General features: G+C 61.9%; 37 protein-coding genes. 16 read left to right on the top strand and 21 right to left on the bottom strand.

All coding sequences use genetic code 11. The features are described 5' to 3' along the window. The first annotated feature begins 42 nt into the window (after positions 1-42). Positions 43-1,629, top strand: coding sequence for an ABC-F family ATPase (locus DBP26_RS25425; RefSeq protein ID WP_108240357.1), 1,587 nt, complete (start codon positions 43-45; stop codon positions 1,627-1,629). A gap of 61 nt (positions 1,630-1,690) precedes the next feature. Here DBP26_RS25425 and DBP26_RS25420 read toward each other — a convergent pair whose 3' ends face one another. From DBP26_RS25420 to DBP26_RS25395, 6 genes are all read right to left on the bottom strand, one after another. Next, complete coding sequence (locus DBP26_RS25420; RefSeq protein WP_108240358.1) at positions 1,691-2,578, bottom strand: DMT family transporter; 888 nt, start codon at positions 2,576-2,578, stop codon at positions 1,691-1,693. Between the two features lie 194 nt (positions 2,579-2,772). Next, positions 2,773-4,998 carry an ATP-binding protein gene (locus DBP26_RS25415; protein ID WP_108240359.1) on the bottom strand — a complete coding sequence of 742 codons (2,226 nt, stop codon included), beginning with the start codon at positions 4,996-4,998 and terminating at the stop codon, positions 2,773-2,775. Continuing rightward, positions 4,995-5,669 (bottom strand): biliverdin-producing heme oxygenase, encoded by a 675-nt coding sequence (locus DBP26_RS25410; RefSeq protein WP_108240360.1) that lies wholly within the window; start codon positions 5,667-5,669, stop codon positions 4,995-4,997. The genes DBP26_RS25415 and DBP26_RS25410 overlap by 4 nt, the downstream gene beginning before the upstream one ends. Positions 5,670-5,764: 95 nt before the next feature. Beyond that, positions 5,765-7,354, bottom strand: a complete 1,590-nt coding sequence (locus tag DBP26_RS25405) for a lactate dehydrogenase (RefSeq protein WP_108240361.1) — start codon at positions 7,352-7,354, stop codon at positions 5,765-5,767. A gap of 80 nt (positions 7,355-7,434) precedes the next feature. Then, positions 7,435-9,345, bottom strand: a complete 1,911-nt coding sequence (locus tag DBP26_RS25400) for a propionyl-CoA synthetase (protein WP_108240362.1) — start codon at positions 9,343-9,345, stop codon at positions 7,435-7,437. Positions 9,346-9,428: 83 nt separating this feature from the next. Beyond that, positions 9,429-10,607, bottom strand: a complete 1,179-nt coding sequence (locus DBP26_RS25395) for an MFS transporter (protein ID WP_256602119.1) — start codon at positions 10,605-10,607, stop codon at positions 9,429-9,431. A 133-nt stretch (positions 10,608-10,740) separates the two neighbouring features. Here DBP26_RS25395 and DBP26_RS25390 point away from each other — a divergent pair, with 133 nt between their 5' ends. Together DBP26_RS25390 and DBP26_RS25385 are read left to right on the top strand one after the other, a co-directional pair. Further along, on the top strand, positions 10,741-11,289 hold the full coding sequence (locus tag DBP26_RS25390) for a TetR/AcrR family transcriptional regulator (RefSeq protein ID WP_108240363.1): 549 nt from the start codon (positions 10,741-10,743) through the stop codon (positions 11,287-11,289). Between the two features lie 55 nt (positions 11,290-11,344). Further along, the gene (locus tag DBP26_RS25385; protein ID WP_108240364.1) at positions 11,345-12,628 is read left to right on the top strand and encodes a leucine-rich repeat-containing protein kinase family protein; all 1,284 of its coding nucleotides are present in this window, start codon (positions 11,345-11,347) and stop codon (positions 12,626-12,628) included. Positions 12,629-12,808: 180 nt separating this feature from the next. On the opposite strand, the gene DBP26_RS25380 is transcribed toward DBP26_RS25385, so the two are convergent. Further along, positions 12,809-13,513 (bottom strand): YebC/PmpR family DNA-binding transcriptional regulator, encoded by a 705-nt coding sequence (locus DBP26_RS25380; protein WP_108240365.1) that lies wholly within the window; start codon positions 13,511-13,513, stop codon positions 12,809-12,811. Between the two features lie 338 nt (positions 13,514-13,851). On the opposite strand from DBP26_RS25380, the gene tssI reads away from it, so the two are divergent. Beyond that, positions 13,852-15,393, top strand: coding sequence for a type VI secretion system tip protein TssI/VgrG (gene tssI, locus DBP26_RS25375; protein WP_108240366.1), 1,542 nt, complete (start codon positions 13,852-13,854; stop codon positions 15,391-15,393). Here the strand turns inward: tssI and DBP26_RS25370 are convergent. The 5 genes from DBP26_RS25370 to DBP26_RS25350 form a co-directional block, all read right to left on the bottom strand. Further along, on the bottom strand, positions 15,380-16,153 hold the full coding sequence (locus DBP26_RS25370) for an enoyl-CoA hydratase (RefSeq protein ID WP_108240367.1): 774 nt from the start codon (positions 16,151-16,153) through the stop codon (positions 15,380-15,382). The two genes, tssI and DBP26_RS25370, sit on opposite strands and share 14 nt — an antisense overlap. A 90-nt stretch (positions 16,154-16,243) precedes the next feature. Beyond that, the gene (locus tag DBP26_RS25365) at positions 16,244-17,452 is read right to left on the bottom strand and encodes an acetyl-CoA C-acyltransferase (protein ID WP_108240368.1); all 1,209 of its coding nucleotides are present in this window, start codon (positions 17,450-17,452) and stop codon (positions 16,244-16,246) included. Between the two features lie 16 nt (positions 17,453-17,468). Next, positions 17,469-18,236: a 3-hydroxyacyl-CoA dehydrogenase gene (locus tag DBP26_RS25360; RefSeq protein WP_108240369.1), complete on the bottom strand. Its 768-nt coding sequence runs from the start codon at positions 18,234-18,236 to the stop codon at positions 17,469-17,471. A 123-nt stretch (positions 18,237-18,359) separates the two neighbouring features. Further along, positions 18,360-18,914, bottom strand: coding sequence for a cytochrome b (locus DBP26_RS25355; protein WP_108240370.1), 555 nt, complete (start codon positions 18,912-18,914; stop codon positions 18,360-18,362). Continuing rightward, on the bottom strand, positions 18,911-19,996 hold the full coding sequence (locus DBP26_RS25350; RefSeq protein ID WP_108240371.1) for a catalase family peroxidase: 1,086 nt from the start codon (positions 19,994-19,996) through the stop codon (positions 18,911-18,913). Before DBP26_RS25350 ends, DBP26_RS25355 begins: the two co-directional genes overlap by 4 nt. Before the next feature lie 163 nt (positions 19,997-20,159). Here DBP26_RS25350 and DBP26_RS25345 point away from each other — a divergent pair, with 163 nt between their 5' ends. Continuing rightward, complete coding sequence (locus tag DBP26_RS25345; protein WP_108240372.1) at positions 20,160-20,672, top strand: sigma-70 family RNA polymerase sigma factor; 513 nt, start codon at positions 20,160-20,162, stop codon at positions 20,670-20,672. After that, entirely contained in the window at positions 20,669-21,430 is a 762-nt protein-coding gene (locus tag DBP26_RS25340) for an anti-sigma factor (RefSeq protein ID WP_108240373.1), read from the top strand. The genes DBP26_RS25345 and DBP26_RS25340 overlap by 4 nt, the downstream gene beginning before the upstream one ends. Before the next feature lie 67 nt (positions 21,431-21,497). On the opposite strand, the gene DBP26_RS25335 is transcribed toward DBP26_RS25340, so the two are convergent. Continuing rightward, complete coding sequence (locus DBP26_RS25335) at positions 21,498-23,123, bottom strand: NADP-dependent glyceraldehyde-3-phosphate dehydrogenase (RefSeq protein WP_108240374.1); 1,626 nt, start codon at positions 23,121-23,123, stop codon at positions 21,498-21,500. Positions 23,124-23,482: 359 nt separating this feature from the next. On the opposite strand from DBP26_RS25335, the gene DBP26_RS25330 reads away from it, so the two are divergent. Then, complete coding sequence (locus DBP26_RS25330; protein WP_108240375.1) at positions 23,483-25,048, top strand: PAS domain-containing methyl-accepting chemotaxis protein; 1,566 nt, start codon at positions 23,483-23,485, stop codon at positions 25,046-25,048. Positions 25,049-25,075: 27 nt separating this feature from the next. On the opposite strand, the gene DBP26_RS25325 is transcribed toward DBP26_RS25330, so the two are convergent. From DBP26_RS25325 to DBP26_RS25315, 3 genes are read right to left on the bottom strand one after another with little or no spacing between them, the layout of a single operon-like run. Beyond that, a complete protein-coding gene (locus DBP26_RS25325) occupies positions 25,076-26,455 on the bottom strand; it encodes an MFS transporter (RefSeq protein ID WP_108240376.1) in 1,380 nt (459 codons plus the stop codon). A 53-nt stretch (positions 26,456-26,508) separates the two neighbouring features. Continuing rightward, positions 26,509-28,068 carry an AMP-binding protein gene (locus tag DBP26_RS25320; protein ID WP_108240377.1) on the bottom strand — a complete coding sequence of 520 codons (1,560 nt, stop codon included), beginning with the start codon at positions 28,066-28,068 and terminating at the stop codon, positions 26,509-26,511. A gap of 2 nt (positions 28,069-28,070) precedes the next feature. Continuing rightward, positions 28,071-29,249 (bottom strand): acetyl-CoA acetyltransferase, encoded by a 1,179-nt coding sequence (locus tag DBP26_RS25315; protein ID WP_108240378.1) that lies wholly within the window; start codon positions 29,247-29,249, stop codon positions 28,071-28,073. Positions 29,250-29,395: 146 nt separating this feature from the next. Between DBP26_RS25315 and DBP26_RS25310 the strand changes: the two genes are divergently transcribed. Continuing rightward, positions 29,396-29,968 (top strand): LuxR C-terminal-related transcriptional regulator, encoded by a 573-nt coding sequence (locus DBP26_RS25310; protein WP_108240379.1) that lies wholly within the window; start codon positions 29,396-29,398, stop codon positions 29,966-29,968. 68 nt (positions 29,969-30,036) lie between these two features. Here the strand turns inward: DBP26_RS25310 and DBP26_RS25305 are convergent, their stop codons facing one another. From DBP26_RS25305 to DBP26_RS25295, 3 genes are all read right to left on the bottom strand, one after another. Continuing rightward, positions 30,037-30,411: a response regulator gene (locus DBP26_RS25305; protein ID WP_108240380.1), complete on the bottom strand. Its 375-nt coding sequence runs from the start codon at positions 30,409-30,411 to the stop codon at positions 30,037-30,039. 51 nt (positions 30,412-30,462) lie between these two features. Next, entirely contained in the window at positions 30,463-31,902 is a 1,440-nt protein-coding gene (locus DBP26_RS25300) for an ATPase domain-containing protein (RefSeq protein WP_177411137.1), read from the bottom strand. Positions 31,903-32,064: 162 nt separating this feature from the next. Further along, complete coding sequence (locus DBP26_RS25295) at positions 32,065-32,973, bottom strand: LysR family transcriptional regulator (protein ID WP_108240381.1); 909 nt, start codon at positions 32,971-32,973, stop codon at positions 32,065-32,067. Positions 32,974-33,102: 129 nt separating this feature from the next. On the opposite strand from DBP26_RS25295, the gene gcl reads away from it, so the two are divergent. The 3 genes from gcl to DBP26_RS25280 are packed head-to-tail and all read left to right on the top strand — an operon-like array spanning position 33,103 to position 36,636. Next, a complete protein-coding gene (gcl, locus tag DBP26_RS25290; protein WP_108240382.1) occupies positions 33,103-34,878 on the top strand; it encodes a glyoxylate carboligase in 1,776 nt (591 codons plus the stop codon). 41 nt (positions 34,879-34,919) lie between these two features. Next, a complete protein-coding gene (gene hyi, locus DBP26_RS25285) occupies positions 34,920-35,702 on the top strand; it encodes a hydroxypyruvate isomerase (protein WP_108240383.1) in 783 nt (260 codons plus the stop codon). A 31-nt stretch (positions 35,703-35,733) separates the two neighbouring features. Beyond that, positions 35,734-36,636 (top strand): 2-hydroxy-3-oxopropionate reductase, encoded by a 903-nt coding sequence (locus DBP26_RS25280; protein WP_108240384.1) that lies wholly within the window; start codon positions 35,734-35,736, stop codon positions 36,634-36,636. A 53-nt stretch (positions 36,637-36,689) separates the two neighbouring features. Here DBP26_RS25280 and DBP26_RS25275 read toward each other — a convergent pair whose 3' ends face one another. After that, a complete protein-coding gene (locus DBP26_RS25275; RefSeq protein WP_108240385.1) occupies positions 36,690-38,018 on the bottom strand; it encodes an OprD family porin in 1,329 nt (442 codons plus the stop codon). 833 nt (positions 38,019-38,851) lie between these two features. On the opposite strand from DBP26_RS25275, the gene copC reads away from it, so the two are divergent. The 5 genes from copC to DBP26_RS25250 all read left to right on the top strand — a co-directional run bounded on the left by copC (position 38,852) and on the right by DBP26_RS25250 (position 42,263). Beyond that, complete coding sequence (copC, locus tag DBP26_RS25270; protein ID WP_108240386.1) at positions 38,852-39,238, top strand: copper homeostasis periplasmic binding protein CopC; 387 nt, start codon at positions 38,852-38,854, stop codon at positions 39,236-39,238. 3 nt (positions 39,239-39,241) lie between these two features. After that, positions 39,242-40,105, top strand: a complete 864-nt coding sequence (gene copD / locus DBP26_RS25265) for a copper homeostasis membrane protein CopD (protein ID WP_108240387.1) — start codon at positions 39,242-39,244, stop codon at positions 40,103-40,105. 82 nt (positions 40,106-40,187) lie between these two features. After that, a complete protein-coding gene (ada, locus tag DBP26_RS25260) occupies positions 40,188-41,297 on the top strand; it encodes a bifunctional DNA-binding transcriptional regulator/O6-methylguanine-DNA methyltransferase Ada (protein WP_108240388.1) in 1,110 nt (369 codons plus the stop codon). Between the two features lie 46 nt (positions 41,298-41,343). Then, positions 41,344-41,790: an antitoxin Xre/MbcA/ParS toxin-binding domain-containing protein gene (locus tag DBP26_RS25255; RefSeq protein ID WP_256602115.1), complete on the top strand. Its 447-nt coding sequence runs from the start codon at positions 41,344-41,346 to the stop codon at positions 41,788-41,790. Between the two features lie 20 nt (positions 41,791-41,810). Further along, positions 41,811-42,263: an RES family NAD+ phosphorylase gene (locus DBP26_RS25250; RefSeq protein WP_256602117.1), complete on the top strand. Its 453-nt coding sequence runs from the start codon at positions 41,811-41,813 to the stop codon at positions 42,261-42,263. Here DBP26_RS25250 and DBP26_RS25245 read toward each other — a convergent pair. Beyond that, positions 42,254-42,887: zinc-binding dehydrogenase (locus tag DBP26_RS25245; protein WP_146752960.1), on the bottom strand; the 634-nt coding region annotated here is incomplete at its 5' end. The genes DBP26_RS25250 and DBP26_RS25245 overlap by 10 nt on opposite strands.

Genomic DNA, 42,887 nt, shown 5'->3' with positions numbered 1-42,887 from the left:
GGCCATCCCCTGCTTTCCGTAAGTTATTGATAGGTAAACCCTTTGATCTCCACCGCTAACATCACCATGCAGTTCGGCCCCAAGCCGCTGTTCGAAAACGTTTCGGTCAAATTCAACAACGGCAACCGCTATGGTCTGATCGGTGCCAACGGCTGTGGCAAGTCGACCTTCATGAAGATTCTGGGTGGCGACCTGGAGCCGTCGGGCGGCCAAGTGATGTTGGAGCCCAACGTGCGCCTGGGCAAGCTGCGTCAGGACCAGTTCGCCTACGAGCAATTCACGGTCATCGACACGGTCATCATGGGCCATGAGGAGCTGTGGAAGGTCAAGGCCGAGCGTGATCGCATCTACTCGTTGCCGGAAATGACCGAAGACGACGGTATGGCGGTCGCCGAGCTGGAAACCGAATTCGCCGAAATGGACGGCTACACCGCCGAGTCCCGTGCCGGCGAGTTGCTGCTGGGGCTGGGCATTCCGCTGGAGCAGCACTTCGGTCCGATGTCGGAAGTGGCCCCCGGCTGGAAATTGCGGGTGCTGCTGGCCCAGGCGCTGTTTTCCGATCCGGAAGTCCTACTGCTCGACGAGCCGACCAACCACTTGGACATCAACACCATTCGCTGGCTGGAATCGATTCTCACGGCGCGCAACAGCACCATGATCATCATTTCCCACGATCGCCACTTCCTCAACAGCGTCTGCACCCACATGGCGGACCTGGACTATGGCGAGCTGCGCCTGTTCCCGGGCAATTATGACGAGTACATGACCGCGGCCACCCAATCCCGCGAGCAGTTGCTGGCCGACAACGCCAAGAAGAAGGCGCAGATCGCCGAGCTGCAGACGTTCGTCAGCCGCTTCTCGGCCAACGCCTCGAAAGCCAAGCAGGCCACGTCGCGCGCCAAGCAGATCGACAAGATCCAACTCGCCGAGGTGAAGCCGTCAAGCCGCGTCAGCCCGTTCATTCGCTTCGAGCAGACCAAGAAGTTGCACCGCCAGGCCGTCACCGTCGAGAAGATGTCCAAGGGCTTCGACGAAAAGGTGCTGTTCAAGAACTTCAGCTTCACCATCGAAGCGGGCGAACGCGTGGCGATCATCGGCCCCAACGGAATCGGCAAAACCACCCTGCTGCGCACGCTGATGGGTGAGCTGACGCCAGACGCGGGATCGGTCAAATGGACCGAAAGCGCCGAGCTGGGCTATTACGCCCAGGACCACGCCCACGACTTCGAAGACGACGTGACCCTGTTCGACTGGATGGGCCAGTGGACCCAGGGTGAACAGATGATTCGTGGCACGCTGGGCCGCATGCTGTTTTCCAACGACGAGATCCAGAAGTCGGTCAAGGTCATTTCCGGTGGCGAGCAAGGGCGCATGCTGTTCGGCAAGCTGATCCTGCAAAAGCCCAACGTTCTGGTCATGGACGAACCGACCAACCACTTGGACATGGAGTCCATCGAAGCGTTGAACCTGGCGCTGGAAAACTACCCGGGCACGTTGATCTTCGTCAGCCATGACCGTGAATTCGTGTCATCGCTGGCCACCCGCATCGTCGAACTGAGCCCCAATGGCGTAACGGACTTCAGCGGCACTTACGACGACTACCTGCGCAGCCAGGGCGTGGTGTTTTAAACCCGCCGCTGGCCCCCTCGAAAGCCCTGTCCTGCGGACAGGGCTTTTTCATGGGCTCGGCTCACCCTCCCTTCTTGCGCTGCTGCCAGGCCGCGGCCAATCCACTCAGGCAGATGATTGCGATCCCCGCCTGCGCTGTCAGCGACGGCGCATGATTGAACACCACGTATCCCCACAAGCCCGCGAACACGATCTGGCAGTACCCAAACGGAGCCAGCAAGGCCGGTGCGGCGAATCGAAAGGCCTGGGTCAGCATCAAATGCGCCACCATGCCACAGCTGCCCAGCGCCAGCATGAACGGGATGTGGACCCACGCCGGGGATTGCCAGAAGAACGGCACGATGGCGCTCATCAGCAGGCTGTTGAACAACCCCGCGAAAAAGTTGCTGGTGGTCGGACTGTCGTGCGCCGCCACCAACCGCGTGAGCAACTGATAACAGGCGAAACACAGCGCCGAACCCAACGGCAGCAAGACTGCCGGCCTGAACAGTTCACCTCCCGGGTGGACGATCACCAGCACGCCGCCGAACCCGACCAGAACCGCCGCCCACTGACCTCTCGAAACCCTTTCCTTGAGCAACGGCACCGACAACGCCGTCACCAGCAGTGGCGCGAGAAAGTTGACCGCCGTGGCTTCGGCGATCGGGATGAACATCAGGCCGCTGGTGAACAACAGGCTTGTGCCCAACAGGCAGACCGCCCGCAACGCCTGCAACCCAGGGCGCTTCGTGCGCAACACCCGCAGGCCGGCCGAGGGCATGAAAATACAGGCCATCAGCCCGGTGTGAACGACGTAACGCACCCAGACCACCATCATGATCGGGTAAATGCCGGAAAGGTACTTGGAGAGGGTATCGTGACTGGAGAACAAAAAGGTCGCCAGAACGATCAGTGCGATGCCCTTGAGCGGTTGATTGACGCCGGAAAGCGGCGTGCTGGGGGTACTCATCAGCTGTCCTTAGGCCTTGCGTGGATGCTACATCGCCGCGCCGCCCCCGCGGGCATCAGGGCAGGCACGGAAAGCATATAGAAGCCGCCGTCCGATGACCAAGCATTCATCTGCCCCGCTGACGATGGCCGGGCGGCGGGCGCCGCCCAGGTGGCGACCGGGCCGTTCTGCGCCGTCGCTTCGCGACGGCGAATTCACGCCATGGCCAGCGGTTTGACCAACGGTACGGTGAAACGGAACACGCTGCCGACGCCCATTTCACTGGTCGCGCTCAATTCGCCCCCGTGGGCTTTGACAATGCCTTGGGAGATATACAGCCCCAATCCCGTACCGCTCGGGTTGCCTTCGCGGATTCGCCAGTAGCGCTCGAACACATGGGGCAATTGATCCGGGGCGATGCCCGGCCCCGAGTCGGCCACCCGGATGGCCACGTATTCGCCTTCCACATTGGCCGTGACGCTGATGGTGCCCTCCTTGGGGGTGAACTTGATCGCGTTACCCACCAGGTTCGACAACACCTGGTACATGCGCTCCGGATCCGCCAGGATCCTCAGGTCCGGCTCGCCAACGAACGTCAGGCTGACGAATTTATTCAGCGCCAAAGGCGTCAGCAGCGTCCAGGCGTCCTCGAAGAACTGACTCAACTCCAAGGGCTGAGCGTCAATGAGGTAACGACCCGCCTCGATCTTCGAGGTGTCGAGCAGGTCTTCCAGAAGAGAGGTCATGCGCGTGGTTGCCCGCTGCAGGGTGTCGATGGCCGAGTTCAGGCGCTTGGACGCGGGGCTGACATCGGCAGCGATGACCCGCTGCATCATTCCGCACTGCATGGTAATCACGGTCAAGGGGCTGCGCAGGTCGTGGGACACCACGGCCACCAGCTCATCTCGAGCACGGACGGCGTCTTGCTCGCGCTGCACTTGACGGGCCAGGTCCGATTCCAGCGCCGAGCGCCGCAAGTCCGTGGCCGCGTACACGTCGCCGACCGACCATAGTCGCGAGCTACCATCGACTTGCTGCTTCCAGACTTCAAATGACTCGCGAGGCTGCAGCCCGTTGGCCGCGCCTCCTTTGGCCTGCGTCGGGTTGCCGCTCCAGGCGACGGTCTCGTTGATTTCCGGGCGAAACCACATGACCGCGTTGTCCACCGGTTTGGGCAAGCTGAAGGCCAGCAAACCGCTGACGATGCGCTGGTACGCTTTCGCTTCAGGGAACAGCGACCCAAGGCTTGACGTTTCGAACACCCCTGCCGGGCGCGATTGCTGCCAACGAAAGAGTGATTTGACCTGTTCGATCGAAGGGCACTGGCCGAACAAGTGAACGGCATCGTCGATGATGACGGCGCCGCCAGTGGCGTCGGCCAGCCCGATGAAGTCTTCGCCCCGCTCCACGAGGCCGTGATACACGTCGTCGCTGGCATTGGCCATTGACCGAGCCAACGAGACCAGCAGTTCGTCCTTGGCATGCCGTTCCCGCCGGGCCTGGCTGTCCTCCAGCGCACTGATCTGCATGGACAGCACCTGGCCAATGGTCTGGCACGCAGCGCGTATGGCGTGTGGAACTCGCAGCGGCTCACGGTTGCCACAACTGATCAACCCCCACAAGCGGTCGTCCTTGAGCAGTGAAATGCTCATCGAGGAGCGCACGCCCATGTTTTGCATGTACTGACAGTGCACTGGCGAAACGCTGCGCAGCACGGCATAACTCATGTCGAGTGGCTCGCCAGTGTCCGGCCGCAGCGCAGGCACCAGCGGCACAGGCACATAGCGTGCGTCAGGAATCACCCGCAACCAGTTCAGCCGATAGAGCTCACGGGCTTGCTCGGGAATGTCACTGGCAGGAAAAAAAAGTCCCTGATAGGCGTCGAGCTCGGCATTGGTGGTCTCCGCGACCACCTGGCCGTGGCCCTGATCTTCGAAACGGTAGATCAGCACGCGATCGTAGCCGGTCAGCGTCCGGACTTCATTGACGGTGATGTCATACAGGTCGGCGAGGCTTTTCGCGCCCTGAAGACGGCGCAAGGTGCGCATCAGATGGAAATCGACCGACGCGCCAGCGGGTAGATCAGCCGAGGGTTCAAGTTCGATGAACAACAGCCCGTCGTGCCGATGGAACAAGGCGTCGAGCGCACCCGCAGGCAGATTGACCAGAAATGGATTGAGATCGTCCAGCGATCGGCTCGACAACGCGTCCTGCAATAGCTGCGTCTGCGCCGCGCCCAACCAGTCGGACAAAGGCTGGCCCGGTTTGGCGGTCACACCCAGTATTTCGGAAGCATTGGCACTGGCCTGCTGCACCGTCCAGGACGACTCGTCGACGGTCAGCAGCACGCCGTGGGGTTGGATCGCACCCGGAATGCGGATGGGTTCGTCGGCGCACTGCTTGAGCAGCATGCTCATTTCTTGTTCGGTTACAGGCCTCATCGCAACACTCCTGCCCTCGCCAGCCATTGTTCGAAGCACGCGAACGTAGCGCACGCGGCTTGCACGACCTTTGGGTTGACGTCCGGATGATCGAGTTCGGCCAGCCGATCGAGAAACGCCTTCCACAACCGGCCAGTATCGCGGCCGTAAACATCGAGAAAAGCAGCGCCGTTCTCGGCCTCTATACCCAAACGCCCGAAGATGAGTCGGCGCAACACCTGCCCACCCAATGTGGCCCCCTCCATCACGTACTGGATACCGAACAGATGACCTACGTGGTCAAGCGGTGGCAGATCGGCACAGACAGGCAGCCTGGAAATGTCAGCATCGCTCAGGCCCAGTGCATGCAAATCCCGAATCAGCGTCGCAACCTTCTCGCGCTCGGGCTCCCGAGCATCGGCGCCGAGAAATGCATCAATGCGACGTTGCAGGGGCGCGTGAAAACCATAATAGGCTTCGAGGATGCGAACGTAGGTTTGGCGGTCTAGATCGGGATGGGTCAGCGGCAACCGCGCTTCCAGGGCTTTGTGTTGCACCGCCGTGGCGATACGCAGTTGCTGGAGGACGCTCACGGGCGGAGCACAGACAAGGGAGGATGAGAGGGGGTGGAGGGCTTCGACCAAGGGCGGGATGTCCAGGCTATGGGGGTAAACGTTCGAGTACGCAGACATCCGCAGGTTCAGCACCGGTTCACAGCAAATGGCTAACGCGCACACTAATGGAGGCCGCCCATCATGTAAACCTGTCCTTACAGACATGCTTGCGGCTACCGAAGCGACGCCGGATCGCTTTGCAGCATGGCACTGGCCTGGATACCGGCGAGGGTGTCTTCAAGCAGTGACACTCCATGGCCCAACCGCGCTGCCTTGTCCTGCTGGAGGGCTTGCTGCAGGGCACTGAGCAGGTTGCGCGTCTTGCTTGCGGCCGCAGGGGTCAGGGTTTCGCTCTCGAGACGCCCCATGACGTATTTCGACACTCGTGTGGACTGGCTGGCCGATTGCGTCACGGACGCCTCTACCAATTGGCCTTTGTCATAGCCGATGCGGGCCCGACTGCTCGCAGAATCGTTGATTTCGTAATACAGGTAGTTTTGCGATTGGGGATTCTTGCTCAGGTCCAGTTTCTGACCAGCGGTCAGCGGCTTGTGATACGAGGCGACCAGATGCGACTGTTGATCCTGGACGAGGGTACGGTTCAGTTGATCGCGGCCTTTGGCTTGGGTCCGTTGCGAAAGGTCGTAGGCGAAACTGTCCAGCTCATTGGGACGGGCGGGGTTACTGGCGGTGGTTCTTTCTGTGACCGAGGCGCTGAAATCCGCCAGCCCACTGAGCACCGCATGGTCCGTATCCGTCAAAGCAACGCTGCTGACAGTTTGCGGTACGGTCGACTCGCGACTGCCCGGATAATGGCTGTGCAAGGTTTTGAAGGCATCCTGGAACATCGATAACAACTGCGGATCGCCATCGCCTCGCTTACGTGCGGCGTCGATCTGACCCAAATACTGGTTGAGCGCTATGGCCTGCTGAGCGGCGCTGCCAATGATCGCCAGATTCTTCAGATCGACATTCAGGCTCAAGTCCCCTGTCGCGCCGCTCATGCGCACCGTTCGCTGGGTGTCGTCGGCCCGGAAAGCCAGCGTTTGTAGCGTGCCGTCATCCAGTTTGATGCGGGTGTCGAGTTGTACCGAGGCAAATACTGTGCTGTCGAAGCGGGTCAACGCGTCGAGCTTGAGCTGTGGTGGCTTGGCAGTCAGGCCATCGATCGCGGATTGGAAACCGTCGGCCATTTTGCCCAGCGCGAGCAATTCTTTATCGCTCAACTCCCCGCCGTCGATGTCGGCCTGCACCGCAAGACCCTGGTCAGTGCTGGTCAACGTGAGTTGCACTGTTTTACCGCTGGCCGTCTTCAACGTCAGGCTGATGCTGGTCTCCGCCGCGTCACTGTGCAATTTTTTCTGCGCGGCCGCGAGTGCCGCAGGTTCCAGCGCCGAGCCGGTCGTGGGACGGATCACCGACTGGGAAATGCCTTTACCCGTTTGCGCCAGTTGAGTGGTCAGCGAGGCGGCCAGCCCCTGAAATCGGCTGACCCCGTAGGTCGTGCTGAAATTGCCCTGCATCACCAGCGAAACCTTGTCTTGCTGAGTGTACTCCCAAGCCGGCGCCACATCGGGGTTGGCGATCGCACCCCGCGCGTCGTAAGTCTGCGCGGCGACGACACGCACCGTCTGCCCCAGCGTGACGAGAGACGATGGAGAATCCAGGATCGGCGCCGCAGGCGGCAGGCTGGCAGGCTGCGGCAGCGCCGGGCTGGCCGGTGCCAGCGACGGGGCGGCTGATACAGAAGAGATCGCGGTCATGGCAGCTCCGTGCTCGAAGAGATCGATGGGAATGTCCTGCCCGCTGTTTCGGCAGTAGACGGGACAACTTGAACGCTGGGTCAGCCCTCTGAGACGGCCCCCACCTTCAACGCCTGTGCGATCTCTTCGAGAATGGCGGGGTCATCGATCGTGGCCGGTGGCGCGTAGGCTTCTCCGTCTGCCAGCTTGCGCAACACCGCACGCAGCGTCTTGCCCGAGCGGGTCTTGGGCAGCCGCTTGACTACGGTCACCCGCCCAAAGCAGGCCAGCGCACCGATCCGATCCCGCACCAGCGCGACCAGTTCGCGGCAAACGCTTTCGACAGCCTGCTGCCCGCCGTCCTTGAGCACCACCAGTGCCAGCGGGATTTGACCTTTGATGTCGTCATGCACGCCGATTACCGCACTCTCGGCTACGGCCGGGTGTTGCCCGACCAGGTCTTCCATTTCACCGGTGGACAGGCGATGGCCAGCCACATTGATGACGTCATCCGTACGGCCCATGATGTGCACGAAACCCTGCTCATCGATGTAGCCTCCGTCACCGGTGTTGTAATAGCCGGGAAATGGCTGCAGGTAGGCACTCACATACCGGCCATGATCACCCCACAGGGTCTGGCTGCACCCTGGCGGCAACGGCAAGGCAATCACGATGGCGCCCTGCTCGCCTGGCCCGAGCGATTGCCCGTCCTCGTTGCGCACCTCAACGGCATAGCCCGGCACCGCGCGGTTACTCGATCCCGGCGCGGGCGCATGCCCTGCAAGGCCAATGCAGGGCGCCGTTACCGGCCAGCCCGTTTCGGTCTGCCACCAGTGGTCGAGCACCGGCTTGCCGGTCATTCGCTCAAGCCATTGATGCGTGCTGGAGTCGAGTTTTTCTCCCGCCAGAAACAGCTGGCGCAGCGAGCTCACGTCACGCCCTCGCAGCAGACGACCTTCCGGGTCCTCCTTGCGGATCGCGCGCATCGCGGTGGGCGCGCAGAACAGCGCATCGACGGCATACTGCTCCACCACGCGCCAATAGGCGCCGGCGTCAGGTGTTCGAATGGGCTTGCCCTCATAGAGGACCGTCGTGCAACCGGCCATCAATGGCCCGTACACCATCAGCGTGTGCCCGACCACCCAGCCGACATCGGAAATGCCCCACCAGACATCCCCCGCCTGCATGCCATACACCTGATTCATGGTGTAACGCATGGCCACCGCATGGCCGCCGTTCTCTCGGACAATGCCCTTGGGTTTGCCCGTGGTGCCCGAAGTGTAGAGGATGTACAGCGGGTCAAGGCTCGACACCGGCACCGGCGCCACCGACTCGACACCCGCGAGCGCGTCCTGCCAGTCCAGATCGCGTCCTGCCTTCAACGGCGCCCGATGCTGGGGTCGCTGCCAGAGCAGGACCTGATCGGGAGCAAACCGGGCCAGTTCCAGTGCCTTGTCCACCAGGGGCTGATACGGGATGACCCGGTCGAACTCCAGCCCACAGGACGCTGTCATCACCAGCCTGGGTTTCAAATCGTCGATGCGTATCGCCAGCTCATGGGGGGCGAAACCGCCGAACACCACCGAATGCACGGCGCCGATTCTCGCGCAGGCCAGCATGGCCATGGCGGCCTGGGGGATCATCGGCATGTAAATGATGACGCCATCGCCCTTCTCCACGCCCAGCGCGCGCAACAGCCCGGCCAGGCGCGCCACCTCGTCGCGCAACTCGCGGAACGTGAAACGGGCCTGCTGGCCGGTCACAGGCGAGTCATGGATCAACGCCAGTTGTTCGCCTCGCCCCTGTTCGATCTGATGATCCAGCGCGAGATGGCAGGTGTTGAGTTCACCGTCAGCGAACCAACGGTGGGTGCCATCGGGCAGAACCTGTAAAACCTGCTGCGGTAAGCGGAACCAGGCCACCTGCCCCGCCTGTTCGGCCCAGTAGGCTGCTGGCTCGGCGATGGAACGCTGATAGTGCTCGGCGTAATCTCCGCTGTTTCGGTCGTTCATCCGTGGGTCCCTGTGCTTGTTGTTATGAAGGGCGACAACACAGGAATGAAATTAGCAGAAGCCGATGAGGGTGCCACGTCGGGTCAGGTGGGGGCGGTTTCCTGATGACCACGCCTCAGCAAACCGCCCAGCGCCAGCAACGCCAGCAGCACCAGCACCGCCCCGTAGACATTGGCAGTGGCAATCAAGCCCTCGGTCTTCACCGCCAGGCCGGCAATCAACGACGGCACACAGAAGGCCAGGTAACTGAGCACCAGAAAAGCCGACATCAGGCCAGCACGCTCGTGGGGTTGCGCCAGCGGCAGCAACAAGCGCAACGCCCCCAGAAAGCTCGCGCCGAAGCCGACACCGGCGACCACCACACCGCAGAAAAACAACCACAACCAGCCCAGATCGACCGCCACCAGCACCACGCAAACGCCGGCCGCGAGAAAGCTGCAGCCAACCAGCAGCGCCAGGCGGGGCGCACGCAAGCGCAGGTTGATGATCGATATGGCACCGCTGATGGTCAACGCTGCCACCGCCAGACCGCCGTTGAGCACCGAAGTCGATCCAGTGGCAGCGGCGATCAGCGAAGGCGCGAGTGACAGGAAAAACCCTCCCAGCGCCCAGGCGGCAATGTCCGCCGGAAGCACCAGCATCAGCGTGGAACGCGCACGCGGTGGCACGGACAGCGCGGGCTTGAGGGTTTTCAGCACGCCGGCTTGCGGGGTGACCGTTTCCTCTACGCGCCACAGGTACAGCAACTGACCGGCAAACGCTGCCAGCAGCAGCGCGTAAGCCAGCATCATCGGCAGCGGTGCGTACTGGACCAGGGCACTGGTGCCCAAGGCGCCGAGTGCCATACCGAACATCGGGGCAATGCTGTTGATCAAGGGGCCCTGGGCCTGAGAGGTGTCGAGCATCGCAGCGCCCAGCGCGCTGGTGGCGATCCCCGTGGCGACGCCTTGCAGCACCCGGGCAGCGATCAACCAGCTCATGTCGCGGGCACCGATGAACAACAGGAGCGAAAGGATCTCCAGCAGCAACGAGGCAAGGATGACAGGCCGCCGGCCCAGGTAATCCGAGAGTGAGCCGAACACCAACAATGTGGCCAGCAGACTCAAGGCGTAGACCGCAAAAATCAGCGTCAACGAAGCAGCAGAAAACCCCCAGGCCTGTTGATACAAGTGATAAAGCGGGGTCGGTGCGCTGGAGGCGGCAAAGAAACACAGCATCACCAACGCGAAGTAAACCAAGTGGCCTCGACGGCGGCCATCCACTGATGGGTTCTGCAAATAGTCAGACACGCGTAAACTCTCCCGAAAAAGCACGCCACAAAAGCTATTAATTTGCGTTAAGAGTGTGCGAGCAGAACCCGCTTAAAGCAAACACTTTGTGTTAAGGTCCGCGCCAATGGCTATCAAAGAAGGCATTCGCACAGGGGGACGCAGTGCCCGGGTGCAAACATCGATCCATGCTGCCGTGCGCGATTTGCTGCAGGAACAGGAGCGCTCGGCCCTCAGCGTGCCGATGATCGCCGCCCGGGCAGGCGTCACGCCTTCCACCATCTACCGGCGCTGGGGTGACCTGACCTCGCTGCTGGCCGACGCCGCGGTGGAACGCTTGCGACCGGACGAACCTGTCGATTGTGGCAACCTTCGCGACGACTTGCGCACTTGGGTGGAGGTTTACCTGGAAGAAACCAACTCGGCGCCTGGCCGAGAAATGATGCGCGACGTGGTCGCCAGCAGCGCGACCCTGTGCTCCGGCAAATGCCTCAATATCGTGCGGGATCAGTTGCAGATCATCATCGATCGAGCGCAGGCGCGGGGTGAACGCAGCCCGTCTGCCGATGAGCTGATCGACGCGGTGGTCGCCCCCATGGTCTATCGCATTCTGTACGCCGAGTCAGCGCCTTCCCTGGAGCGGGTGCACCAGTTGCTGGATCGTTGTCTCGGTTGAGCGCGACGCTCGCCAAGCCGCTATGATGGCGGGCCAACGAACACCGGGTTTTTCTATGCACACTCTTGCAGACCTGCGCGCTGGCAAGCTGGCAGGCAGTAAACGGCTGGACCTCAGTTGCGACCTCACCACTTTCCCCGACGAGATCTTCAGCCTCAGCGACTCGCTGGAAGTGTTGAACCTGACGGGCAACCGCCTCACTGAACTGCCGGCCGACCTGCATCGTCTTCAGCACTTGAAAGTGCTGTTCTGTTCCAATAATCCCTTCACCGAACTGCCCGAGGCGCTGGGCCAGTGCCCGGAACTGTTCTTCGTCGGGTTCAAATCCTGCCGGATTGCCACGGTCTCCCCGCGGGCACTGCCGCCACGGCTGCGCTCGCTGGTGCTCACCGACAATTGCCTCGCTTCACTGCCCGACGAATTGGGGCAATTCCCGGCGCTGCAGAAGCTGATGCTCGCGGGTAATTGCTTGCAGGAGCTTCCCGAATCGCTGGTGGCATGTCAGCACTTGGAACTGGTCCGCATCGCCTCCAATCGCTTTCGGCAATTGCCGACCTGGCTTCTACGAATGCCTTCGCTGGCCTGGCTGGCGTTCTCTGGTAATCCGCTGACGGACATCCATCAGGACACGCCCATTCGGCAGATTCCGTGGGCAGAGTTGAGCCTGCAGCAGATGCTGGGCGAAGGTGCGTCCGGGGTGATCCAGCAGGCTGAGTGGCGCCGCGACAACAGCCTGCAGAACGTTGCAGTCAAGCTCTACAAAGGTCAGCTCACGAGCGATGGCACGCCCCTGAACGAAATGGCGGCCTGCATCGCAGCCGGCCAGCACCCGAACCTGATCCCCGTTGAAGGGCAAGTGCTGGATCATCCGGAGCACACTCAAGCGCTGGTGATGCGATTGATTGCCACCCGATTCGCCACCCTCGCCCGGCCGCCGAGCCTGGCAACGTGCACTCGGGATGTGTACGAAGACATTCGGTTGACCCCCTCCACCGTGCAACGCATTGCCCACGGCGTCGCATCGGCGTGCGCCCACCTGCACGGCCGCGGCATCAATCACGGCGACCTCTACGCGCACAACGTCCTATGGGCCGAGCCAGGCGACAGCCTACTGGGCGATTTCGGAGCGGCCGCATTCTACCCGGACGCAGACACCGGTTTTTTGCTGCAGCGCATCGAGGTGAAGGCGTTCGGGATTCTATTGGGGGAGTTGTTGGCGCTCTGCGACGGTCATCGGCCCGACACCGCCAGCCTTCGTGCGCTTCAGGCGCACTGCACGCAAGCGGACGTCGGCAGCCGCCCTGGGTTCGATGAGGTGGAGCGGCGACTGGCGATTTGACGCTGCATCAGCCGCTCCTAGCAGGAAGAAGCCCCGGTACGGGAGGCCGGGCTTGATCCCATGGCCCGCGAGGCGAAACCTCGCGGCATGCCCGCCACCGATAACGGAACTGCGACGTGTATCGATCCGTCGCCACCCGGCCCTCAGGGGCATGGCCCCATCAGGCCCTGAGCCAAACCCTCAGCCTGCCAGCCCGACATACACGTTTTGCACGTCGTCGTGACCGTCGATGGCTTCCAGAAATGCCTCGACCTCGGCCATCTGCTCATCGCTCAGCCCGGAGACCGGGTTCTTCGGGCGGTAACCGATCTTCGCCGCTTCGACGGTGAACCCCTGCTCTGGCAGTGCCTTGCACACTGCATCCAGGTCGGTGGTTTCGGTGTAGAACAGGGTCACGCCTTCATCGCCGGCTTCGACGTCCTGAGCACCCGCTTCGATCGCCGCTTCGTCGGGGTCGACGTCGGGGTTCGCCGCGACGGCCTCGATCATGCCCAGGTGATCGAAATCCCAGGACACCGAGCCTGCGGCTCCCAGTTGACCTTTGCGGAACAACACGCGGATTTCGGCGACGGTGCGGTTGACGTTGTCGGTCAGGCATTCGACGATGACCGGAACCTGATGGGGCGCAAAACCTTCATAGGTCAGTTTCTCGAACTGAACCTGATCGCCGAGCAGACCTGCGCCCTTCTTGATCGCACGCTCCAGCGTGTCACGGGGCATGGAGGCCTTTTTGGCCTGCTCGACCACCAGGCGCAGGCGAGCGTTCATGTCCGGGTCGGCACCGGCGCGAGCGGCGATCATGATTTCCTTGGACAGCTTGCCGAAAATCTTGCCTTTGGCGTTGGCTGCTGCTTCTTTGTGTTTGACCTTCCACTGTGCGCCCATGATTGCTCTCTTGTTCCGATGGCGATTGACCTTCGCCCCACGCCTCGGTGTGGGATGCCGGGCGGGAGAAGGTCATGCTGAAAAAAGGTGATCGATAACGATGCGCCATGGCTGAGTCATGGCGCCCGCCGCATTTTATACGCGATGGCGGCAGATGAAACCCCTGACAGGCGACTGCCGATCAAACTGTCTACGTTAAGTTTCTAGGAAAATGCCAACTCAACACCCGGAATAGATAGATCGGATCTGTAGGCAGTTTCCGAAAATTAAGAAGTTAAACTTTTATCCTGCCGGTTTCCGTACCCTCTGCACCTTGAATTTTCAGGGTGATTCCGTAAATGCGCGAAAACTCGCACCTGACGTTGACCTTGGTCATCGCCGACAGCCAGCAGAATTTCCACGTCATCGGGGTCAACGGCCACGAACGTTTGAATGCGCCCTTCCGATTCGAGATCGACCTCATCAGCCCGGAGCGTCCTCTGGCACAGGCCTCGATGCTGCATCGCAGTGCTTACCTGAGCATGGGCAACACGGGGGACACGCTCCACGGCATTCATGGCCGGGTACACGCCCTCACGCCTCTTTACTTCGGTCAGGATGCCAACCTTTATCGGTTGACCTTGATGCCCGCCCTGCAACAGCTCGACGGTGCACGCCACAAACGCACCTATCACGGGATGAGCGTGCTCGATATCCTCCATCAGGTCCTGCAGCGCTACGCTTTGCTCGACTGCAACGTATGCTTCGACCGGATGGTCGGCACCTATCCGCCGCGTGCGCAATGCACGCAATACGAAGAGAACGATCTGCATTTCATCAGTCGACTGTGCGAGGAGGAAGGCATCACCTTCCGCTTCGAGCATGCCCCGCACAGCCACGCACTGGTGTTCTCCGACGACCCCATGAGCTTTTCGGAGTGGCCCCGTGCAGCTTCGGTCGACCACCTCAGCGAACGACTGTCGGCACGGCATTGCTACAGCAGTCATTCGGGGGAGCATTACGTGCCTCCTACCTCAGCCTTGGTTCACGACGCCTTTGCCGACAACCAGGCGCTGTGGATCGCCTACGGCGAAGAGGCTGGCGCTGCGCGATGTGCGCAGACACAGCGCCGAGCATTGGAGCGGCTGCGTTGCGAGCGGCAAGACATCGTTGGGCGCAGCACTCAGCCATGGTTGCGCTGCGGGCAGATCATGCGGATCGAAGACCAACCGGAGCCGCGCTTCAACGACCATTGGTTGCCGACGGAAGTCAGGCACACCGCCTGGCAGTTGAACCCGTTGCGTAACTGCAGGGCAGGCGACGTCATTCAGATACTACAGGCGATAGCATGTCACGACGCGAACCCGGGTGGCGTGGCGCGCCTGCTTGCCCCTGCGCCCGATGACGGCAGGCCGCCGACCGAGCACTATGAAAACCATTTTCAGGTCATTCCCTGGTCGATGCCGTTTCGCCCTCCACTGCGGCACCCCAAACCTCGGAGCACCGGTTGGGAAAAAGCCAGGCGCCTGGCCGGCCCGGCCGACCGTACGGGCCGCATTCCCATCCGCTTCGACTGGGAGGACGAAGACGCCCCGCCAGGCGGAGGGGCACGCGTCACCAGCGAACTGGCAACTCACCATGACAGCGCCTGCCTCAAGGTCGGTTTTTTCGACGGCGACCCTGACCAGCCGGTCATTTGCGGTGTTTATGAGAATCTGCCAACGCAGCAGGGTCGCCACGACCCGCGCCCCGACCTCCCGACACCTCTGCAATTCGAGAGCCTGAACCCCTTGAGGCTGACGGGTGCGCGCGCCACGGTCGAAGTGCACGACGAGGAGATCCGCTACCTCCCCCACGCGCTGCCCACCCAGGACGCGCCGCTCGATTTCAGCGATGTTTGAACCGGGGTTCACGTTTTTCGATGAACGCGGCCATACCCTCCTTTTGATCTTCGCTGGCGAAAGCGGCATGAAAGACACGGCGCTCGAAGCGAATCCCTTCCGCCAGACCGACCTCGAAAGCGCGATTGACGCTCTCCTTGACCATCATGGCGACCGGTAGCGATTTGGCCGCTATGCTTTCGGCCACCTTCAGCGCCTCTTCAAGTAACTGCGCCTGCGGGACGATACGTGCGACAAGCCCTGAGCGCTCTGCCTCCTGCGCGTCGATCATGCGTCCCGTCAGGCACATTTCCATGGCCTTGGCTTTGCCCACCGCGCGGGTCAAGCGCTGGGTGCCGCCCATGCCCGGCAGCACGCCAAGCTTGATTTCCGGCTGCCCGAAGCGCGCAGAATCGGCGGCAAGAATGAAATCGCACATCAGCGCCAGTTCGCAGCCGCCGCCCAGGGCGAAGCCTGAAACGGCGGCGATCATCGGTTTACGTCGGCTGGCGACTCGGTCACTGTCGCTGAACAGGTCATCGAGGTAGATCTGCGGGTAATTCAGCTCCGCCATTTCTTTGATATCGGCACCTGCTGCGAACGCTTTGGAAGAGCCTGTCAGCACGATGCAACCGATCTGCGGGTCCTGCTCCAAGGTGTCGAGCGCGTGATTAAGCTCGCGGATCAGCACCGAGTTCAGCGCGTTCAACGCATCCGGACGGTTGAGGGTGATCAGCGCAACGCGACCTTTCACTTCGTTGAGGATTGTCGTGTAACTCATTGAAAGTATTCCTTGATTCTATTTATTTGAATTCTGGGCACTCAGGTGAAATGCCTTGAATAAGGCCTCCTAACCCATTGGTTCAGCTAGCTAAAGGGTCTCGATCGCCATCGCGGTGGCTTCTCCGCCGCCAATGCAAATCGCGGCCACCCCACGCTTCAGGCCCTTCTGCCTGAGCGCCGATAACAAGGTCACCAGAATCCTCGCCCCCGAAGCCCCAATGGGGTGGCCCAGCGCACAAGCGCCGCCATTGACGTTGACCTTTTCATGGGGCAATCCAAGCGTGCTCATCGCAACCAGCGCGACCACCGCGAACGCCTCATTGATTTCGAACAGATCTACGTCTTCCAGCGACCAGCCCGTGCGGGTCATGAGCTTTTCAATCGCCCCGATGGGGGCCGTTGGAAACAATCCAGGCTGGCTGGCATAGCCCGCATGCCCCCTTACCACCGCCAGCGGTTCGAGCCCGCGCCGCTCGGCCTCGGAACGGCGCATGAGTGTCAGGGCTGCCGCGCCGTCGGAGATCGAACTGGCGTTGGCGGCCGTCACCGTACCGCCCTCGCGAAAGGCCGGTTTCAGCACAGGGATCTTCTCCAACCGCGCCTTTGGCGGCTGCTCGTCCTGGCTGACGATTTTCGGCTCCCGTCCTGTCGTAATGTGCAGCGGAACGATTTCGTCGGCGAAACGACCTTCGTTGATCGCCGCTTGCGCTCGGGTCAATGAGGCGATGGCAAATGCATCCTGCGCTTCCCGGCTGAGGCCTTCGAGCGCGGCGCACGCTTCGGCAAAGGTGCCCATCAGCCGCCCGCTTTCGTAGGCATCCTCGAGCCCGTCGAAGAACATGTGGTCGATGAGCTGGCCATGTCCCATGCGGTAGCCGCTGCGGGCTTTTTCCAGCAAATAGGGTGCGTTGGACATGCTTTCCATTCCGCCGGCGATGACGACGTCGGCGCTCCCGGCCAGCAACAGGTCGTGGGCCAGGATCGCCGCCTGCATACCCGAGCCGCACATTTTGTTCAGGGTGGTGCATTGCGTGGCGTCGCTGAGGCCTGCGCCCAACGCCGCCTGGCGCGCCGGGGCCTGACCGAGCCCGGCGGACAAGACGCAGCCGAACAGGACCTGATCAACATCCGAAGAGGTCAGGCTTGACCGCTCCACGGCGGCACGAATGGCGGCGGCCCCCAATTGCGGGGCGGTCAGGCTTTTCAACTCACCCTGAAAGCCGCCCATGGGGGTGCGGACGGCGCTGACGATCACGACCGGATCGCCATGGAAAGCATCACGTGGCTGGAATGACATGGTGCGACCTCCTCGGTTAGCGGGCAGCCATGCGCAACGCGCCGTCAAGTCGAATCACTTCGCCATTGAGCATGCTGTTTTCGATGATATGGCGAACCAGCGCAGCGTATTCGTCCGGTCTGCCCAACCGTTGCGGGAACGGAACGCCTGCTGACAGGGCTTCACGCACTTGTGGGGTCATCCCGGCCATCATGGGGGTTTCGAAAATGCCAGGGGCGATGGTCATCACCCGTATCCCCCAGCGGGCCAGTTCGCGGGCCGCCGGCAAGGTCAGGCTGGCGATCGCCCCCTTCGAGGCGGCGTAGGCGGCCTGGCCGATCTGCCCGTCGAAAGCGGCCACCGAAGCCGTGTTGATGATGACACCGCGCTCGCCGCCTTCTTCGGGCGTGCTTTCGGCCATGGCCACGGCAGCCAGGCGCAACAGATTGAAACTGCCGATCAGGTTGACGTTGATCACACGGCTGAAACTGTCCAGTCGGTGAGGCCCCTCCTTACCCACAATCTTCTCGGCGCCGACGATACCTGCGCAATTGACCAGCCCATGCAACTGACCGAACGCAGTCAGCGCATCCTCGACCGCCGCCTGAGCGGCTTCAGGATCAGTGATGTCGGCGACACTGGCTCGGGCAGCCGGGCCGAGCTTGGCCCGTTGCGTCTCAAGCGCCTCGGCATTGACATCGATCAACAGAACATTGGCCCCCGCAGCGACCAACATGTCCGCCGTCGCTGCGCCCAGCCCGGACGCCCCACCACTGACCAGAAAGACCTTGCCTTGGATCTGCATGACGGTGTGTTCCTTACCCATTTCTTATTGGAGTGAGGAAATACTCCGCCCAGTCGGCAGGATGGGCAATAGTCAAAGCGCGCAGCGGGGGTGACGGTTTTAGCCACCCCGCGAAGCGCGACGCTACAGCCCTCTGTCCCGTGGCTGGCCTTTGAGCATGCTCTCCAGCACGTCGTCGCGGCGCACCCAACCATGAAACAAAGCGGCGGCGAGGTGGGCCAGCACCGTGAGGAACAGCAGGTATGCGAGGTAGCGGTGGGCGGCGCGCAGCCAGGCGAAGGTTTCCGCGTGCGCCGGGACGATCGACGGCAACCGGAGCGAGTGCCCCAGCATGACGGGATCGCCCGCCGCGGAAATCATCGCCCAACCAATCAACGGCATGCCCAGCATCAATGCGTAAAGCAGGTAATGCGAGAGCTTGGCCGCCAACACTTGCACCGCGGGAAGGTCCTCGGGCAACGGCGGCTGCCGGGTGCTGAAGCGCACCACCAGGCGCACGACCGCCAGAAGCAATATCGCGATGCCCAGCGGCTTGTGAATGTTCAACATCCACTCGTGCCGTTCTGACACCGACGCCACCATGCCGGCGCCGATGAACAACATGGCAATGATCATCAACGCCATCAACCAATGCAGCAGGCGGGCCAGCGGCGCGAAGTGCGAAGTGGGCGTGCTCATGGCTGTTTCTCCTGGGTAGGGGTGGCTGATAACTGGTCGACTTCTCCGGTGCGCCGCATGTAGGAGGCCGCGTAGGCCGCAGACCGCGCGGCAAGCAATGGATCATCCGACCCTTCGATGCCATCGGGCAGGATGAGCGGGTCATAGTTGATGTCGCGGCAGTCGCCGGTGAGTTGCGCGCTGTCGCGTTCGACCACCAACGTGCCGGCATTCACGGTCTTGTGCTCGCCTGACCAACTTTTCGACGCATCGCCGGTCGGGTCCTGCGGGTTGGCCAGCGTCAGGACCAGATCCCAGCGCTGAGGGCCGCTGGCGAGCCTTTCAGTCAAGTCTTGCTCCAGGTAGTCCTTGGCGTCCGGGGCGGGGGCATCCCCTTTCGCGAGCGGGACCAGGCTCCAGCGCACGGCCTGACGCTTGCCGGCCTTGTCCACCAGTTCGAACGCATTGACGCTGTTATAGGTCTCGGTCACGAAACTGGCGGACGGCTTGGCCGTCTTGACCCAGGCCAGAAAAGGCTGCGCCTCGGGGTGGGCGGCAAAGAACGCGGCGGGTTTGGCTGGATCGGGCTTGCCCGTCTTCGGATCCGGCGCGGTCGCCTTCTGCAGATCGATGAACGCCTGCGGCGTGCCCACCGGAAAGACGGGCATGCTGTTCATCCCGCTGCGCCACTGCTGGCCGTTGGATTGAGTGAACTGCACCGCGAAACTGCGAATGGGTGCCGCGCTGTCGGGTGAATAAGGATTACCCGTAGGCAATGCCAGGCGACCGATCACGGGTGTGCGGCCGGATGCGAACACTTCGGCGCGGGACAGCGCGGACGCCGCCCCGTTGCTCTCAAAATAACCTGCAACGCAGACCCCTTTGGGGTGATTGCGGCGATACCCGGGGTGAATGCCGTTGTTATGCTCGAATACGTCCACCACGCGCGCCGGGGTCAGGCGTTGAGGATCGAGACTGCCATTGACATAGGCGAACGCACTGGCGACCACCAGTACCACCAGCCCGATACCGGCCAGACGAACGAATTTCTGTGAGGTGCTCAACGGGGGCTTGCGGGGGTGCGGCGGCTGTCGGTCAATCATCGGTTACACTCCGGGCCTTCGGCCTCTATCAATGGATGTCGCGGTGAGACGCTGGGCGCACCGCGTTATTCCTTCAAACGCACTTTATTTTTTTCGCGATGGAATATCTCTTTTCGGCCGTCGTCTGTCAGCTATACGAACCGAGCGATCCGGGAATCTCCTGATGAACGATGTGGACGATCAACTGCGCCTGCTCTTGCCTCGGCTGCGCCGCTTCGCGGTGTCACTGACCCGCGACGCCAGCAGCGCCGACGACCTGGTGCAGTCGAGCCTTGAAAAAGCGCTGTCTGCCTGGGACAGCAAACGGCCTGAAGGCGATCTGCGCGCCTGGCTGTTCTCCATTCTTTATAGGCAATTTCTCGACGCCCATCGGCGCTCGCGTCGCTACAGCCGTATGCTTGAGTTATTCACCGGGGGCAAAGAGGAGCCATTCGAGCCGTCCGTGGAGCGCACGGTCGTGGCACAGACCACGCTGCAGGCCTTCGAGCGTCTCAACACCGAGCAGCGGGCGCTGTTACTCTGGGTGTCGGTCGAAGGCTTGAGTTACAACCAAGTGGCCGAAATTCTCGGTGTCCCGGTGGGCACCGTCATGTCGCGCCTGTCCCGCGCGCGCCAGGCTTTGCGCCTGCTTAGCGAAGGCGAAATCACCACCCCTGCCCTGCGGATACTGAAATGATCACCCTGCCCCCCTCCGAACGCGACCTGCACGCTTACGTCGACGGCCTGCTCAACGAGGCCGATCGACAGACACTGGACACCTACCTGGCTGCTCATCCTGAATTGGCCGAGCAGGTGATGGCCTGGCAACGGGATGCACAAAGCCTGCGTGCGGCCCTGAGCGGCGACTTGCATCGCCCGCACAACCCCGCACTGGACCCGACCTTGATTCGCCAGCGCATGCGCCGTAACCGCACCCGGCATCTCGCAACCGCAGCAGTGCTGCTGATGGCTGTGAGCATCGGCGGTATCAGCGGCTGGCAAGCACGGGAGATGACCTTCAATAGCGCTGCGCTGCCCATGGCCGATGCCGTCCAGGCGTATCGCATGTTCGCGGTGGGCGACGCCGTCGCCTCCGACTGGAACCCGGCCAAGGCGAGTGACGTGCAAGTCTGGCTGGACGACCATTTCGCTCAGGCCAGCCGCCTGCCGGATCTTCAATCAGCAGGTTTCAAACCGGTCAGCGGACGCCTGACCAGCACCGAACAGGGCGCCGCCGCGATGGTGGTGTACAAAGACGCACAAGGCCGCACGTTGAGCTTTTACATCCGCCCGCCTGGCGAACGTTACCGCCTGCTCTCGCCTGGATCCCGTCGGGACGGCGAGCTGCAGGCAGATTACTGGTCCGCGGCGGGCTACAACTACGCCATGGTCGGCCCGGCCGACGACCCGGCTGCCCAGGCCGCTCGACACGCGCTGAAAAAGCATTCCATCTGACCGAAGACCGTTCCGCCGCCTGGTCGCCGTTCGAGCGGCGGCCAGGTCGCAGGGGCTAGCGCCCGGATCAGAAGATGTAGTCGGTGGTCAGGAAGGTCGAGTCGCGGTTGTGGATGATGTCGCTGATCAGTGCCTTGTTGCTTTCCTGGAACTTGGTGGCCACCAGTGTACGGATCGAAAACACCCGCAACGCATCGTGCACCGAGAGTGTTCCCTCGGCTGAATTTTTGCGGCCATTGAACGGGAAACTGTCCGGGCCGCGCTGGCACTGAGCATTGATGTTGATGCGGCCGACCTGGTTGGCGAACGCATCCACCAGACGCCCGACTTGCTTGGGGTCGTTGCCGAAGATGCTCAATTGCTGACCGAAATCCGAATCGAGCACGTATTCGATCACGTCTTCCAAGTCGCGGTAGGCCACCACCGGCACCACCGGGCCGAACTGCTCCTCGTGATACACCCGCATCTCTGGGGTCACCGGGTAGAGCACGGCCGGGTAGAAGAATTGGCGATGGGTCGTCGCGCCCCCTTCATTCACGACCTTGGCACCTTTGCTCAGGGCATCATCCACCAGCCCCTGCAGGTAATCGGTCTTGCCCGGTTCAGGCAGTGGCGTCAGCGAAACGCCCGGCTCCCAGGGCATGCCTGGTTTCAATTGGGCGAGTTTCTCCTCGAATTTTTCAAGGAAACTGCCGACCACGTTTTCGTGAACGAACAGAATTTTCAGCGCCGTGCAGCGCTGGCCGTTGAACGACAGCGAGCCGGTGATGGCCTCGGAAACGGCGTTATCCAGGTTCACGTCTGGCAGCACGATGCCGGGGTTCTTCGCGTCCAGGCCCAGCGCTGCGCGCAGGCGGTGGGGTTTGGGGTGGAGCTTTTTCAGCGCACTGGCCGCCTTGTTGGTGCCGATGAACGCGAACACGTCGATCTTGCCGCTGGCCATCAGCGCGCTGACGGTCTCCCGTCCGCTGCCGTAGATGACGTTGATCACCCCGGCCGGGAAACTGTCGCGGAAGGCTTCGAGCAGTGGACGAATGAGCAGCACGCCGAATTTCGCGGGCTTGAACACCACCGTGTTGCCCATGATCAGCGCGGGAATGAGCGTGGTGAAGGTTTCGTTCAGCGGGTAGTTATAGGGCCCCATGCAGAGGGTCACGCCCAACGGCACGCGGCGGATCTGGCCCAGGGTGTCCTGTTCCAGTTCGAAACGGCTGGAGCGGCGATCCAGTTCCTTGAGGGCATTGATCGTGTCGACGATGTAATCGCAGGTGCGGTCGAACTCTTTCTGCGAGTCCTTCAGATTCTTGCCGATCTCCCACATCAGCAGCGTGACCACGGCCTCGCGCTGTTCGCGCATCTTCTTGAGGAACGTTTCCACGTGGTGGATGCGGTCCGCGACACGCAGGGTCGGCCACGCGCCCTGCCCGCGATCGTACGCCTTGACGGCTGCCTCGAGGGCGGTCATCGAGGTGTCGGCGTCCATCAAAGGCGTGCTGCCCAACACGACGGACTCCAGCCCCGCATCGGTCTTCAATGAAACCGGGCTGAGCACGGGCGCCAAAGGCCCGGCCCATTGCCGCAGTTCACCGTCGACGAGGTACTCGCGCTGCTCGATCACAGGCCCCGCGCGGAACTGTTCAGGGATTTCATCGGCGCGTGGATACAGGTTGTCCAGGCGGTTTTGCAGGGTCATTTCTCGTTACCTCTTTCAGTCGACAAGGGTGCGAACGACACTACGCCACAGCCGGGGCGGAATGAAAAGCGCCGTGACACATGTCACGCGCCGGTGACACAGCCGCTTTCCACGGCGCTGCGCAGGCCTGTCGAGGGCTGAAGTGGCGACCAGCCACCTCACTGGTCGAGTGCCCACGCCGCCAGTGGAGCATCCCCTCTCACACTGATCTGTGACCGGCACAGCGTTCATTGCGCGGACGAGGCCGCCGAATGCGACACAATACCCACGTGCCCCCTCGACATCTGTCGCACAAAAATGCTGTGCTACACCTGTTCACACCCTCTCTCGATCCAACCATTTCAGGGATGAAATCGTCCATGCGCATGAACATGCCCGTGACACAACAGGAACGCACTTTCGCAGCCAGCGAGCGCTTGATTTCCACCACCGATCTGAATAGCCACATCACCTATTGCAACGACGCTTTCGTCGCGTTGAGCGGCTTCACGCGGGAGGAGTTGATCGGCCAACCCCACAACCTGGTGCGCCACCCCGACATGCCGCCGTCGGTATTCGCCCATATGTGGGGCACGATCAAGCAGGGCAAGCCTTGGATGGGGGTGGTGAAGAACCGCAGCAAGAATGGCGATTTTTACTGGGTCAGCGCCTACGTCACGCCCATTTACGAAAATGGCAGGATTGCAGGGTTCGAATCCGTCCGGTCCCTGCCGACCCGCGATCAGGTGCGTCGGGCCGAGGCGCTCTACGCCAGGCTGCGCGCGGGTAAGCCAGCCGTTTCATCGCTCGGCACGGCGCACTATCACCTCCTTCGTCAGCTTCCGCTGTTGATCGCCGTCCTGGTGGTCGGCGCGTGCAGTTACCTGCTGCCCGCCCCTGCGACGCTCGCGGTGACACTGCTGACCTTGATCGCCTTGAGCGCCGTACTCCAATGGCGCCAGACGCACACCTTGAAAGCCATCCTCAGCGCCCACCCCAAAGCCTTCGCCGACCCGTTGATTGCCCAGACCTACAGCGACAACCGAGGGCCACAGGCGCAACTGGACCTGGCGCTGCTCAGCGAAGAGGCCCGTTTGCAGACCGCGTTGACCCGGCTGGTGGACGCCGGCGAAAACGTCAAGCAGCGTGCCGGGCAATCCGCGAACCTCTCATCGCGCCAGGCCGAAGCACTGGACCAGCAACGCAACGAGACCGATCAATCGGCAACGGCCATCCACCAGATGGCCGCCACGATCCAGGAAGTCACCCACAACGTACAAAGCACCGCGCACGCCGCTCAGGAGGCCGACAGCCTGGCTCAGCAAGGAAGAGACCTGGCGGACGACAGCCTGTCGGCGATTCGCAACATGGCGCATTCGGTCGGTGAGATCGGCACGGCCGTGGGCGAGCTGGCAGAGGCAACGCAATCGATTGGCAGCGTCGTGGACGTGATCAACGCCATTGCCCAGCAAACCAATCTGCTGGCCCTCAACGCCGCCATCGAAGCGGCACGGGCAGGCGAACAAGGGCGCGGCTTCGCGGTGGTAGCCGATGAGGTGCGCTCACTGGCCTCCCGCACCCAAACGTCCACCGAGCAGATCCAGGGCATCATCGGCGAGCTGCGCGAAGGCGCCCACCGCGCCGTGGCCACCGCCGCGCGGGGCCAGGCCATGTCCCAGGAAAGCGTCAGCAGCGTCGAAGCCGTTCAACAGGCCTTGCGCGGCATCAGTGAGGCGGTGACCCACATCACCGGCATGAGCCAGCAGATGGCTTCGGCGTCGGAGCAGCAAACCCATGTCGCCGAGAGCATCAACCAGCAGATCAGCCGCATCGCGCAGTTGTGCGACCAAAGCGCGGACCAGGCCCAGCAAGGATCGAGTATCAGCCGGGACCTGGAACAAATGGCGCACTATCTGCACAGCCTGGCAGAGCGGTTCAACCGCTGAGTGCTCGGCGCACCGCCCCTCAGCCCCTCAAGACTGCCGTGGCACGGGGCCGGTAACCGGCCCCCTCTGCCGGTCAGTCACTGGTACTGCGGCATGAACGTTGGCCGATGACGCCTGGCCGGCCTGTGTGCAGGCCACAAAGTCTTCCTTGCGCAGGATCGCCAGCGCCACCAGCGACGCCACGCCGGTGCCCACGTAGAAATACCAGGGCGAAGCGATGTCGCCGGTTCGCTGAATCAGCCACGTCGAGATCAACGGCGCACTGCCGCCGAAGGCCGCCACGGGGACGTTGTACGCCACGGCAATACCGGTCGAGCGGATACGGGTGGGCAACAGCTCACTCATCGTGGCGTAGGTAGAGGATGCGTAGAGCCCGAACAGAATGGCCACCGCCATCAGCGGCCAGATGAACGACTCCGGGGTCGCGATCGCCGCCGAGTGGAAAAACCAATACATCGCCAGTGTCGCCAATGTCCCGACCACCATCAGGAACGGCTTGCGTCCGTAACGATCCGTGAACGCCCCGCCCAGCGGCATGACAAAGGCGGCTGCCAGGCTGGCGATAAACACATAGAACAACGTGGTACCGCTGTCGAACTTCAGCAGACGGGACATGTAGGTGGAGGCGAACGTCAACACCAGGTAGAAGATCGAGCTGTGCAGGGTGATGATGAAAAACACCAGTGCAATCGCCCGTTTCCATTGCCAGACCTCGCGCAATGGCGCCTTCGACGTCTCGCCCGCCCGCTGCAGCGCGAGGAATTCCGGGCTGTCTTCCAGCTTCAGGCGGATATACATCGATATCAGGCCCATGGGCCCTGCCAGCAGAAACGGGATGCGCCAGCCCCATGATTGCATCGCCTCCGCGCCCAACCCCCACGTCATGCCGTTGGCCACGGCACCGCCCAGCAACAACCCCAGCACGGCTGTCACCATCAGCCAGCAGGTGGCGAATCCACGTCGGCCGGGGCCGGCATATTCGGAAATGAAGCTGGTGATGGTGCCGATTTCGCCGCCCGCGGAAAATCCCTGGAGGCAGCGGATCAGGATCAACATCACCGGTGCCGCGAGACCGATCGCCGCGTACGTCGGCAACAACCCCAGCAGGCAGGTCGAGCCGGCCATCAGGACCAACACGGTAATCAAGGTTTTGCGGCGCCCGATCCTGTCGGCCAGCGGACCAAAAAACAGGCCGCCCAGCGGGCGAATGAAGAAGCTCAAGGCAAAGGCCGCGAAGCTGCTGAGCAAGCTGGTCATCGGGTCGTCGGAGACGAAAAATGCCTGGCCAATGTACACCGCCAGGAACCCATACACCCCATAGTCGTACCATTCGATCAAGTGGCCGGAAATCGCGCCGACGAACGCGCGACGACGCTGGCGAGCGGGGTTGCGTTGTTGAGTAGCCATTGTTGTATTCCTGTCTTTTGTTGTTATTGAAGGAACCATCAGGGGGCGGCGGATCAGCTCATGGCCAGCGGATCGCTGCGGTTGCGCAGCCTTGCGCGCAGGTCTGTCTTGAGCACCTTGCCATAGCTGTTTTTCGGCAATTCGCTGCAGAACAGGTACTTCTTGGGCTTCTTGAACGAGGCCATGCGGGAAACGAACCAAGCGTTGAGCGCCTCATGGCTCAACGTGCCGTGTTCGCGGGGTACGACGAACGCCACCACCGATTCGCCCCATTCGGCATCCTGTTCGCCGACCACGCAGACCTCGAAGACACCCGGATGCAGCGCGAGCACTTCCTCGACTTCACGGGGGTACACATTGCTGCCCCCGGAAATGATCACGTCCTTGGAGCGGTCGGTCAGGGTCAGGTAGCCGTCGGCATCCAGGTACCCGATGTCGCCGGTATACAGCCAACCGTCCACTCGCGTTTCGGCGGTCGCGGCTTCGTTGCGCCAGTAACCTTGCATGACCGTCGCGCCACGCACGGCAATTTCACCGGGCTGGCCATGGGGCAATGGCTGACGCTGCCCATCGACCACGCGGATCTCGACGCACGACTGCACCGTCCCGACCGAGGCCGCCCGCCTTTCCCACTGCGGATGGGCCCGGTCGGCGATGGCCTCCCGGCTCAACGCGCTGACCGTCATCGGGCTCTCGCCCTGACCGTAGATCTGCACCAGTCGGGGGCCGAAGACGTCCAGCGCCTGCTGCAGATCGGCCAGGTACATCGGTGCGCCGCCGTAGACGACGGTCTTGAGGCCCTCTCCGGAATAACCGTGCTCACGAGCGCCTTCAACCATGCGCTTGACCATCGTCGGCGCGGCGAACAGGGTGACCTGACCCAGCGCCATCGCCAGCTCGAACACCTCCGTCGCCTTGAACCCCCGCGACACCGGCACGACGTGGCGTGCGCCATGGCGGACATGGATGAAGTTGTACAACCCCGCACCGTGTGACATGGGCGCGGCGTACACCACAGCGTCGCCGGCGTCGACCCGGTCGACGTCAACCGGGTAACACAGCGACATCGCGGTCAAGTTGCCGTGGGACAACATCACCCCCTTGGATTGGCCGGTGGTGCCGGAGGTGTAAAACAGCCACGCCAGGTCGTCGACGTCGCGCGGTACCGGATGCTGGAGGCCATCGATTACTTGGCGTTCGAGCGGTCGCACCCACTCAGCCTCGTTTGGCAGCAGGCCGTCACGCTCGCGGCAGCGTTCAGGCAACACGGCCGGCGGAAAGGTCTGGCCCTCGTCAGTGAACACCACGCGCGCTTCGGCGTTGCCCAGAATCCACGCTGCCTCGGCGACATGCAGTTTGCAGTTGATCGGCACCGCCACGGCCCCGGCCCACCAGATCGCGTAGAGCAATTCGAGATAGTCACAGCTGTTCTTCATGAACAACGCAACGCGATCACCCGGACGCACGCCGTCCCACTCCATCAGGCTCAGCGCGCGAACCTTTGACCGGGCAGCGAATTCGGCATAATCCGCCACCTGCCGGGCGCCCTGGAACAGCGCGGGGCGGTCCGGCCACCGGGAGGCGGACTGATCCAGCCAATTGGCAATGTTCATCCTCAGGCCCTCCGCGCTTGCAACACCGTGGCGTAATTGGCTACGGCCATCCCGCCCATGTTGAAGACCAGCCCGAACTCCGCGTAGGGCACGCCCAGCCCGATCGGCTCGCCAGTCAACTGACGGAACGCGAGCGCATGCATCGACACACCCGTGGCGCCGACGGGATGCCCCTTGGCCTTCAGGCCGCCGGAAAGGTTGACCGGGAGCCGGCCGCCCGGCAGGACAATGCCCTCATCCAACGCCCGATGCCCTTCCCCTCTTGGCGCCAGGCCCATGGCTTCGTAGATCAGCAATTCAGCGATGGTGAAGCAGTCGTGCACTTCGGCGAAGTGCAGGTCCGTCAGCGTGACGCCGGCGGCATTCAACGCGCCCTGAATGGCGCGCTGCGGCCCTTCGAAAGCCAGTATGTCCCGCTGGGCAATCGGCAGCAGGTCGTTGACCTGCCTGGTGCCACGCACTTGCACCTCTCGGCGGAATTGCCGTGCACGGGCTGGCGACGCCAGGATCACCGCGGCGGCGCCGTCGCTGATCAGCGAGCAATCGCTCAAACGCAGCGGCGCAGCAATCACCGGATTGCGCTCGGACACCGTGTTGCAATGCTCGAACGTCATCGCCCGATGCATGTGGGCCAAGGGGTTGTGCAGTGCGTTGTCGTGGTTTTTCGCGGCGATCACCGCCATGGCGGCAAGGGGATCCTGATAGCGGCTCTGATAGCGGGCTGCGGCCACGCCGAACACCTGAGGAAAGCTCAGCGCGGCCTCTTCCACATCGTTCTGGTAGCCAGCACCGGCCAGCGCGCGGGTGACCTGAGCGGTCGAGTTGTCGGTCATTTTCTCGGCGCCGACCACCAGTACCAGCTCCGCCGCCCCGGAAAGAATCGCCTGGATGCCCGCGTGCAAGGCGGCCGAACCCGAGGCGCAAGCGTTCTCGCAACGGGTGGCAGGCTTGAAGCGCAATGCCGGGTCGGCTTGCATCACCAGCGAAGCGGGGAAACCATCGGGCACCATGCCGGAATTGAAATGGCCGAGGAATATCGCGTCGATCTCGCTGGCATCGATCGCCGCGTCCTCCAACGCTTCGCGGCTTACCTGGACGATCAGGTCTTCCAGCGTCAGGCCGTCCAGGCGTCCGAACCGGCTGTGACCGGCGGCAACGATGGAAACGGAGTCTTGAGTCATTGTTATGCTCCTGCGCAATCAGCGAAGTCTTACAATGACCCACGACAAAGCCCGCTCACCAGTTCGTGCAACTACGTATAGGGATCCGTAGTCGGCCTGACGGATACTGGTTCGGGCGAACGAGAAAAACAGAGCGAGTGCGCGACATGAGAGCCCCGGCCGATCAACTTCAAGACCTGGAGCGTCTGGCGTTTCAGGTATCGCCTGCGCCTCAGGTGATCACCGGCAATCGACGGATGCTGGACTTCAACGACGCCTTCCTGAAGCTGTTCGGCTACCAGCGTGACGACCTCGCCGATCAATTGATTCTCAAACTGTACCCGTCGCAGGCGGACTACCAAGCCATCGGCGAGCGCAGCCTGAGCTGGCTGCGCAACGCTCGCAACGGGGCGTACTCTGACGAACGCTTCATGCAGCATCGCAGCGGCGAGGTGTTCTGGGCTCGGGCCAATGGCTACACCCTGACGCCGGAGGAGCCGTTCGCCTTGATGGTCTGGCATTTCGAGCGAATGGACCGGACGTTTCGCCCCACGGTCAACCTGACACCGCGGGAGCGGGAAATTTCGGCCCACATCGTCAACGGGCTGACCTGCAAGGAAGTGGCGCGCAAACTGTCGATCTCGCACCGCACGGTCGAGGTGCACCGTGCCCGCTTGATGAAGAAGCTTCAGGCTCGGAACAGTGCCGAACTGGTGTCGAAGATCATTGTGCTGCGTTGACGCAGGTGCCCCGGCTCACTCGGCCCCGCCATCAGCCGGACTTTCGGCCCTCAGCGTGCCATTGCCGTTCAATGCGGCCCCGGGCCGGGTCCCAACAGCGCCTTCACCCGAGTCAGAACGACCTGCAGATCAAAAGGTTTGTCGAACACTTCCACGAACAGATCAGGCCGCGCCAGGCCCAGATGCGCCTGCGCGCCGCTCATCAGCATGATTGGCAACGTCGACAGGGTCTTGTGCCCGCGCACCGCTTCAGCCAGTTCAATGCCGTTCATGCCCGGCATCATGTAGTCGGTGATGATCAAGTGCGGGCGCTCCCGCTCCAGAATGCTCAACGCTCGCTGGCCACTGCCCGCGGTAACGGTCAGATAGCCCTCGTCTTCAAGCGCGAAGCTCAGGATGTCGGCGATCAGGTACTCGTCGTCGACAATCAGAATCGTGCTCATAGCGGTCTCGGTCCGATCGACCCGGTGCACACCGGGTCGCAACCTCGCCCATCACACGTAATTGGTATCACCAAGGGCATCGAAATGAACCTTTTTCACGTCCAGACCCTGATTGCCGATCACTACTTCCAGCAAGGCGGGGTCGTAGGGGTTGTCTCTGATTTTGAGAATCGACAGTTGCCGCTTCAGCTCAGCCGGCTCCTGAACGAAACGCAGCAGCAGAAGATTGTCGACGATACCTGACAGGTCCGGCGCCGGAGCATCGATTTCACCGCCCAGCAAGCTGCGGACTTCCCAGGACGCCAGAACCGTGACATTACGGGCACGCAGCTCGCTCATCAGCGCGGTGTACAAATCCAGTACCCGGCTTTTGTCGGCCGCCGCGCGGCCCATGCCACCCAGACTGTCGAGGAAGACCCGTTTGATGGACTTTTCTTCGACGGTGCGCAGCAACTCCAACGCCACCTTGTCGATCAGTTCGGTGGTGATGGATTTCCACATGAGGGTCAATGCGCCGGACTGTTCCATCGCCGGGAAGTCCAGCCCCAGGGCGGCGGCTTTGAGGCGCACGCGTTGGGGTGATTCGTAAAAACCGAAATGCAGGCCGGGTTCCTGGGGAGTGGACTGCCCGAGAAACGACAGGCCGAAACAGGTCTTGCCCGAGCCAGAGGGGCCGACCAGCAGAGTGACGGACGATGTCGTCAGGCCGCCGCCGATCAGCGGGTCCAGACTGGGCAGGCCGCTGGGGATCAGCGTGAACCGGTCGCTATCGCGCATTGCGGAATAGGTGATGGTGCTCTCCAGACGCGGATAGACCACCAGTCCGTCGTCAGTGATTTCACACTCATGCGCGCCGGGAATGGCGCCGCTGCCACGGGTCTTGCGCATCTTGATGCGACGAATCGACCGGGAACCCACCAGTTCTTCGCCCAACTCCAATACGCCATCGACCATGGTGTGCTCGGGGCTGCCGTCGTCCAGTTGCGAGCTGGTGAGGAAGAACACGGTGCATCCGGCAAACGCCGCATGGCCCTGCAATTCGGAAATGAAACGCTTGGTGTTCAACGACGAGTCGGCCTTGGATCGAGCATTGAGCAGGCCGTCGAGAATCATCACAGTGGACTTCTGACGGAAGATCTCCCGGCGCAGCAGCTTGACCACTTCCTCCAGCCCGTCGTTTTCCATGGTGTCGAACGCACTGACGAACTGGATCTGGTCGCCAATCCGATCGCGGTCGAAAAAGCTCAGCGTCGAAAGAAACTGAAACAACCGTTCATGGGGTTCCGCCAACAAGGTGGCGAACAGCACACGCCCCCCCGAACGGGCATGGTTGAAGCCGATCTGGTTGGCCAGGATCGTCTTGCCCGACCCTGGCCGCCCTTGAATGATGTATGAAGACCCGGCGACGAAGCCGCCCTTCAGCAGCTCGTCCAAACCTGGAATTCCGCTCTGAAGGCGTTGTAGCTGATTCAAATGTGCTTCCTCCGCCATTGTTCGTCAGCGGTGCGTACGATTGCGCACGACGAAAAGCGCATTCTTCCGTGTTTGGCGTGTCTTTCCAAGAACAATCATTCATCGTGCATCACGCGACGGGCGATCGCGACGTCGCGGACCTCGCGACAGCGACCAGACCGCCTCCGCCAGCGCCGCGATTCATGCCTGTTGCCAGTACCCTTCTCGGTTATACACCTCTTTGAGGAAGGCGATGAAGAATCGCACCTTGGCGGGCAAATAATGCTGCTGAGGATACACCCCCTGAATGTCGTAGCTGGGCAACGCATACTCATCGAGTACCGTCACCAGCGCCCCGCTTTCCAACTCGTTCTGAATCTCCCAGGTGGATCGCCAGCAGAGCCCCAACCCTTGTTTGGCCCAGTCGTATAACAACTCACCGTCATTGCAATAGAGGTTGCCGGCTACCTTGATCGCGACCTGTTTGCCGTCGCGCTGAAACGTCCAGCCGCGATGCTGGCCGCCCTGGAGGTTGAACGACAAGCAATTGTGCCCCGCCAGGTCTTCCAGGGTCAGCGGCAGGCCATGGGCTGCGAAATACGCCGGTGATCCGCAAACCACCCGTTTATTGGCGAACAACTTGATTGCCACGTAGTTGGGGTCGAGCACTTCGCCGATGCGAATGCTCATGTCGTAGCCCTCGCGGACCAAATCGACCACGTTATCCGTGAGGTTGAACGACAGTTGCAGGTCGGGGAACCGTGCCTGGAATTCCGGCGCATGGGGCGCCACATGCTGGCGCCCGAACCCCGCGGGAGCGGAGACGACCAGGTGCCCGCGTACGCTGCTTTCATTTTCGCTGATGCTGGCGTCCAGCTCTTCGAAGGCCTGCAACACCGTCTTGGCGGTCTCCAGGTACGACTCCCCCGCATCGGTGAGCGTCAGGCCGCGGGTGGAGCGGTGAATCAGCTTCACCCCCAGCCGCGCCTCCAGCGCACTCAGTCGCCTGCCCATGATGACGGGGGTCACCCCCTCGACCAGTGCTGCGGCGGCAAAACTGCCCTGGGTGGCGACAAGGACGTAGCTGCGAACCTCTGTGTAACGGTCCATCCGATACTCCTGATATCGACAGAACTGCCATAAGCGGCAATTCCCAAACACTTCAAATCAAATCAGGCTAGCTACGTACAAAAGATACCGAGCCCATAACAACAATCAACCCGTTCAGGAGACTAACAAATGCCCCTCATGAGAGCCATCGAAGCCGCGGTTCTGGTGATGCGTCGCGAAGGGGTCGATACCGCATTCGGTATTCCCGGCGCCGCCATCAACCCGCTGTACGCGGCGTTCAAGAAAATCGGCGGCATCGACCACGTGCTGGCCCGTCACGTCGAGGGCGCGTCACACATGGCCGAGGGCTACACCCGAGCCATTGCGGGCCACATCGGCGTCTGCGTCGGCACATCGGGTCCGGCCGGCACCGACATGATCACCGGCCTTTACTCGGCGTCCGCCGACTCGATCCCGATCCTGTGCATCACCGGGCAGGCGCCCCGCGCGCGCCTGCACAAGGAAGACTTCCAGGCCGTGGACATCGCCGCCATCGCCTCGCCGGTGGCCAAATGGGCCACCACGGTCATGGAGCCGGGTCAGGTCCCCTACGTCTTCCAGAAAGCCTTCCAACTGATGCGCAGCGGGCGACCCGGGCCAGTGCTGATCGACCTGCCGTTCGACGTGCAGATGGCGGAGATCGAATTCGACATCGACGCCTACGAGCCGCTGCCGATCGCCAAACCTCAGGCCAGTCGCACGCAAATCGAGAAAGCGCTGACCCTGCTCAACGCCGCGCAGCGACCGCTGATCGTCGCCGGCGGCGGCATCATCAACGCCGACGCGTCGGACGCTTTGGTGGAATTCGCCGAGCTGACTGGCATTCCGGTGATCCCGACGTTGATGGGCTGGGGCGCGATTCCTGACGACCATCCGCAGATGGCCGGGATGGTTGGCCTGCAGACGTCACACCGCTATGGCAACGCCACCTTGCTGGCATCGGACCTGGTGCTGGGTATCGGCAACCGCTGGGCTAACCGACACACCGGTACCGTGTCGGTGTACAGCGAGGGCCGCACCTTTATCCACGTCGATATCGAGCCGACGCAGATCGGTCGCGTGTTGATGCCCGACCTGGGCATCGTGTCCGACGCGGGAGCTGCGCTGGCGATGTTTTTGGAGGTCGCGCGTGAATGGCACACCGCAGGGAAACTGAAGAACCGTGCCGAGTGGCTCGCCAGTTGTCAGGCGCGCAAGCGCACGATGCAGCGCAAGACGCACTTCGACGACGTGCCGGTCAAGCCGCAGCGGGTGTACGAAGAGATGAACCGGTACTTCGGCAAGGACACCTGTTACGTCAGCACCATCGGTTTATCGCAGATCGCAGGGGCGCAGTTTCTTCATGTCTACAAGCCGCGTCATTGGATCAACTGCGGTCAGGCGGGCCCGCTGGGCTGGACCATTCCCGCGGCACTGGGCGTGGTCAAGGCCGACCCGCGCCGGCGTGTGGTGGCGCTCTCCGGTGACTACGACTTTCAGTTCATGATCGAGGAACTGGCCGTGGGCGCGCAGTTCAAGCTGCCGTACATCCATGTCGTGGTGAACAATTCTTACCTGGGCCTGATCCGCCAGGCGCAGCGCAACTTCGACATCGATTATTGCGTGCAGCTCTCGTTCGACAACGTCAATGCGCCGGAACTGGAAGGCTACGGCGTGGACCACGTCGCCGTCGCCGAGGGCCTGGGCTGCAAGGCACTGCGCGTCACCGACCCGGCGCACATCCAGGCCGCGTTCGCCGAAGCCTCGACCTTGATGCAGCAGCACCGCGTGCCGGTGGTGGTCGAGGTGATCCTCGAACGCGTCACGAACATCGCCATGGGCACCGAAATCAACGCCATCAACGAATTCGAATCGCTGGCCGAAACCGGCGCCGACGCCCCGACCGCCGTCAGCCTGCTGGACTGACCGCTGAAACGGCACCCAACCCGCAAGAAAAGGAGCACGCCATGCCACGTTTCTGCGCCAACCTGTCCATGCTGTTTACCGAGCTGGACTTTCTGCAACGCTTCCAAGCCGCCGCCAACGCTGGCTTCAGCGCAGTGGAGTATCTGTTTCCTTATGACTTCAGTTCGGCGCACATCAAAGCCGAGCTGGACGCCCACGGCCTGAAGCAGGTGCTGTTCAACCTGCCCGCCGGGGATTGGGCCAAGGGTGAACGCGGCATCGCCTGCCACCCGGACCGCGTCGAAGAGTTCTATGCCGGCGTCGATCTGGCGATTGCCTACGCCAAAGTGCTGGGCAACACCCAGATCAACTGCCTGGCCGGCATAAAACCTCAAGGCTTCGACGACGCACTGATCGAAAAGACCTTCGTCGACAACCTCAGGTACGCGGCCGACCGGCTGCAGGCCAACGGCATCGACTTGGTCATGGAAATGATCAACACCCTCGACATTCCGGGGTTTTACCTGACCAGTACCGCCCAGGCGCTGGCCATACGCGACCGGGTCGGCAGCCGCAATCTGTCCCTGCAGTACGACATCTACCACATGCAGATCATGGAGGGTGACCTGGCCCGGACCCTGGAGAAGAACCTGCCGGTGATTCGCCATGTGCAACTGGCGGACAACCCCGGTCGCCACGAGCCAGGCACCGGCGAGATCAACTTCGGATTTCTGTTCGCCCACCTGGACCGCCTGGGCTACCGCGGCTGGATCGGCTGCGAATACAAACCGCTGACCAGCACCGAAGCCGGGCTGGGCTGGCTCAAGACCCATAACCTGATCTGAAACGCCTGAATTGAAAAGAGAGGAACGTCACATGGCTAACATCGGTTTTATCGGCACCGGCATCATGGGCCAGCCCATGGCGGACAACCTACAGAAAGCAGGGCATCGACTGATCCTGTCCAGCCACTTCATCGCACCGCCCGAGGCCCTGGTAGACGGCGGCGCCACGGTGTTGAACAACCCCCGTGAAGTCGCCCAGGAAGCGGAATTCATCATCGTCATGCTGCCCGACACCCCCCAGGTCGACGACGTACTGTTCGGCGAAAATGGCCTGAGCGAAGGGACCGGCCCCGGCAAGGTCGTGATTGACATGAGCTCGATCTCCCCCTCCGCCACCAAGCGCTTTGCCGAACGCATCACGGCCACGGGCGCGCAGTACCTCGACGCGCCGGTTTCCGGCGGCGAAGTGGGCGCCAAGGCGGCGACGCTCAGCATCATGGTCGGCGGCGAGCCCGGTACTTTCGAGCGCGCCTTGCCACTGTTTCAGGCCATGGGCAAGAACATCACCCTGGTCGGCGGCAACGGCGATGGCCAGACGGCCAAAGTGGCGAACCAGATCATCGTTGCATTGAACATTCAGGCGGTGGCCGAAGCGCTGCTGTTCGCGGCCAGGAACGGTGCCGATCCGGCCAAGGTCAGGGAAGCACTGATGGGCGGTTTCGCGTCGTCGAAGATTCTGGAAGTTCATGGCGAACGCATGATCAAAGGCACCTTCGATCCCGGCTTCCGGATCGCCCTGCATCAGAAGGATCTGAACCTGGCGTTGGAAGGCGCGAAAGAGTTGAGCCTGAACCTACCCAACACGGCCAATGCTCAACAGGTGTTCAGCACCTGTGCTGCCCTGGGCGGCAGTGGTTGGGACCACTCTGGATTGATCAAGGGGCTGGAGCATATGTCGAACTTCTCGATCCGGGCCGGCCAGACCGCGGATTGAGGGTGACAGCGCCAGGCGTCTCGTGCGAGCGCCTGGCGTCGTGAGCGTGGGAATCAGAACACGTTGATCGGGTAATCCGCAATCAGGCGCAGTTCGTTGTTGTCGCCCTCTGCCTGATCGGCGTTGGCACGGTGGAAGGACTGACGCATGCGCAGCGACAGATCCTTGGCCGGACCGGACTGCACGACATACTTGGCTTCAATGTCGGTCTCGTGGTGCTTGCCGTCGTCGCCGTACCCATAGTTGACATAGGTACTGTTGGCCGGCATGTGAGAACCGTCGATGTTGTCGCCGGTGATGTAACGCGCCATGAAACTCAGCCCCGGCACGCCGTAGCTGGCCATGTTCAAGTCATATCGAGCTTGCCAGGATTTCTCGCCAGGACCGTTGAAGTCGGAATATTGCACAGAGTTGGCGAGGAAGATGGAGTCCGCGGTATCGCCTGGGCCGTTAATACCGAAAGCCACGTAGTCAAAAGGCGTATCGCCATGCACTTTCTGGTACGCCAGGGTCAAGGTGTGAGCGGTCAGGAAGGAATACGCCGCTGCCATCGACCACGTGGTGTTACTGATGTCGCCGGCCTTGGCGGAGCCTTCATCATTGGTGCGATAGATATTGAAATCCAGGTTGACGGACTGCGCGTCGGTAATAGCCTGGGTGTAGTTGATATTGGCGTAGTACTGGTCCCATACATCCTTCAGATTGGAGGCGTACAAGCTGGCTGTCAGGTTGTCGCTGAAAGCATATTTACCGCCGGCGTAATCGATGCTTGACGCCGTGACGCCCGCATAAGAGGCGTAGATATCGTGATCGTGATTGGTGGTGACCGGTCCGTTGCCACCGGTGAAATGCCCACCATCGAGTTCAAGCCCGGCGATGTCGCTGCTCAGCAGGTTGAAGCCCGTCGCGGTCTGCGGGAACAGCCGCGAACCGCCCGCGGCGAAAACGGGCGCGGTGGGCATCAGGTCGCCGTAGCGCAGTTCGGTCTTGGAAATGCGCATCTTGATGGCGCCGCCGGCGGTGCCGTATTCGTCTTCGGGGTTGCCATGGCTGTCGACCGGCAGGTTCCCGGTACCCGTGGTGCCGCCACCGCCATCGAGCTTGATGCCCCAGTAGCCGTAGGCGTCGACGCCAAAACCGACGGTGCCTTGGGTGAACCCTGAGCTGAAATTACCCAGTACCCCCTGCGTCCAGTCCTTGCGGTCAGGCGCGTGATCTCTGACGTCTCGGTTGAAATAGTAGTTCTTCAAGTGCACGGTCAGGCTGCTGTCTTCGACGAAGCCTTTGGCGTCGGCCTGATCGCTGACGACCCCCGCCGATGCCCATTGGCTCACGCCCAGCGAAACCGCCAGCGTTACGAGGTTCCACTTCACAAACGTCATTGTTATCCCCTGTCTCAATTAAGAACCACGTTTCACAATCCTGAGATAAAGGGCTTCCCCCTGAGTTCAGGCGAAATATGAAACGGTGGAAATCGCGCTACGGCAGATGGGCTGAAAATATCGATACCGTAATCAATTCTCACGGCAATACCACAGGCTTCGGGCCTGTTTCTTTATGATTCAGTGAGACGCCATGCGCCCCCTGTTTACCCGGTGTGCTCCACCGGCTAAAGTTTTTTAACACTTTTCCGACGAATGAATCCTCAACGGGAGGTGATAGTCACTATCGATTTTCGTAATAGTTTGAAACTTCCTATCGGTGTTACCGTTGTCGTCGATGAAGCACACGACTCCATTACCTGATGAATCCGCAGCATCAGGTCATTGAATCTTGCTCCACTTCATCATTCCTTTGGTAAGACTTTTTCAGCCACCTCACGCCTGTGCGGTGGCTTTTTTATTTAAATAATTATTCATTTTCAATAAAGCCCAGATTGATTTATAGGGTGCTTCTCAATACTCCCCTGCCGCTAATACCCCACGCTTTAATCCGGTTATTGTGCAGAATCAGGCAAGTTCAGTTGAGTTAACTTTTCTTCATGTTATCCATCCGTCGTGTTATTCCGCCGGCCTTGGAAATCCCCCCATCGACACTCCACCGCAGACCAAACACACTCTGCTCCCCCTCAAACCGATCGGCGTCGAGCGGCCGACGAAACGGATATTGGCTGGAGTCGGCGCACGGTTTCTGGTCTAGTAACGCTCCATTTTGTCGAAATCGGCGCGCGTCGTTCTGTCACGGACGTTGCAGCCGTCATTGCAAAGGTGCCTGGATGCCTGATCATCGCTTGAAAATCGCCCTGACCTGCCTGCCATTGCTGGCCAGTTTCGCTTCGTCCTCTGCATTTGCCCATGCCCATCTGGAGAGCCAGCAGCCTGCTGCAGATAGCGAGGTCACGTCGCCAAAGGAGCTGCGCTTGAATTTCTCGGAAGGGGTTGAGGACACGTTCACCAAAGTCGCCATCAGCCGAGATCGCCCGGGCGACACTACCGAAATCATCCAGACGCAAAGCATCGCCACCGATCCGGCCGACAAGAAAGTGCTCATCGTCGTCCCCTCCGTGCCGCTGGCCCCGGGCAAGTACAAGGTCGAATGGCACGCGGTGTCCGTCGACACCCATAAAAGCGAAGGTCTCTACCGCTTCACCGTCACGCCCTGACCCATGCACGAAGGACTGATTCTGTGCCGATTCCTGCATTTCGGCGCCGTATCGCTGCTGTTCGGTTGCAGCGTGTTTCGGCACGTGCTGTTCCGGTCCCGCTTACCCGGGTTTGAAGTCAGCCCGGCGCGCGTACGTCTCGACCGCGCGCTCAACCGCCTGGTGGTGCTCGCTTTGCTCAGCGCCGTCGGCTGGCTGATGCTGACCGCCGCCAGTATGACGGGTGACTGGCAGGATGCTTTTTCGCTGAATACCCATCGCTTGGTGCTGAGCCACACGTTTTTTGGTCGTATCTGGTGCCTTCATCTGCTGCTCTGCGGGCTATTACTGCTCCTCGGGCAGAAACTCGCGCCGCTGCCCAGGCTGTCGATCAGCGCCCTACTCTTGTTCACGTTGGCACCCGTTGGCCACGGCGCGATGTTCGATGGCACGCAGGGTGCCTTGCTGATCCTCAATCAGGCCGTGCACTTGGCCAGCACCGCGAGCTGGCTGGGTGGCCTGCTGATGCTGGCTGTCCTGCTCACGAGCCGCTCCGAGATCGATGTTCGACGTGTACTGATCCGCTTCAGTGGCATCGGGTACGCACTGGTGGCGCTGATCGTCACCACGGGCATGATCAACGTTTGGGCGTTGAGTGGCGGTTTCTGGCCAGACCCACCGTTCGCAGGATTCGGCCAGGTACTGACGGTCAAAGTCGCCATGGTGCTCTGCATGCTCACGTTGGCCGGCCTCAATCGCCGCCTGGCACGGGCGCCGAGGATGAACATTTCGTTGCTAAGCCGGAGCATCGTGTTGGAGGGCCTGTTTGGCGCTGCCGCATTGATCGCGGTCTCGCTTTTGGGCACCCTTCCCCCCATGTCGGGCTGAATTCGAGCGCAAGAGTCGGAGTTTCACGGGAGCGCCCCCAGACTATTGTGTGAGCTCAGCAGGCTTTCCAAAGGAATCGACCATGGCCCCGCGCACCCTTCAGCCCCTCGCCCCCCGCACAGAAGACGACCCTCGCTGGGCTTCCGTGCTGGCACGGGACCCGGCCGCGGACGGGCGCTTCGTCTACGCCGTACGCACGACGGGCATCTACTGCCGCCCGAGCAGCGTGTCACGCTTGCCGCGCCCGGAAAACGTGGTCTTTTTCGACAATGCCGAACAAGCCGAGGCGGCGGGCTACCGCCCCAGTAAGCGCGCGAGCGGCGATCAGACGCAGTTGATGGAGCATTACACTGTCCTGGTCCAGCAGGCCTGCCGACGCATCGCCGAAGCAGAGCAGCCATTGAGCCTCAATGAACTGGCCGCCCATGCAGGCATGAGCCCCTGGCATTTTCACCGGGTGTTCAAGGCCGTCACCGGCGTCACGCCGAAAACTTGGGCCAATGGGCACCGGGCCGACAAGGTCCGCACTCGGTTGGCCGACCGGTGCAGCATCACCGAGGCCATGTACGACGCTGGGTTCAATTCCAACAGTCGGTTCTACGCCGCCACTGATCAACTGCTGGGCATGACGCCGTCAGACTATCGAAATGGCGGTGGCAAGGACGCGATTCACTTCGCCATTGGCGAATGCTCGCTCGGGTCGATTCTTGTCGCGCAAAGTGTGCGCGGGATCTGCGCCATTCTGCTGGGGGACGATCCCGAACGACTGCTGATCGATCTGCAAGACCAGTTTCATGCTGCGACATTGATCGGTGACGACCCGGACTTTGCCCGCGTGGTCGCACAGGTCGTGGGGTTCGTCGAGGCGCCGGGGCTGGGCCTCGACCTGCCGCTGGATCTACGGGGAACCGCCTTTCAGCAGCGGGTGTGGCAGGCGCTGAAGGACATTCCCCCTGGCGCCACCGCCAGTTACGCGGACATCGCGAAACGCATCGGGGCGCCCACCTCGTTTCGCGCAGTGGCGCAAGCCTGCGGAGCCAATCACCTGGCCGTCGCCATCCCCTGCCATCGCGTGGTCCGCAGCGACGGGGCGTTGTCAGGCTATCGCTGGGGTGTGGAACGCAAGCGCCGCCTGCTTGAGCGTGAAACACAGGCAACCTCAGGTAACAGCTTAGGCCTTGAGAAAACGTGACAGGGGCGTAGTTTCGGGTCGAAATTTCCGACACGGGAGTATGGACGTGCCTAGCCTATTTCAACCGTCGATCACCGCTGCACCTGCTTTCTGGCTGATCGCCGATCAGCTCGATACGCGCAACGAAACCGAACGTCTGGCGTATATCCGAAGCGGCTTTCCCCCTGGCTGGGTCAAGGCGATACGGGCCGCATTTCAACTGAGCAACAGGCAACTGGAGACGCTGCTCAACGCCTCGATGTCGACGCTGGAACGTCGCCTGAAACAGCGACGGCCGCTGGACGTCGTCAGCTCCGAACGTGTCGATCGCATCGCCTCGTTGGCCATGCGTGCTGCCGAGGTGTTCAATGATCAGTTGACGGCGCAACGCTGGATCATGAGCGAGAATCCAGCGCTGAACGACCAAACGCCTCTCACGCTGTGTGAAACCGAAATCGGCGCCATGCAGGCGCGGCGAGTCCTGGCGGCACTGGCACACGGAGGGGCGGCCTGATGCACGCCTGGAGACTCGCCATGGCCGACGCTATATTCGACTTCTCCGGTAAAGGGGCGGCGCAATTCGGAGGGCGCTGGAATTACCCTGAGCACCCTGCGCTGTACCTGGGACTGACTCCAGCGACCTGCGTGTGGGACACGACCTGGATGGCCGGCCATCTGCCGCGTCTGCCATTGAAACTGATGCACCTGCGACTGCCGGCCACCCCTGAGTTGTACCTGGAGTTGACGGCAGCGCAGTTGCCCAAAGACTGGGACGCTTTGCCAGCAGACAGGCCGAGCATGACGCTTGGCAGTGAATGGCTGGCCAAGGGCGAACACTTGGGATTGATCGTACCATCGGCCACCCTGGAACAGGTCCGCTGGCTGATGATCAATCCCAGGCACCCCGCCTGCGACCGAATCCAGGTGCTGCAGGTCACCGACTTCGTCTGCGGCCGCCCGCAGCGTTCGAGGGCGCTTCAGCGCTGAGTATCGACCACGACCCGCCCGCGCACCTCGCCAGCCATCAAACGATGGGCCGTCTCGATCACGTCTGACAAACCAATGGGGTGGGTGATCAAGGCGAGTGCCGCAGGGTCGAGGTCTTTAGCCAGGCGGTCCCAAGCCCGAATGCGGTCTTCACGCGGCCGCATCACGCTGTCGATTCCTGCCAGGGTCACCCCGCGCAGGATGAACGGTGCGACCGAGGCAGGAAAATCCATGCCTTGCGCCAGGCCGCAGGCGGCAACGGTGCCCCAATAGCGGGTGCTGGCACAGATGTTCGCCAATGTGTGACTGCCCACTGAATCGATGGCACCTGCCCAGCGCTCTTTGGCCAGCGGCCGCCCCGGCTCGGCGAGGGTTGCCCGATCGATGATCTCGGCGGCACCCAGTCGCTTGAGGTAGTCGGCTTCGCTCAGGCGCCCGGTCGAGGCGACGACGCGATAACCCAGCCGGGCCAGGATCGCGATGGAAAAACTGCCTACGCCCCCGTTCGCGCCAGTGACCAGCACCTCGCCCTTGTCAGGCGTCACGCCGTTCCTTTCCAACGCCATGACCGCAAGCATCGCGGTGTAACCCGCCGTGCCAATGGCCATGGCTTGCTCTGTCGAG

It is taken from the genome of Pseudomonas sp. RIT409, assembly GCF_003052515.2.
Taxonomy (GTDB): Bacteria; Pseudomonadota; Gammaproteobacteria; order Pseudomonadales; family Pseudomonadaceae; genus Aquipseudomonas.
Note: the sequence above shows the minus strand (reverse complement) of the source record. Positions and strands in the feature narration are given on the sequence as shown.

What these genes read in the sequence shown, in the direction of transcription:
- DBP26_RS25420 (WP_108240358.1), bottom strand. Translation starts at nt 2,578, where the DNA reads ATGAGTACCCCCAGCACGCCGCTTTCCGGCGTCAATCAACCGCTCAAG.
- DBP26_RS25415 (WP_108240359.1), bottom strand. Translation starts at nt 4,998, where the DNA reads ATGAGGCCTGTAACCGAACAAGAAATGAGCATGCTGCTCAAGCAGTGC.
- DBP26_RS25410 (WP_108240360.1), bottom strand. Translation starts at nt 5,669, where the DNA reads ATGTCTGCGTACTCGAACGTTTACCCCCATAGCCTGGACATCCCGCCC.
- DBP26_RS25405 (WP_108240361.1), bottom strand. Translation starts at nt 7,354, where the DNA reads ATGACCGCGATCTCTTCTGTATCAGCCGCCCCGTCGCTGGCACCGGCC.
- DBP26_RS25400 (WP_108240362.1), bottom strand. Translation starts at nt 9,345, where the DNA reads ATGAACGACCGAAACAGCGGAGATTACGCCGAGCACTATCAGCGTTCC.
- DBP26_RS25390 (WP_108240363.1), top strand. Translation starts at nt 10,741, where the DNA reads ATGGCTATCAAAGAAGGCATTCGCACAGGGGGACGCAGTGCCCGGGTG.
- DBP26_RS25385 (WP_108240364.1), top strand. Translation starts at nt 11,345, where the DNA reads ATGCACACTCTTGCAGACCTGCGCGCTGGCAAGCTGGCAGGCAGTAAA.
- DBP26_RS25380 (WP_108240365.1), bottom strand. Translation starts at nt 13,513, where the DNA reads ATGGGCGCACAGTGGAAGGTCAAACACAAAGAAGCAGCAGCCAACGCC.
- tssI (WP_108240366.1), top strand. Translation starts at nt 13,852, where the DNA reads ATGCGCGAAAACTCGCACCTGACGTTGACCTTGGTCATCGCCGACAGC.
- DBP26_RS25370 (WP_108240367.1), bottom strand. Translation starts at nt 16,153, where the DNA reads ATGAGTTACACGACAATCCTCAACGAAGTGAAAGGTCGCGTTGCGCTG.
- DBP26_RS25365 (WP_108240368.1), bottom strand. Translation starts at nt 17,452, where the DNA reads ATGTCATTCCAGCCACGTGATGCTTTCCATGGCGATCCGGTCGTGATC.
- DBP26_RS25360 (WP_108240369.1), bottom strand. Translation starts at nt 18,236, where the DNA reads ATGCAGATCCAAGGCAAGGTCTTTCTGGTCAGTGGTGGGGCGTCCGGG.
- DBP26_RS25355 (WP_108240370.1), bottom strand. Translation starts at nt 18,914, where the DNA reads ATGAGCACGCCCACTTCGCACTTCGCGCCGCTGGCCCGCCTGCTGCAT.
- DBP26_RS25350 (WP_108240371.1), bottom strand. Translation starts at nt 19,996, where the DNA reads ATGATTGACCGACAGCCGCCGCACCCCCGCAAGCCCCCGTTGAGCACC.
- DBP26_RS25345 (WP_108240372.1), top strand. Translation starts at nt 20,160, where the DNA reads ATGAACGATGTGGACGATCAACTGCGCCTGCTCTTGCCTCGGCTGCGC.
- DBP26_RS25340 (WP_108240373.1), top strand. Translation starts at nt 20,669, where the DNA reads ATGATCACCCTGCCCCCCTCCGAACGCGACCTGCACGCTTACGTCGAC.
- DBP26_RS25335 (WP_108240374.1), bottom strand. Translation starts at nt 23,123, where the DNA reads ATGACCCTGCAAAACCGCCTGGACAACCTGTATCCACGCGCCGATGAA.
- DBP26_RS25330 (WP_108240375.1), top strand. Translation starts at nt 23,483, where the DNA reads ATGCGCATGAACATGCCCGTGACACAACAGGAACGCACTTTCGCAGCC.
- DBP26_RS25325 (WP_108240376.1), bottom strand. Translation starts at nt 26,455, where the DNA reads ATGGCTACTCAACAACGCAACCCCGCTCGCCAGCGTCGTCGCGCGTTC.
- DBP26_RS25320 (WP_108240377.1), bottom strand. Translation starts at nt 28,068, where the DNA reads ATGAACATTGCCAATTGGCTGGATCAGTCCGCCTCCCGGTGGCCGGAC.
- DBP26_RS25315 (WP_108240378.1), bottom strand. Translation starts at nt 29,249, where the DNA reads ATGACTCAAGACTCCGTTTCCATCGTTGCCGCCGGTCACAGCCGGTTC.
- DBP26_RS25310 (WP_108240379.1), top strand. Translation starts at nt 29,396, where the DNA reads ATGAGAGCCCCGGCCGATCAACTTCAAGACCTGGAGCGTCTGGCGTTT.
- DBP26_RS25305 (WP_108240380.1), bottom strand. Translation starts at nt 30,411, where the DNA reads ATGAGCACGATTCTGATTGTCGACGACGAGTACCTGATCGCCGACATC.
- DBP26_RS25300 (WP_177411137.1), bottom strand. Translation starts at nt 31,902, where the DNA reads ATGGCGGAGGAAGCACATTTGAATCAGCTACAACGCCTTCAGAGCGGA.
- DBP26_RS25295 (WP_108240381.1), bottom strand. Translation starts at nt 32,973, where the DNA reads ATGGACCGTTACACAGAGGTTCGCAGCTACGTCCTTGTCGCCACCCAG.
- gcl (WP_108240382.1), top strand. Translation starts at nt 33,103, where the DNA reads ATGCCCCTCATGAGAGCCATCGAAGCCGCGGTTCTGGTGATGCGTCGC.
- hyi (WP_108240383.1), top strand. Translation starts at nt 34,920, where the DNA reads ATGCCACGTTTCTGCGCCAACCTGTCCATGCTGTTTACCGAGCTGGAC.
- DBP26_RS25280 (WP_108240384.1), top strand. Translation starts at nt 35,734, where the DNA reads ATGGCTAACATCGGTTTTATCGGCACCGGCATCATGGGCCAGCCCATG.
- DBP26_RS25275 (WP_108240385.1), bottom strand. Translation starts at nt 38,018, where the DNA reads ATGACGTTTGTGAAGTGGAACCTCGTAACGCTGGCGGTTTCGCTGGGC.
- copC (WP_108240386.1), top strand. Translation starts at nt 38,852, where the DNA reads ATGCCTGATCATCGCTTGAAAATCGCCCTGACCTGCCTGCCATTGCTG.
- copD (WP_108240387.1), top strand. Translation starts at nt 39,242, where the DNA reads ATGCACGAAGGACTGATTCTGTGCCGATTCCTGCATTTCGGCGCCGTA.
- ada (WP_108240388.1), top strand. Translation starts at nt 40,188, where the DNA reads ATGGCCCCGCGCACCCTTCAGCCCCTCGCCCCCCGCACAGAAGACGAC.
- DBP26_RS25250 (WP_256602117.1), top strand. Translation starts at nt 41,811, where the DNA reads ATGGCCGACGCTATATTCGACTTCTCCGGTAAAGGGGCGGCGCAATTC.